This window comes from Bacteroides sp. 4_1_36, from assembly GCF_003466325.1.
GTDB lineage: Bacteria > Bacteroidota > Bacteroidia > Bacteroidales > Bacteroidaceae > Bacteroides > Bacteroides uniformis.
In genome coordinates this window covers 57,672-104,568 of sequence record NZ_QSOX01000017.1, presented here as the reverse complement: position 1 = coordinate 104,568, position 46,897 = coordinate 57,672, and the positions used below count along the sequence as shown (strand labels likewise).

General features: G+C 46.5%; 40 protein-coding genes, 1 tRNA gene and 2 pseudogenes (1 of these 43 running past the window's edge). 20 read left to right on the top strand and 23 right to left on the bottom strand.

Going from position 1 to position 46,897, the window contains the following annotated elements; all coding sequences use genetic code 11:
* Positions 1–73, bottom strand: a pseudogene (locus DXD65_RS15315) (DNA-3-methyladenine glycosylase I); the annotation flags it as partial.
* Between the two features lie 162 nt (positions 74–235).
* On the opposite strand from DXD65_RS15315, the gene uxuA reads away from it, so the two are divergent.
* The gene (gene uxuA / locus DXD65_RS15310; protein WP_117887778.1) at positions 236–1,417 is read left to right on the top strand and encodes a mannonate dehydratase; all 1,182 of its coding nucleotides are present in this window, start codon (positions 236–238) and stop codon (positions 1,415–1,417) included.
* Positions 1,418–1,531: 114 nt separating this feature from the next.
* Here uxuA and DXD65_RS15305 read toward each other — a convergent pair whose 3' ends face one another.
* Both DXD65_RS15305 and DXD65_RS15300 read right to left on the bottom strand, forming a co-directional pair.
* Entirely contained in the window at positions 1,532–4,852 is a 3,321-nt protein-coding gene (locus DXD65_RS15305; protein WP_117887777.1) for a beta-galactosidase, read from the bottom strand.
* 147 nt (positions 4,853–4,999) lie between these two features.
* The gene (locus tag DXD65_RS15300) at positions 5,000–6,769 is read right to left on the bottom strand and encodes a gamma-glutamyl-gamma-aminobutyrate hydrolase family protein (RefSeq protein ID WP_117887776.1); all 1,770 of its coding nucleotides are present in this window, start codon (positions 6,767–6,769) and stop codon (positions 5,000–5,002) included.
* A gap of 250 nt (positions 6,770–7,019) precedes the next feature.
* Between DXD65_RS15300 and DXD65_RS15295 the strand changes: the two genes are divergently transcribed.
* The 3 genes from DXD65_RS15295 (at position 7,020) to DXD65_RS15285 (ending at position 11,728) form a co-directional block, all read left to right on the top strand.
* Positions 7,020–9,176 (top strand): elongation factor G, encoded by a 2,157-nt coding sequence (locus DXD65_RS15295; protein ID WP_005830172.1) that lies wholly within the window; start codon positions 7,020–7,022, stop codon positions 9,174–9,176.
* 300 nt (positions 9,177–9,476) lie between these two features.
* Positions 9,477–11,021 (top strand): sensor histidine kinase, encoded by a 1,545-nt coding sequence (locus tag DXD65_RS15290; protein ID WP_005830174.1) that lies wholly within the window; start codon positions 9,477–9,479, stop codon positions 11,019–11,021.
* A gap of 5 nt (positions 11,022–11,026) precedes the next feature.
* Positions 11,027–11,728, top strand: coding sequence for a response regulator transcription factor (locus tag DXD65_RS15285; protein ID WP_005830176.1), 702 nt, complete (start codon positions 11,027–11,029; stop codon positions 11,726–11,728).
* Positions 11,729–11,817: 89 nt separating this feature from the next.
* Here the strand turns inward: DXD65_RS15285 and DXD65_RS21155 are convergent, their stop codons facing one another.
* Positions 11,818–11,994, bottom strand: coding sequence for a hypothetical protein (locus tag DXD65_RS21155; protein WP_005830181.1), 177 nt, complete (start codon positions 11,992–11,994; stop codon positions 11,818–11,820).
* Positions 11,995–12,194: 200 nt separating this feature from the next.
* Positions 12,195–12,641 (bottom strand): MarR family winged helix-turn-helix transcriptional regulator, encoded by a 447-nt coding sequence (locus DXD65_RS15280; protein WP_005830183.1) that lies wholly within the window; start codon positions 12,639–12,641, stop codon positions 12,195–12,197.
* A gap of 159 nt (positions 12,642–12,800) precedes the next feature.
* Here DXD65_RS15280 and rpsF point away from each other — a divergent pair, with 159 nt between their 5' ends.
* The 3 genes from rpsF to rplI are packed head-to-tail and all read left to right on the top strand — an operon-like array spanning position 12,801 to position 13,885.
* Entirely contained in the window at positions 12,801–13,145 is a 345-nt protein-coding gene (gene rpsF, locus DXD65_RS15275) for a 30S ribosomal protein S6 (protein ID WP_005833241.1), read from the top strand.
* Positions 13,146–13,147: 2 nt separating this feature from the next.
* On the top strand, positions 13,148–13,420 hold the full coding sequence (rpsR, locus tag DXD65_RS15270; RefSeq protein ID WP_004288442.1) for a 30S ribosomal protein S18: 273 nt from the start codon (positions 13,148–13,150) through the stop codon (positions 13,418–13,420).
* Positions 13,421–13,435: 15 nt separating this feature from the next.
* Complete coding sequence (gene rplI, locus DXD65_RS15265) at positions 13,436–13,885, top strand: 50S ribosomal protein L9 (RefSeq protein WP_005830185.1); 450 nt, start codon at positions 13,436–13,438, stop codon at positions 13,883–13,885.
* Between the two features lie 277 nt (positions 13,886–14,162).
* On the opposite strand, the gene DXD65_RS15255 is transcribed toward rplI, so the two are convergent.
* From DXD65_RS15255 to DXD65_RS15245, 3 genes are all read right to left on the bottom strand, one after another.
* Complete coding sequence (locus tag DXD65_RS15255; protein WP_005830186.1) at positions 14,163–14,408, bottom strand: RNA recognition motif domain-containing protein; 246 nt, start codon at positions 14,406–14,408, stop codon at positions 14,163–14,165.
* Positions 14,409–14,741: 333 nt separating this feature from the next.
* The gene (locus DXD65_RS15250; protein WP_005833237.1) at positions 14,742–14,954 is read right to left on the bottom strand and encodes a hypothetical protein; all 213 of its coding nucleotides are present in this window, start codon (positions 14,952–14,954) and stop codon (positions 14,742–14,744) included.
* A gap of 157 nt (positions 14,955–15,111) precedes the next feature.
* Positions 15,112–16,785: a long-chain fatty acid--CoA ligase gene (locus DXD65_RS15245; protein ID WP_008664099.1), complete on the bottom strand. Its 1,674-nt coding sequence runs from the start codon at positions 16,783–16,785 to the stop codon at positions 15,112–15,114.
* Between the two features lie 85 nt (positions 16,786–16,870).
* Here DXD65_RS15245 and mtaB point away from each other — a divergent pair, with 85 nt between their 5' ends.
* The 4 genes from mtaB to DXD65_RS15225 are packed head-to-tail and all read left to right on the top strand — an operon-like array spanning position 16,871 to position 20,716.
* The gene (gene mtaB, locus DXD65_RS15240) at positions 16,871–18,187 is read left to right on the top strand and encodes a tRNA (N(6)-L-threonylcarbamoyladenosine(37)-C(2))-methylthiotransferase MtaB (RefSeq protein ID WP_005833232.1); all 1,317 of its coding nucleotides are present in this window, start codon (positions 16,871–16,873) and stop codon (positions 18,185–18,187) included.
* A gap of 54 nt (positions 18,188–18,241) precedes the next feature.
* Complete coding sequence (locus tag DXD65_RS15235; RefSeq protein WP_022401413.1) at positions 18,242–19,141, top strand: lysophospholipid acyltransferase family protein; 900 nt, start codon at positions 18,242–18,244, stop codon at positions 19,139–19,141.
* Positions 19,134–20,150, top strand: coding sequence for a glycosyltransferase family 2 protein (locus DXD65_RS15230; RefSeq protein ID WP_016273034.1), 1,017 nt, complete (start codon positions 19,134–19,136; stop codon positions 20,148–20,150). The genes DXD65_RS15235 and DXD65_RS15230 overlap by 8 nt, the downstream gene beginning before the upstream one ends.
* 47 nt (positions 20,151–20,197) lie before the next feature.
* A complete protein-coding gene (locus DXD65_RS15225) occupies positions 20,198–20,716 on the top strand; it encodes a methylglyoxal synthase (protein WP_005830204.1) in 519 nt (172 codons plus the stop codon).
* Positions 20,717–21,347: 631 nt separating this feature from the next.
* Here the strand turns inward: DXD65_RS15225 and folB are convergent.
* The 3 genes from folB to DXD65_RS15205 form a co-directional block, all read right to left on the bottom strand.
* Complete coding sequence (gene folB, locus DXD65_RS15215; protein ID WP_005830212.1) at positions 21,348–21,713, bottom strand: dihydroneopterin aldolase; 366 nt, start codon at positions 21,711–21,713, stop codon at positions 21,348–21,350.
* Positions 21,714–21,987: 274 nt separating this feature from the next.
* Positions 21,988–24,681 (bottom strand): 4-alpha-glucanotransferase, encoded by a 2,694-nt coding sequence (locus DXD65_RS15210; protein WP_117887774.1) that lies wholly within the window; start codon positions 24,679–24,681, stop codon positions 21,988–21,990.
* A 131-nt stretch (positions 24,682–24,812) separates the two neighbouring features.
* On the bottom strand, positions 24,813–27,350 hold the full coding sequence (locus DXD65_RS15205) for an adenosylcobalamin-dependent ribonucleoside-diphosphate reductase (RefSeq protein WP_009037933.1): 2,538 nt from the start codon (positions 27,348–27,350) through the stop codon (positions 24,813–24,815).
* Positions 27,351–27,767: 417 nt separating this feature from the next.
* On the opposite strand from DXD65_RS15205, the gene DXD65_RS15200 reads away from it, so the two are divergent.
* The gene (locus DXD65_RS15200; RefSeq protein WP_044468986.1) at positions 27,768–28,502 is read left to right on the top strand and encodes an NADPH-dependent oxidoreductase; all 735 of its coding nucleotides are present in this window, start codon (positions 27,768–27,770) and stop codon (positions 28,500–28,502) included.
* A gap of 92 nt (positions 28,503–28,594) precedes the next feature.
* Here DXD65_RS15200 and dnaA read toward each other — a convergent pair whose 3' ends face one another.
* The 3 genes from dnaA to DXD65_RS15185 all read right to left on the bottom strand — a co-directional run bounded on the left by dnaA (position 28,595) and on the right by DXD65_RS15185 (position 32,474).
* Positions 28,595–29,980, bottom strand: coding sequence for a chromosomal replication initiator protein DnaA (gene dnaA, locus DXD65_RS15195; protein ID WP_025832539.1), 1,386 nt, complete (start codon positions 29,978–29,980; stop codon positions 28,595–28,597).
* Between the two features lie 351 nt (positions 29,981–30,331).
* Complete coding sequence (locus tag DXD65_RS15190; protein WP_117887773.1) at positions 30,332–31,225, bottom strand: MlaD family protein; 894 nt, start codon at positions 31,223–31,225, stop codon at positions 30,332–30,334.
* Positions 31,226–31,238: 13 nt separating this feature from the next.
* The gene (locus DXD65_RS15185; RefSeq protein ID WP_005827280.1) at positions 31,239–32,474 is read right to left on the bottom strand and encodes an N-acetylmuramoyl-L-alanine amidase; all 1,236 of its coding nucleotides are present in this window, start codon (positions 32,472–32,474) and stop codon (positions 31,239–31,241) included.
* A 200-nt stretch (positions 32,475–32,674) separates the two neighbouring features.
* Here DXD65_RS15185 and DXD65_RS15180 point away from each other — a divergent pair, with 200 nt between their 5' ends.
* On the top strand, positions 32,675–33,628 hold the full coding sequence (locus tag DXD65_RS15180) for a transporter (RefSeq protein ID WP_009037935.1): 954 nt from the start codon (positions 32,675–32,677) through the stop codon (positions 33,626–33,628).
* 12 nt (positions 33,629–33,640) lie between these two features.
* Here the strand turns inward: DXD65_RS15180 and DXD65_RS15175 are convergent, their stop codons facing one another.
* The 7 genes and pseudogenes from DXD65_RS15175 to DXD65_RS15145 form a co-directional block, all read right to left on the bottom strand.
* On the bottom strand, positions 33,641–33,916 hold the full coding sequence (locus tag DXD65_RS15175; protein WP_233556148.1) for a hypothetical protein: 276 nt from the start codon (positions 33,914–33,916) through the stop codon (positions 33,641–33,643).
* Between the two features lie 143 nt (positions 33,917–34,059).
* Positions 34,060–34,640 (bottom strand): annotated as a pseudogene (locus DXD65_RS15170) (Crp/Fnr family transcriptional regulator).
* 34 nt (positions 34,641–34,674) lie between these two features.
* Complete coding sequence (locus DXD65_RS15165) at positions 34,675–35,031, bottom strand: DUF3795 domain-containing protein (RefSeq protein ID WP_005827267.1); 357 nt, start codon at positions 35,029–35,031, stop codon at positions 34,675–34,677.
* On the bottom strand, positions 35,028–35,510 hold the full coding sequence (locus DXD65_RS15160) for a GNAT family N-acetyltransferase (RefSeq protein WP_005833190.1): 483 nt from the start codon (positions 35,508–35,510) through the stop codon (positions 35,028–35,030). The genes DXD65_RS15165 and DXD65_RS15160 overlap by 4 nt, the downstream gene beginning before the upstream one ends.
* Positions 35,511–35,766: 256 nt before the next feature.
* The gene (locus DXD65_RS15155; RefSeq protein ID WP_044467809.1) at positions 35,767–36,054 is read right to left on the bottom strand and encodes a hypothetical protein; all 288 of its coding nucleotides are present in this window, start codon (positions 36,052–36,054) and stop codon (positions 35,767–35,769) included.
* A gap of 358 nt (positions 36,055–36,412) precedes the next feature.
* Positions 36,413–37,384, bottom strand: coding sequence for a glycosyltransferase family 2 protein (locus DXD65_RS15150; protein WP_022401421.1), 972 nt, complete (start codon positions 37,382–37,384; stop codon positions 36,413–36,415).
* A 51-nt stretch (positions 37,385–37,435) separates the two neighbouring features.
* Complete coding sequence (locus DXD65_RS15145) at positions 37,436–37,813, bottom strand: GtrA family protein (RefSeq protein ID WP_005833184.1); 378 nt, start codon at positions 37,811–37,813, stop codon at positions 37,436–37,438.
* A 187-nt stretch (positions 37,814–38,000) separates the two neighbouring features.
* Here DXD65_RS15145 and DXD65_RS15140 point away from each other — a divergent pair, with 187 nt between their 5' ends.
* The 3 genes from DXD65_RS15140 to DXD65_RS15130 all read left to right on the top strand — a co-directional run bounded on the left by DXD65_RS15140 (position 38,001) and on the right by DXD65_RS15130 (position 43,148).
* A complete protein-coding gene (locus DXD65_RS15140) occupies positions 38,001–39,734 on the top strand; it encodes an ArnT family glycosyltransferase (protein ID WP_044467807.1) in 1,734 nt (577 codons plus the stop codon).
* A 20-nt stretch (positions 39,735–39,754) separates the two neighbouring features.
* On the top strand, positions 39,755–40,291 hold the full coding sequence (locus tag DXD65_RS15135) for an HD domain-containing protein (protein ID WP_117887771.1): 537 nt from the start codon (positions 39,755–39,757) through the stop codon (positions 40,289–40,291).
* 79 nt (positions 40,292–40,370) lie between these two features.
* The gene (locus tag DXD65_RS15130; RefSeq protein WP_005827242.1) at positions 40,371–43,148 is read left to right on the top strand and encodes a putative LPS assembly protein LptD; all 2,778 of its coding nucleotides are present in this window, start codon (positions 40,371–40,373) and stop codon (positions 43,146–43,148) included.
* A 3-nt stretch (positions 43,149–43,151) separates the two neighbouring features.
* On the opposite strand, the gene ung is transcribed toward DXD65_RS15130, so the two are convergent.
* Both ung and asnA read right to left on the bottom strand, forming a co-directional pair.
* Positions 43,152–43,814, bottom strand: a complete 663-nt coding sequence (gene ung, locus DXD65_RS15125; RefSeq protein WP_005827240.1) for a uracil-DNA glycosylase — start codon at positions 43,812–43,814, stop codon at positions 43,152–43,154.
* Positions 43,815–43,918: 104 nt separating this feature from the next.
* Positions 43,919–44,956 (bottom strand): aspartate--ammonia ligase, encoded by a 1,038-nt coding sequence (gene asnA, locus DXD65_RS15120; protein ID WP_008664075.1) that lies wholly within the window; start codon positions 44,954–44,956, stop codon positions 43,919–43,921.
* Positions 44,957–45,168: 212 nt separating this feature from the next.
* On the opposite strand from asnA, the gene DXD65_RS15115 reads away from it, so the two are divergent.
* From DXD65_RS15115 to DXD65_RS15100, 4 genes are all read left to right on the top strand, one after another.
* Positions 45,169–45,241, top strand: a tRNA-Arg gene (locus DXD65_RS15115).
* Between the two features lie 211 nt (positions 45,242–45,452).
* A complete protein-coding gene (msrA, locus tag DXD65_RS15110) occupies positions 45,453–46,004 on the top strand; it encodes a peptide-methionine (S)-S-oxide reductase MsrA (protein WP_225982599.1) in 552 nt (183 codons plus the stop codon).
* 6 nt (positions 46,005–46,010) lie between these two features.
* The gene (locus DXD65_RS15105; RefSeq protein WP_005833171.1) at positions 46,011–46,484 is read left to right on the top strand and encodes a hypothetical protein; all 474 of its coding nucleotides are present in this window, start codon (positions 46,011–46,013) and stop codon (positions 46,482–46,484) included.
* Positions 46,485–46,574: 90 nt separating this feature from the next.
* Positions 46,575–46,897, top strand: the 5' end (the start) of a protein-coding gene (locus tag DXD65_RS15100; protein ID WP_005833169.1) for a MerR family transcriptional regulator. The gene runs 508 nt beyond the window's last position; the window shows 323 of its 831 coding nt (coding positions 1–323); the start codon lies at positions 46,575–46,577; its stop codon lies beyond the right edge, outside the window.

Genomic DNA, 46,897 nt, shown 5'->3' with positions numbered 1-46,897 from the left:
CTTCATCGTGGTATTTCACATACAGCTCGTCGGTTCCGCACCAGCCGCAACGTCCGTTTGTTATGTCTTGCATAAGCGTAATTAATATATGTAATGAAGTGCTAAGATATTGTTTTCATTGCGAACAAACAAATCTATCCATTCAGAATGGACAGTTCTCATATTCTTTCTTACTTTTGCAAAAAGGTAACGGGTGGTTTGAACGCCTGAAAAACAAGAAAATTAATAATAAAGAATGGAAAAGACTTGGAGATGGTTTGGCAAGAAAGACAAGATAACCCTTGCCATGTTGCAACAGATAGGAGTGGAAGGCGTTGTCACTGCCTTGCATGAAGTTCCCAATGGTGAAATATGGACGTTGGAAGCCATTGAAGATTTGAGGGATTATATTGAATCCTTCGGATTGCGCTGGTCTGTAGTAGAAAGTCTGCCGGTGTGCGAGGCTGTCAAATATGCGGGGAGTGAGCGTGACCGATTGATAGAGAACTACAAGATAAGCCTTGCCAATCTCGGCAAGGCAGGCATCCGGACGGTATGCTACAACTTCATGCCGGTGATTGACTGGATTCGCACGGACTTACAACATCCCTGGGAAGACGGGACATCTTCTCTTTATTTCGACAGAATCCGTTTTGCCTACTTCGACCTGAAGATATTGGAACGGGAGAATGCGGAAGCCGATTATTCTCCGGAAGAGCTGGACAAGGTGGCAGAACTGGATAAGGTGATTACGGAGTCTGAAAAGGCAGAGCTGGTAGATACGATTATCGTAAAGACACAAGGATTCGTAAATGGCAACATCAAGGAAGGTGACAAGGAGCCGGTAACCCTGTTCAAACGTTTGCTGGCGCTATACAAAGGGATAGACCGGGAGGCTCTGCGCGAGAATATGCGTTATTTCTTGTCTGCCATCATGCCGGTATGCGAGGAATATGGGGTGAATATGTGTGTACACCCCGATGACCCTCCTTTTCAGGTATTGGGGTTGCCGCGCATTGTGACAGACGAGGCAGATATTGCCTGGATACTGAGTGCAGTGGACAATCCCCATAATGGCCTGACTTTTTGCGCCGGTTCATTGAGTGCGGGTGAACAGAATGATACCCGTGAACTGGCAAGGAAGTTTGCCAGGCGTACCCACTTTGTGCATTTGCGCAGTACGAAGGCAATACCGGGTGGAAACTTTATCGAAAGTTCCCATCTGGAGGGAAGGGGACACCTCATTGATTTGATTCGTATCTTTGAGAAAGAAAATCCGGGATTGCCGATGCGTGTGGACCACGGTTGCATGATGTTGGGCGACGAGGATAAAGGGTACAATGCAGGTTATTCTTTTCATGGCCGTATGCTGGCATTGGCTCAAGTGGAGGGAATGCTGGCTGTGGTAGACGATGAATTGTACGGAAAATCTGTTTGATTGATTTTAAGTTAGGCATGGATTACGCGAAAAATCATGGATATTCTTCATTTATTATCCATGATTTTTCATGTAATCCGTGTCTAAAGAATCTATTAGTGTTGTAAATCCGGCCTAATAGTTGAAAGCCTTGGATTTTACGTAAACCTTGAAGTCTTTGATTCCACCCGGTACCTCGCTTTCCATTCTGGGTAGATATTGTATGCCGGTCAGGGTGCGGGTACTACCCAAGTCAATCACGACAGAATGCGGGTATGGAGTGTCTTTTGTTGTGCTCCAATAGGTTGATTCCTGGAGGTCGAAGATTTTGTCCGCAGAACAGTTGACGTGGGATACGTCTTCGCTGTCGGCATAATTGACAATCCAGGGTTCGCGTGACAGACGTTCCCCATTCTCATCCAGCAGATACATTTCGGCAATGCAAGCCAGGTCTTTTCCATCTTGTGCACTCAAGGCTTCCAGGCAGACATAACGTCCGGTGACGGGTTGGTCGAATTTGCGTTCCTGCCAACCGTTGCCGGGATTGAAGCTGTCGGAGAGGACGGGCTGCTCACCGGACAAGTCGAGATTTTCACCCTCATTGCGGTGCGTCAGCGGTTTGGTGACGAGCAACTGGTCCAGTAATGGCTCGCTCAGTCCTTCGGACTTAACTTCTTTGGGACCGATGATGTCGAAGACAATCACTTCATTCTCACCTTTCTTCAACCAGCATCCCGGGATGTAGAGGGTCTGTTGCGGGCCGATTTCCCAAATGCGTCCCATGGCGTGCCCGTTGACGTAGACAAGTCCCTTGCCCCAAGTCTCGAAGTTTAGGAATGTGTCGCTGGGCTTGTTCACCTTAAAGGTGGCACGGTAGCAACCCGGAATGCGTTGTCCTAACTCATCTTTCAGTGAGCCGATGGGCTGGAACTTCATGTTCTTATAGAAATCGTATGTATCTTCGAGATTATAGACTTCCCAATCCTTCAGGTTGCAGGTGAAAGGACGGCCGTCGATGTCTACGGTAAGTTCTACGCTTTGGGTGATACCCTTGAAGTCCTTGATGGCACGTCCAAAGTTGATGCGGCCCATGGCTTCTACCAGAATGTCGAGGCGTGCACCTTTGGGGCAGGCGGGGAATTCCAGTTGCTTTTCACCGTTGCGGCGGTCCAGTTTGCCGATGTATTTGCCATCCAGGAAAACTTGGGCATAATCGTGCGCATCGTTCACAGTGAGCAGGGACGGGGTTTTCATCTCGGGCAGTGTGGTGCGGTAGAGAATACTTCCGAATCCCTGGTTATATTCCTCCATGGTACGGATATTGCGGTCTTTCTTGGCAGCAGGAAGATTGTCGAACAAAGGAGCCATCTCTGTAAATTGGAAAGACGGAATACGGATGGGCTTGATTAAAGCGGGAACTTTAGCCTGCTTCTCGCCGTTCATGTATTTGGACAATACTTTTCGCAATTCCCAGTATTTGGGAGTGGTCTGTCCCGATTCGCTGATGGGGGCGTCGTAGTCGTAAGAGGTTACGTCAGGGGCGAATCCGGGTGAGTTGGCTCCTGCCCAGTGTCCCCAGTTGGTCCCTCCGTGGGTCATGTAGAGGCTGAAGGAGATGCCTTTGGACAACATCTCGTCAATGCCGGCAATCATGTCGGCAGCCGGACGGGTTTCGTGGTTGGCTCCCCACTTGTCGAACCAGCCGCTCCAGAATTCGGAGCACATCAGCGGGCTATCAGGACGGAGTTTCTTCAGCGGTGCAAACTGTTGGTCGATGTTGGCTCCTGTACCGAAGTTCATGGTCCATACCAGGTCGTGGAGTCCGTTCTTGGTGAAGTTGGACGCCCAGTCGCATTGGAACAGTGCTACGCCGGGGTAGTTGGCGCGTACGATGTCGCGGATTTGCGATACGTAGCCTTTGTCTTCCCCGTAGGAGCCGTATTCGTTCTCTACTTGTACCATGATGATGGGACCTCCGTTCTGTATGGTCATACCAGCTACCTGCTCGGCAACGGCTTTTTCGAAGATACCTACACGCTCCATAAAGTAGGGGTCGGATTCGCGCAGGCGGATATCTTTTTTCTTGAGTAACCACCAGGGCAGTCCGCCCATTTCCCATTCGGCACAGACATACGGTCCCGGGCGCAGGATGACATACATGTCATTCTGCTGGCATAGGCGGCAGAATTCCGCCAGGTCATTCTGTCCGGTGAAGTCGAACACTCCCGGCTGAGACTCGTGGGAGTTCCAGAATACATAAAGGCAGATGGTGTTCATGCCCAGTGCCTTGCATAGCTTGATGCGTTGGTCCCAATAGGCTTTGGGGATACGTGGATAGTGCAGCTCTGCGGCTTTGATGACAAACGGCTTGCCATTCAATAGGAATGTTCCTTTGCCGGCAGAGAAGTCGCCTTGTTCTTCCCATTGGGTACGCGGGTCCCAGCTGTCGCGCCAGGGTATCGTGATTGTGCCGTCCTTGCCGAATTCAAGCGGGAGCCATACGTAGCGTGAGTCCTCAAGGTTTTTCTTTTTCCAGCGGTCGAACATGGCAATGTAGGCATTTCCTTTTCCGTATACTTGCTGCACGTAAGTGCTTTGTGCATAGAAGGTCTTATCTGCATCAGGACCGGTACACGGATTGCCGATGGTAGTCCATTGCCCCATGATGGAGTCGGCCACAGCCAGTTCGGCAACATTGGGATCCCAGCCGGTACAACCGGAAGAGAGCATATAGTACTTGCCGTTATACTTGAATACGGCGGGTGCTTCGCGGCTTTGCTTCACGAAATTGCGTGTATAGCGACCAGTGGGCTTCAGGTAGTCATCCGTTAGTTCGCTTATATATAAGGTAGCGTTGTTTTCCGACGAGTAGAACTGATATGCCTTGCCGTTATCATCAACGAACACTGTTTGGTCGCGGCTCATCGCACCGTTGGGACGGAAGCTGCCTACATAGGTGAATGTCCCGGTAGGAGAATCGCTGACCGCTACGCCGGCACATGCCTTACTGTAGTCGGCGCTTTCCACATGCGCCCACATGACGAATTTCTTTGTCTTTTCGTTGTAAATCACTTTGGGACGTTCCAACACCTTGCTGGGGTGCAGGTCGTGTTTCTTGTCATCTTTCACGGCAGGAAGTACAATACCCTCGAACTTCCAGTTCAGCAGGTCTTTTGAAGAGTAGCAGCTGACACCGGTTACGTCGGTGCGGTAGCATTCCCACGTAGCCCATTCGGGCAGGATGGTTTCCCCTTTTTTGTATTCGCCATACCAATAGTAGGTCCCTTCGTGGTAAAGAAGGCCGCCGCCATGGGCGTTGATGGGATTGCCGTCGGTGTCTTTCCATACTTCCCCGGGTATGATTGCGGCATTTTTCGTTTGTGCTTTTGTTTTTGCAGATGGCAGGCAGCAAAGGCAGGCCAGCAATGCAAAACTCCAAATAATTTTCCTTTTCATTTAAGAATTCGGTATTAGATAATTAATAAATCGTTTATGTTTTGGGCAAAGATATGCGAAAGTTGAGAAATGGAGGGTATGTAAATGTGTCAAAAAGGAGAGATTATAGCTCTAATCTCTCCTTTTTGTGATGTTTTTCGGTCTTTTCTATTTGGTTTGTACTTGTTTCATCACCCGGAGGAAATTTCCACCCCATATCTTGGCGATGTCTGTTTCTGTAAATCCATGTTCCAGCAGACGGACGGTGATATTGATGAAATCATTGTCCCCATTGCATCCTTTGACCCCGCCTCCACCGTCGAAGTCCGAGCCAATGCCCACGTGGTCTATGCCTGCCACTTCAACCATGTGCAGCAGGTGTTTCATGAAGTCCGTAAGGTTGGTTTTCTTGGCATCCGGGTTCAGAAACTCGTCTACCAGGCAGGCTTGAGCCACACCGCCATGTGCGGCAAGGGCGCGTAGCTGTTCGTCGGTCAGATTGCGGTCGTGTCTGTAGATGGCGCTTGCAGAGGAGTGGGAGACTATGACCGGTGCTTTTGAATATTTCAGTACATCCCAGAAGGTGCTTTCGGCTGCATGGGAAAGGTCTATCATTATTCCCAGCCGGTTCATTTCTTTCACCACTTTTCTACCGTAAGGACTTAAGCCGTTCCAACGGGCAGTCGTGTCCGAAGAACTGTCGCAGATGTCATTGTTGCGGGTGTGGCAAAGGGTGATGTAGGTAACGCCTGCATCATGGAAACGGGTGATATTCTTCAAATCCTTGCTGATGCCGTATCCGTTTTCGATGCCAATATAAAAGGCTTTCTTTCCTTCGGTCTTGAGCCTGGACAAATCATCGGGCGTGCGGGCTATGGCACATTGCTCCCCGTTCATCTCCACTTGTCGGTAGATGTGGCGTATCAACTCATCCACTCGGTCAATGGCTTTCAGACTGTTCTCTTCATCGCACGGGCCTTGACGCACCCAGCATGCCAGGTATTGTCCATCCAATTTTCCTTCTCGCATCTTGGGCAGGCAAACCTGCGTTTTTTCGCGCGTACCTATATTATAGGAAACGTCAAAATCAAGTGGGGTGTCTGTATGCGTGTCGAGGGAGAGGATGCGGCGATGAATCTCTTTGGCATGCCGGTAGGTAGCTGCCTTTTGAACCAGAAAATAGAAGAATCTGGCAGAGATGCTGTCGCCTGCCGTAGCCAGAGCTTCGGGATGGAATTGCACACCCCATATCGGATATTCGTGAGAAGACTCTATAGCTTCGGGAATACTGTCTGACGACCAACCCGTTACGCTGAATCCCGGGGCAACTTGCTTGACCGCCTGGTGATGGTGAGTATTGGTGAAAAGTTGTGTCTGTCCGGTTATGGATGCCATGGCAGAACCGGGAGTGAGGTGGACGGTATGAGTTGGTATACTGCTCGGTTCCTGCTGCTGGTGGCAGACAGTGGTGTCGGGATGCTGGGTAGGGATATCCTGATAAAGGGTTCCGCCGAAAGCTACATTGATTAACTGTTCTCCTCGGCAGATGCCAAACATCGGAATGTTACGCCGGGTAGCCAGGCGGATGAGTGCCATGTCGTATACATCACGCAGGGAGTCCACCTCTCCCAGCTGTTCGATGGGCGATTCATTGAAATAGGAAGGGTGGATGTCTCCTCCTCCTATCAGAATGATACCGTCCAGCCGGTTGGCAATGTCTGTCAAGACAAGGCTATCGGTAGTGATGGAAATCAGTATAGGTGTTCCACCTGCCTGGATTACAGACTCGGTATACGTCATCTGTGTGGATGAGCTTCGGCCCGGATGTGAGCAGGAAATGCCGATGAGAGGGGCTTTCCTGGTTGTTTTTTGGTTGGACTGTCCCATTGCCAAATATGGACATAGAACGAGCAGTGTTGTTAACAGTAGTTTGTTCATGGTTTTCGGGGGGGATTCTTTTTCCTGCAAAGTTATAAGAAATATTTAAGCCGTCCAAGAAGTTGGATGACTTGTGAATTCGGGCAGTTTATTGGCAGAAGAACATTATATTCTTTGTTGGCGGAGGAAGTGTGTTATATAACATGCTTCCCGATGTTGCTTTTCTTTGAATTAATGCCTAATTTGCGCCTCACAAAAAGTTAACGGCATCATCGTATGTCAGGTTATTCACTTAAAATCTTAATATATCATGAAAGTATATCAGACGAATGAAATTAAGAACATTGCCCTCCTTGGCAATGACGGCTCGGGTAAAACCACTCTCACGGAAGCGCTGCTCTTTGAGAGTGGTATTATAAAACGCCGCGGCAGGATTACTGCCAAGAATACAGTCAGCGATTACTTCCCGGTGGAGCAGGAATACGGCTATTCTGTGTTTTCCACCGTTTTCCATGTGGAGTGGAACGGCAAGAAACTGAATATCATTGACTGCCCGGGTAGTGATGACTTTGTAGGGGCTGCCATGACGGCGCTCAACGTTACAGATACTGCCATTCTGCTGCTGAACGGGCAATACGGTCCCGAGGTAGGTACGCAGAACCATTTCCGCTACACCGAGAAACTGGGCAAACCGGTTATTTTCCTGGTAAACCAGCTCGATAATGAAAAGTGCGATTATGATATGGTGCTTGAGCAGTTGCAAACCATATACGGTCCGAAGGTGGTGCCCGTGCAATATCCGCTGGCTACCGGACCGAACTTCAATTCGTTGATCGATGTACTTTTGATGAAAAAATATTCGTGGGGACCCGAAGGTGGCGCTCCCATTATTGAAGAGATTCCGGCCGAAGAAATGGAAAAGGCTACAGAACTGCACAAGGCTTTGGTAGAAGCTGCAGCCGAACATGACGAAGGCCTGATGGAAAAATTCTTTGAGCAGGACTCTTTGACAGAAGACGAAATGCGCGAAGGTATCCGCAAGGGACTGGCTTCACGAGGTATGTTCCCGGTATTCTGCGTCTGTGCCGGCAAGGATATGGGTGTACGCCGTCTGATGGAGTTCCTGGGTAATGTGGTGCCGTTTGTGGACGAAATGCCACCGGTGCACAATACACGCGGTGAGGTGGTGAAGCCGGATTCTAACGGACCGACTTCCTTGTATTTCTTCAAGACTGCCGTTGAGCCGCATATCGGTGATGTTCAATACTTCAAGGTTATGAGTGGTAAAGTGCACGAAGGTGATGATTTTACCAATGCAGACCGCGGTTCCAAGGAACGCATCGCGCAGATTTATGCTTGTGCCGGTGCCAACCGTATCAAGGTAGAGGAAATGGTAGCCGGTGACATCGGCTGTACAGTGAAACTGAAGGATGTACATACCGGCAATACATTGAACGGTAAGGGCTCTGAAAACCGTTTCAACTTCATTAAATATCCGAACTCCAAATACTCACGTGCTATCAAGCCGTTGAACGAGTCGGATACAGAAAAGATGATGGTTGCTTTGAACCGTATGCGAGAGGAAGACCCGACGTGGGTGATAGACCAGTCTAAAGAATTGCGTCAGACTATTGTACACGGACAAGGTGAATTCCATTTGCGTACCTTGAAGTGGCGTCTGGAAAACAATGAAAAACTGCAAATCAAGTTTGAAGAACCGAGAATACCGTATCGCGAAACGATTACCAAAGCTGCCCGTGCGGATTATCGCCATAAGAAGCAGTCGGGTGGTGCAGGCCAGTTCGGTGAAGTTCATCTGATTGTTGAGCCTTACTACGAAGGCATGCCGTTGCCCGAAACCTATAAATTCAATGGTCAGGAGTTCAAGATGAACGTCAAGGGTACCGAAGAAGTTCCATTGGAATGGGGTGGCAAGCTGGTATTCGTCAATAGTATTGTGGGTGGTTCCATTGATGCACGTTTCATGCCGGCCATCTTGAAGGGTATCATGTCACGTATGGAGCAGGGACCGTTGACTGGTTCGTATGCTCGCGATGTACGTGTCATCGTATATGACGGAAAAATGCATCCGGTTGACTCCAATGAAATCTCCTTTATGCTGGCGGGACGGAATGCGTTCAGCGAAGCGTTCAAGAATGCAGGCCCGAAGATTCTAGAACCCATTTATGACGTGGAAGTATTTGTTCCGTCGGACAAGATGGGTGATGTGATGGGGGACTTGCAGGGACGCCGTGCCATGATTATGGGTATGAGCAGCGAGGCCGGTTACGAAAAACTGAGTGCTAAGGTGCCTTTGAAGGAAATGTCATCCTACTCTACGGCACTTAGCTCACTGACCGGTGGACGTGCTTCGTTCATCATGAAGTTTGCCAGCTATGAACTCGTTCCGAGTGATGTGCAGGATAAACTGATTAAGGAATTTGAGGCAAAGCAAGCTGAAGAATGATTTTCAGGGGTTGGTAGTTTGGCTGTTGTAACTACCGGCTGCTAATATAACAATTGTTAAAGCCGTTGTTACTTCATGGCAAGTAATAACGGCTTTTTTCATTAACGTAGATTAAGAACATGCAGAATTGTGAATTGAATGATTAATTTTTTATTAAATTTGCAAACCAAAGGCTTGTGTTTTTGTTATAATGCTCATAATACAACCTAAAAAATGGTCTTCGGTTAATTTACGAGAACGTCCGGTTAAATCAGGTTAATTGGTTAGGAGTGTTAATTAGGGAGTGTTAATTTTGTGACTATGAAAAAGTCAACTATATGGATATTAGGTGTTGTTATGGGGCTTTCCTTCCTTAGTTTGCTGTATCTGCAGATAAGCTATATTGAGGAAATGGTGAAGATGCGTAACGGACAATTTGATGAATCGGTGAAGCGTGCGTTGATGGCTGCTTCGAAAGAGGCAGAGTCCGCAGAGGTTGTGCGTTGGCTGAATGAGGATATCTCCGAGGCAGAAAAGAAGGCGTGGGAACAATCGCAAAGCAGTAGCGGAGTGATGCGTACCCAGCGGTTTGTGATGACAGCTCCGGATGGCAGTGTCCGTTCTTCGGTGGAATTGAAAACTTTCAGTAACGAGCCTTCTGAATTGCCAAGAGCAATGATTTCACGCAAACACGGAGCAAAAACCATTCCTCAGACTTCACGCTCGCAGATAGAGATGCTTAAAAACCGCTATCTTTACCAGCGTGCATTGGTAGACGAGGTGGTGTTGCAGATGGTATACAATGCCAGCGACAAGCCGATTGAGGAGCGTGTTAATTTCAAAAGTCTGGACCAGTATCTAAAAGCAGGTCTGATAGAGAATGGTCTCGGTGATATGGATTATCACTTCAAGGTGATAGACCGGGAAGGTCGGGAGGTATACCGTTGTGCGGATTATAGCGATGCAGGGAGTGAAAGCTCTTATTCGCAGCCATTGTTTTTGAATGACCCACCAGCCCGTATGAGTATCGTCAAGATACATTTTCCGGGAAAGAAGGATTATATCTTCGATTCGGTCAGGTTTATGATACCGTCGATGATATTTACTTTTGTACTGCTGGTGACGTTCATCTTTACGATTTACATCGTATTCCGCCAGAAGAAGCTGACGGAGATGAAGAATGATTTCATCAACAATATGACGCACGAGTTCAAGACGCCGATATCGACGATTTCTCTGGCGGCACAGATGTTGAAAGACCCGGCTGTGGGCAAGTCTCCGACTATGTTCCAGCATATATCGGGTGTCATCAACGATGAAACGAAGCGCTTGAGGTTCCAGGTAGAAAAAGTGCTTCAGATGTCGATGTTTGACCGTCAGAAGGCTACTTTGAAGAATAAGGAACTGGATGCCAACGAGCTGATAGCGGGTGTTATCAACACGTTTACACTGAAAGTGGAGCGTTATAATGGAAAGATTGAATCGGAGCTTAAAGCTACCAACTCTGCCATTTTTGCCGATGAGATGCATATCACCAATGTGATTTTCAATCTCATGGATAATGCAGTGAAGTATAAACGTCCGGATGCGGATCTGCAACTGACGGTGAAGACTTGGAATGAGCCTGGCAAACTGATGATTTCCATCCAAGATAACGGCATCGGCATCAAGAAGGAGAATTTGAAAAAGATATTCGAGAAGTTCTATCGCGTGCATACAGGTAATCTGCACGATGTGAAAGGCTTCGGCTTGGGACTGGCTTATGTGAAGAAGATTATCATGGATCATAAGGGAACTATCCGGGCAGAAAGTGAACTGAACGTAGGAACTAAATTTATTATTGCATTACCTTTATTAAAAAATTGATTGATATGGACGAGAAACTGCGTATTTTATTGTGCGAAGATGATGAAAATCTTGGCATGCTTTTAAGAGAATATTTACAGGCAAAAGGTTACGCTGCCGAGTTATATCCCGATGGAGAAGCAGGATACAAGGCTTTCCTGAAGAATAAATATGACTTGTGTGTGTTTGATGTGATGATGCCAAAGAAAGACGGATTCACACTGGCACAAGAAGTGCGTGCGGCCAATGCCGAAATACCTATTATCTTCTTGACGGCAAAAACATTGAAGGAAGATATTCTGGAAGGTTTCAAGATTGGTGCCGATGACTACATCACCAAGCCCTTCAGTATGGAAGAGCTGACTTTCAGAATTGAAGCTATCCTGAGACGTGTTCGCGGAAAGAAGAACAAGGAGAGCAACATCTATAAGATTGGTAAGTTTACATTCGACACGCAGAAACAGATTCTGGCGACTGCCGAGAAGCAGACTAAACTGACCACCAAAGAATCCGAACTGCTGGGCTTGCTTTGTGCACATGCCAACGAAATTCTGCAGCGTGACTTTGCGTTGAAGACTATTTGGATTGATGACAACTATTTCAATGCACGTAGTATGGATGTATATATCACAAAGCTGCGTAAGCACCTGAAAGAAGATGATTCGATTGAAATCATCAACATTCACGGAAAAGGATATAAACTGATTACTCCGGAAGCTGAGTCTTGATGAGACTCGGCTCCTCTGGGGGAGAGAAAATAAAAAAGGCGGTTTGCATGTATATGCTAACCGCCTTCTTTATTTCTTTTCTTTTGATATTAGTCGACAATTCTCTTGTTAATGACAATGTAGGAAATCAATCCCACTACAACCAAAACGGCAGAACTGCCCAAGATGGCATTGTTGTTAACATTGCCGGTAAAAGAACATGCAACCAGGATTACAGCTCCTATTACGACTAATATCAATCCCAGATTTTTTAATAAGCCTTTCATGTGTGTGTATTTTAATTAGATTATTATATTCTTTCGTATTCTTGTCACAAAGAAAAGCATAATTCTTTAACAAGCGAAATTATTTTTGCAAAAAATCCATATTTTAATAAAGAATGGAAGATGAGGAATGAAAAATGACGCTTCATCCCCTTGTTTTCTCCTCCCTTAATCTCTAATCCTTAACCCCTAATCCCTATATCTTAGTCCTTCGTATTGAAGAAAATCTTCCTCAGCACCTCCTGGCTCACACTGAGCTCTTCGATGGTGATGCCTTTCAAGGCTTCTTTGAGGGTCTGGTTGGCAATGACGCGCGCGCGTTCTTCCAGCTCCTTGCCGTCCTTGGTCAGATGTATCAGATTGGTTCGGCGGTCTTTCTTGTCCGATATGCGCACGACGAGATGCTGACGCTCCATATTGTCTATCAAGCGCGTCATGCTGGGCTTGTCTTTGAAAGTTGCATTACACAACTCTTGTTGCGTCACCCCGTCCTTTTCCCATAAGAAGATGAGGACGGTCCACTGTTCCGGAGTAATCTCCAAACCGTTCTGGCGGAAGTTGCGGGACAGCTTTCGGTTAATGGCAGCCGACACTTTACCGTTCAGTATGGCAAAGATAAGGCGGATATCAAAGTTGAATTGCTCTATCATGAAATTATTGTTTAAACAACTTTGCAAAGATAGTGCAAGCCGAAGACAATTCCTATATCCCTACACAAAAAAACATTAAATGTTTGTAGTTCAAAATAAAATGTCTACCTTTGCACCGCATTTTTAAAACGAATAATTTATTTATTTAATTAAACGAGTATGAATCAATACGAAACCGTTTTCATTTTGACTCCCGTTTTGTCTGATGTTCAGATGAAGGAAGCGGTAGAAAAATTCAAAAGCATCCTTACTGCTGAAGGTGCTGAGATTGTAAATGAAGAAAACTGGGGACTGAAGAAGCTGGCATATCCTATCCAGAAGAAGTCAACCGGTTTCTATCAGCTGATTGAGTTCAATGCAGAACCTACTGTCATTGAGAAATTGGAAATAAACTTCCGTCGTGATGAGCGCGTTATTCGTTTCTTGACTTTCAAGCAAGACAAGTACGCTGCTGAATATGCTGCGAAGAGAAGAAGTGTTAAATCAACTAAAAAGGAGGATTAATCATGGCACAACAAGTTCAATCAGAAATCAGATATTTAACTCCGCCCTCAGTAGACGTTAAGAAGAAAAAATACTGCCGTTTCAAAAAGAGCGGTATTAAGTACATCGACTACAAAGATCCCGAATTCTTGAAGAAATTCTTGAATGAGCAAGGTAAAATCCTTCCGCGTCGTATTACCGGTACTTCTTTGAAGTTCCAACGTCGTGTAGCTCAAGCTGTGAAGAGAGCACGTCACTTGGCGTTGCTGCCCTATGTAACTGACATGATGAAATAATAGGAGGAGGAAAGTATGGAAATTATATTGAAAGAAGACATTGTAAACTTGGGTTATAAGAACGACATCGTAACAGTAAAGTCTGGTTACGGTCGTAACTACCTCATCCCGACTGGTAAAGCTGTCATCGCTTCACCGGCTGCAAAGAAAATGTTGGCTGAAGAGCTGAAACAACGTGCTCACAAGCTGGAGAAAATCAAAAAGGATGCTGAAGAACTGGCTGCTAAGCTGGAAGGCGTATCATTGAAGATTGCTACTAAGGTTAGCTCTACTGGTACTATCTTCGGTTCTGTTGGTAACATCCAGATTGCTGAAGAGTTGGCTAAATTGGGTCACAACATCGATCGTAAGATTATCGTTGTTAAGGACGCAGTGAAAGAAGTTGGTAACTACAAGGCTATCGTTAAGCTGCACAAGGAAGTTTCTGTAGAAATTCCTTTCGAAGTAGTTGCTGAAGAAGCATAAGAAAAGACTTAATAATGATAAGGAAGCCCAGTTCTGATAAAGGACCGGGCTTTTCTATGTTCGGAGCGTATGTGTGTGAGCTTATTGAGGGATACGTAAAGCTGCGGTTTACGCATGCTGACATAGAGGTTTACGAATCTGAAGTAGAGGTTTACGCGCGCGGTATAGAGGTTTGGCAAGAATACTCTTGTGTCTCTTTACGAGGTTACTAATGCAAAAAAAAGAGCATATCCACTCAGGGGTATGCTCTTTGCCTTATTGTCAGCCAATAATTCTTTTAGTTTCTTGGCAATGCTTCTTTCACTACCATTTGGCGGCCTACATATTCTGCTCCATTCAGTTTGTTGATTGCTTGTTGGGCTTCAGCAGCTTCGGGCATCTCTACGAAGGCAAAACCTTTTGATCTGTTTGTATTACGGTCCATAATCAGTTTTACTGATTCTACTGTTCCATACTCTTCCATTACTTGTCTCAAATCTGATTCCCTAACGTTGTAGCTAAGGTTTCCAATGTACATATTCATAAAATACAAAAATAAAAAATTAATAATTCAATAAAGGAGTCTTAGGAAGTTGTAGTCAGAAATGAAAATTCTCAATGTGGCTAATCGAGGAGAAACATAGTGAAACGTAGATCGTAATAAACCTCTTATTGTTTTGTTGATGCAAAGTAACGGCTTTTATTTGGTATATGCACTATACTTTATCATTTATCTGCCATATAATACCCTTTTTTGTGAAATAAGACCAAGACTTAACAATTGGAAGGGAACAGAAGGAGAGGATAAGACATAAAAAAAGTCTGGTGTGCTTGTATGCACGTCAGACTTTCAATTCTCTCGAGTGTTGTACTGAAATTATTCAGCTACAACAGCTGCGCTATCTACTGCTACAGTGTCAGCTGCTGCGGCTGCTGCTGCGGCTTCAGCTGCTGCTGCTTCTACAGCTGCGATTGAGTCAGCGATACGGATAGAATCTGCAGTTGCTTGTTCAGCGTTAGCTGCTTTGTTGCCACAAGATGCGAAAGATACTGCTACGATAGCTGCAGCCATCAAAACTAATTTTTTCATTTTCTTTACTTTTAAAACGTAATACAATCAATTGCTTTATTAAAACGTTGCAAAGGTATGTACTTTTTGAATATGTTGTTCTCGAAACCCCAACTTTTTTTATATTTTTTTTGGAGCTTCGGCTGTTTTTATCCCTATCTATATGTTTTACAACATATTAATCTTCGGCAATGCTGTTGTATAAGTATCTCTTGATACTTCTTTTGGGCGTTTTCTCAAATTCTGTCGGATAAAGTTGGATTTGGCTTACTTTTTCGTAGGCTGCCACGCTGTTATTCAGATTTTTGAGATTCTCATCCATGATGGTTTTAAGGTTATCCGGCTGGTTTAGTCCCAAGGAATCCAGGGCTTCATAGTCGGCATAAACCAGCGCTACCAGTCTTTTATTCCGTTCGATGACAAGACTTTCCAGGACGAAAGGCATGTTGTTGAGCCGTGCTTCTATCTCTTCGGGGAAGATATTCTGTCCACTGGAACTGAGAATCATGGTCTTGCTGCGTCCGCGTATGTATAGGTTGTTGTCGTCGTCCAGTGTACCCAAGTCGCCGGTGCGAAGCCATCCGTCTTCGGTGAAGACTTCTTTGGTGGCTTCGGGGTTTTTGTAATAACCCGTCATCACGTTCTCGCCACGTACTTGTATTTCGCCGAGTTTGTCGTCCGGGTTTTCCTTGCAGATACGGGCTTCCATGATGTCGAGTACCCGTCCGGAGGAAGTCGGGACGAATTCATTCCAGGGAGCATAGCTGATGAGAGGGGCACATTCAGTCATGCCGTAGCCGATGGTGAAGGGGAACTTGATGCGGTGGAAGAATTCTTCCACTTCCGGGTTCATGGCTGCGCCTCCTATGATGACTTCCTTGAAACGTCCGCCCAGTGCGTCAATCAGTTTCTTGCGGATTTGCCCGTATATCTGTCCGTCGAGCAAGGGAATGCTGAGCGCCCATTTCATGGTCTTTTTGTTGATGATGGGCTGTATGACATTCTTGTATATCTTTTCAATGACAAGGGGGACGGTGATAATCAGGTTGGGTTTCACTTCCTCGAAAGCTTTCATCAGAATCTTTGGGGAAGGCACTTTTCCCAACAGTGTGACGTGTGTGCCGACGGCCGTGGCGGTAAGGAAATCGAATGCGCAGCCGTATGCATGTGCCAAAGGCAGGAAAGAGAGCACTTTGTCCCCTTTCTTCAGCAGCTCGGTACGTATGCCGAAGGTGACGTTGCCGGCCAGGTTGTTTCCCGTCAGCATGACGCCCTTACTGAATCCGGTGGTGCCCGAGGTATAATTCAGCAGCATGACCTTGTCGTTGGAAAGGTCCGTGTAAACGATATCTTCCTTACGGAACCCGTTCGGGTAGGTCGCTTCCATCTCATCGCCCAGATGCTTGAGGAAACGCTGGATGGTTTCGCCGTCCCGCTGATACAGACAGCGGAAGTCGCTCAGCGAGAACACACCGCGAAGTCCAGTAAGCCGTTCTTCTTCCAGATGTTCCCAAATGGCATCGCTGGTGAAGAGGAACGTTGATTCGGAGTGGTTTACGATATGATGGACATCATTGGGGTTGAAGTCTTGCAGAATGGGGACTACGATACCACCGTAGGTGATGGTGGCCATATAGGCGATACACCAGCGGGCATTGTTCTTGCCGATGACGGCTATCTTGTCGCCGCGGCGCAGTTGGCAGTACTTGAAAATAAGATGCAGTCTGGCTATTTCTTGTGCCACTTCGCCATAAGTATAGCTCTCGTTTTCTCCATAGTTGGTATAGCAGGGGAGGTCCCAATTCTCGCGGAAACTATGCTCGTATAGTTTGATAAAGTTCTCTTGTATCATTGCACAAATTTTAGTTGAGTGTGCAAAAGTAGGAAAAATAGATTAATAATGTATATATTTGCAGCATAAATGTGTTTATAAGCTCATGATAGATACCAATATATTTCAAGATAAGACGGCGGTTTACTATACGTTGGGGTGCAAACTGAACTTCTCGGAGACCTCTACTATCGGTAAAATTTTGCGGGAAGCGGGCGTACGTACGGCGCGCAAGGGTGAGAAAGCGGATATTTGTGTAGTGAATACCTGCTCGGTGACGGAAGTGGCAGACAAGAAGTGCCGCCAGGCCATCCACAAACTGGTGAAGCAACATCCGGGTGCATTTGTCGTGGTGACCGGTTGCTATGCCCAGCTGAAACCGGAGACGGTGGCAAAGATAGAAGGTGTGGACGTCGTGCTGGGAGCCGAGCAGAAGAAGGACCTGCTCCACTACCTGGGCAATCTGCAGAAGCACGAGACCGGCGAGGCCTACACTTCCGCTTTGAAGGATATACGTTCGTTTGCCCCGTCTTGTTCGCGTGGCGACCGGACACGCTTCTTCCTGAAAGTGCAGGACGGCTGCGATTATTATTGTTCCTATTGCACCATTCCCTTTGCCCGCGGACGTAGCCGTAACGGCAGCATTGCTTCTATGGTGGAGCAGGCCAGCCAGGCGGCTGCCGAAGGTGGAAAGGAAATTGTATTGACCGGCGTCAATATCGGAGACTTCGGCAAGTCTACCGGTGAGACTTTCTTCGACTTGGTGAAGGCGCTGGACGAGGTGGAAGGCATTGAGCGTTACCGCATATCCTCCATCGAGCCGAATCTGCTGACAGATGAAATCATAGAATACGTGTCCCGTTCCCGGCGTTTCATGCCTCATTTCCATATACCGCTGCAGTCGGGCAGTGACGAGGTGCTGAAGCTGATGCGACGCCGTTACGATACCGCCTTGTTTGCCTCGAAGATAAAGAAGATAAAGGAAGTGATGCCCGATTCCTTTATAGGGGTAGACGTGATTGTGGGTACCCGTGGAGAGACGGAGGAGTATTTCGGGCAGGCTTATGAGTTTATCAAGAGCCTGGACGTGACGCAGCTCCATGTCTTCAGCTATTCGGAGCGTCCCGGCACGCAAGCCTTGAAGATAGACCACGTGGTGGCACCCGAAGAAAAGCACCGCAGGAGCCAGCAATTGCTGGAGCTTTCGGACGAAAAGACCCGTGCTTTTTATGCGCGCCATATCGGGCAGACGATGCCGGTGTTGCTGGAACGTCCCAAACCCGGACTGCCGATGCACGGCTTCACTCCCAATTATATCCGTGTGGAAGTCCCTCATGATGCTGCCTTGGACAACCAGCTCGTGTCTGTGCGCCTGGGCGATTTCAATGCCGACGGCACCGCACTCTTGGGAGCAATGGAATGAGGAATGCCGCCTTTGCAACAAATAACTCATAACTTATAACTCATAACTGACGAAGTGAAATCAAAAATTGTCTATTGGCTGACTTATGCGGGCATGTGGCTTGTGGCACTTCTGCCTTTCCGGGCGCTTTATGCATTGTCCGACGGGCTGTACTTTCTGATGCGCCACGTCGTGCATTATCGGAAGAAAGTCGTTCGCCGCAACCTTCGCAATTCCTTTCCGGAGAAGTCGGAAACCGAATTGATGGAGATAGAGCGCAAGTTCTACCATTATATCTGCGACTATATGCTGGAAGAGGTGAAGATGCTGCGCATGTCTTTCGAGGAGCTCTGCCGCCGGATGAAGTATGATAATAAGGAAGAATACCTTGCCATGATAGAGAAGCATGGAGGCATTGTACTGTTGATTCCCCATTATGCCAATTTTGAGTGGATTATAGGCATGGGGGCCATCATGCGTCCGGGCGACATCCCGGTGCAGGTGTACAAACCGCTAAGCAATAAGTATCTGGACGAGATGTTTAAGCATATCCGCGCCCGGTTCGGAGGATACAATGTGGCGAAACATTCCACGGCACGCGAAGTGATAAAGCTTCGCCGTGAAGGCAGGCAGATAGCCATCGGCCTGATTACGGACCAGTCGCCCAACCGCAGCGAGGCCCATTATTGGACCACTTTCTTGAATCAGGACACCGTGTTCATGGATGGCGCCGAGCGCATTGCCAAGCTGATGGACTTCCCCGTCTTTTATTGTGAATTGGAACGGACATCCAGGGGATATTGCAAAGTGCTCTTCGATTTGGTTACCGAAACTCCCAAGCAGACGGCAGATGGCGAGATAACCGAGTGCTTCGCCCGTCGTTTGGAGCAGACCATCCGGCGCGAACCGGCTTATTGGTTCTGGTCTCATAAACGCTGGAAAAATAAACGAAAAGAATCTGTGCAACATGGATAAGATTGCTGTTGTCATATTGAATTGGAACGGATGTGATATGCTCCGTTCCTTCCTTCCCTCTGTTGTGCGTTTTTCGGAGGTGGATGGTGCTGTGGTGTATGTGGCGGACAATGGCTCTACGGATGCTTCCGTGGCAATGCTCCGTCGCGAGTTTCCTTCTGTGCACTTGATTCTGCTGGAAGAGAACCACGGTTTTGCCGACGGATACAATCTGGCATTGAAGCAGGTGGAGGCAGAATATGTAGTGCTGCTCAACTCCGATGTAGAGGTCACCGAGCACTGGCTTGTCCCGTTGGCAGAGTATATGGATGCCTATCCGGAGACGGCCGCTTGCCAGCCGAAGATACGCAGTTGGCGTAACAAGGGGCAGTTTGAATATGCCGGAGCTGCGGGAGGTTTCATCGACCGCTATGGCTATCCCTTCTGCCGCGGCCGTATTATGGGCGTGGTAGAAGAGGACAAGGGGCAATACGACACGGTGATACCCATTTTCTGGGCTACGGGGGCGGCTCTGTTCATCCGTCTGGCAGACTACCGGGAAGCGGGTGGGCTGGACGGACGTTTTTTTGCCCACATGGAGGAGATAGATTTATGTTGGCGGCTTCGTGCCCGTGGCAGACAGTTGGCATGTATACCGCAGAGTGTGGTATTTCATGTGGGAGGGGCCACTTTGAAGAAGGAGAATCCGCGCAAGACCTTCCTCAATTTTCGTAATAACCTTGTCATGCTTTATAAGAATCTGCCGCAGGAGGACTTGGCGTCCGTGATGCGTGTACGTGCGGTGCTCGATTATGTGGCTGCGTTCAGTTTCATGCTGAAAGGCCAGTTACCCAATGCTTTGGCCGTATTCCGTGCGCGCCGTGCCTACCACTCCCTCCGCACTTCATTGGCAGCGTCCCGCAAAGAGAATCTGAAAAAAACTACGCTTGCCGTAATACCGGAACGGACAAAAAACAGTATATTGGCGCAGTTTTATCTGCATGGAAAGAAATTCTTTTCCCAATTGTAGGAACTGTTGCCTTTTATAATTGTTCAATCTATTAAAGGTTTTGAATTATGGAAAAACTAGTTAGAAAAATCGGATTAGTGGCACACGACGCCATGAAGAAAGACCTCATCGAGTGGGTACTGTGGAACTCGGAATTGCTGATGGGGCATAAATTCTATTGTACGGGCACCACGGGTACCCTTATCCTCGAAGCCCTCCGGGAGAAACATCCTGATGTGGAGTGGGATTTCACTATCCTTAAATCCGGTCCTTTGGGCGGTGACCAGCAGATGGGCTCGCGCATTGTGGACGGAGAGATTGACTATCTTTTCTTTTTCACCGACCCGATGACCCTTCAGCCGCACGATACGGATGTGAAGGCGTTGACCCGCCTTGCCGGTGTGGAGAACATCGTGTTCTGCTGCAACCGCAGTACGGCAGACCATATCATTTCCAGCCCGTTGTTTGTCGACCCGACGTATGAACGCACTGTTCCCGATTATAGCAACTACACCAAGCGGTTTGCAAATAAGCCGGTGGTGGCCGAAGCGGTGGAATCGGCAAAGAAGCGGAAACGGCAAAAATAAGGATGAAACTCGGTTCTACTGGGCATTCTTAATCTATCGCTACCCTTCGTTCATGGACAGCCCACACTGGTGCGATAGCCCACCCTTGCCGTTTGAAGTCATAGAGTTGCACAATAATGGTGTTGGTGAATCTGCCCATTCTATGTCGTTGAGGTATTGGTAGGGGAAGCGGAACTCTGTGAGGTTTATTTTCAATAGTTCATTCCTTCTGAAGTCTGCATAGTTGTATGGGTTTGTAAAGTCGTAAGGGGTGGGCAGGTAGAGGGCATTTCTCCAATGAAACTCGGAGCTGTATTTGATAGCAAGCGGCCGGTAGCAGGAAGAGAGCGACGATGGGGAGTAATGCCAGTCGTTGTATAGCGTTTCTCATTGACTTTTTGTTGATGATGGGGCAAAGGTACGGAATATTGGTATCAATGGTTGTATTCTACGGCAGAAAAGTTGCTGCATGCTCACTGCAGAACTTCTGTATACATTTTGCAGTGCTACTGCATATCTGTTGCAGCGTTACTGCAAATATATGTGCAGTGTTACTGCAAACCGTTTGCAGCGCCACAGCAAAAAGCATGCAGTGTCTTTGCAGTGGGAAGTGTCTGTGTATCAATAGTGAATGGGGTGATTCGGCAATCTGTCATTCTCCGCGGCGTTGGCATATTTCCACTCCTGCAGCCTCTATATCCGCGCCCATCGGTGGATTGCGCTTTGCCAGCTTGAGGGTTATTTCTTCTATCTGTGGGAAGTCGTGGAACAATCGGTTTATAATTCGCCCGCATACATGTTCCAATAGTTTGGAAGGAATGTCCATCTCTGCCTTCACAGCTGTATGTACATCGGCATAGCTCACGGTGTCGGCTACGTCGTCCGTTTCTGCCGCACGCCGGATATCAACTTGCAGGCGCAGGCTGACGGTAAACTCATTGCCTACCACGGTTTCTTGTTCACCCACGCCGTGATGGGCGAAGAAGCGAAGCGTGTCAAGGAAAATATAACTGGTCATTACTTGTAGATTGTTTTCTGCAAACTTACTGATATTTTGTGGTACGGGCAAATCAGTATCCGGTTATTACGATTCAGGTTGCGGATTGTATTCTGTAAAATATAAAAATAGCGCGAAATTGTTTTTTATAGAATACAATTATGTGAGGGTCGGAATAAACTTATCGAACTATTTTAGGCACGGAATTATACGGGTTATCACGGTTGCTTTCAATATTATCCGTGATTGTCCATGTAATCCGTGCCTAAAATAATACTTTGCTAAGAATCCTTTCTTATCTTCCGGTGCTTTCTATCATGCTCCTTATTTTCTCGTTCAGGCTTTCTGCCTTCATCAGTTGTTCCAGTGTCAGGTGCATGCGCCAGCGCCAGTAGTGCCGCGGGTTGGCAGGAATATTGATGCGTTCTTCCTGCACGTTCGGGTTGCGCCATTTGCCGTCCATGGACATCCAGTCTTGCAGGGAGAGGATGCAGAGGATGGAGTTGCTATGGAGGTGATTGCGAACCACTTCTTCGCAGAGCTCCGGCGTGGCCGTTGCCGGTGCGGCACCGTAGTGCCCGAGCATGGTGTTGTAGTAACGCTGCGTCTGTTGGAAGTCTTCTTCCCACCAGCCGCGCAGGGTAGACATGTCGTGCGTGGAGATGGTGCAGACCGAACGGTATGGATACCAGTCTGTGTGGCCGAATTCTTGTTTCGGGTCTTTCGGCATACGTTGTATCTCCAGGGAAAGGATACGCAGGTCGTTCATCACCCATGCCACGCAATCGGGAATCATGCCTAAGTCCTCACCGCATACCAGCATGCGCGTGGACTGTGTCAGTTGCGGCAGTTTCTTCATGGCTTGCTGTCCCCAGAAGTCGTTGTGGCGGTGATAGTAGTACTGGTCATACAGCCGGTTGAAGGCAGCCTTTTCCCAATCGTTCAGTGCGCGGTAGATGTAGTCGTGCTGCACGCCGATGCGCGGATGGTATTCGTGCGGATTGTTGCGGTCGGGCACGAACAGCACATCGCTGATAAGGGCGTAAAGCCCGTCACGAATCCAGATGCTGTCATCGTCCGTTTTTCCGGCAAAGTAGGCTTCCACCTTGCGCTGGGTGTCGAACTCGGGACGCATGCGGTAAACCTCCCACGTGTCTGTCGGCTCTATGAAGGTCTGTTTCACATAGTCTGTATGCGGGCCGAAGATTTGTCCGAGGAAGTACTCATGGATATAGGGCTTCAGGAAGAAGTCTTCGCGGAATGCCAGCCCGTAGCTTTCTATCTCCTCGCGCGTCATGGGCAGGGCGGGGACGAATTGTCCCAACAGCCCGTGTACGGCGTGCATCGGTATCTCCCAAATGCGGAAGAAGCCGAGGATGTGGTCTATGCGGTAGGCATCGAAGTATTCTGCCATTTTGTGGAAACGTTTCATCCACCAGGCATAACCGTCTTTTTCCATGACATCCCAGTTGTAGGTGGGGAGGCCCCAGTTCTGTCCGTTCACGGAGAAGTCGTCGGGCGGTGCACCGGCTTGTCCGTTCAGGTTGAAGTAGTGGGACTCTTTCCAGGCTTCCACACTGTTGCGGCTGATGCCGATGGGAATGTCGCCTTTCAGCACTACGCCGTTGGCGCGCGCATGCTCCGTGGCGGCAAGCAGTTGCCGGTGCAGGTTGAACTGGATGTAATAATAGATGGCTATGTGCGGATAGTCGGCGGAGTCCGGCCGGCACAATGTCTCTATCTCTTTGGCATCGTAGGTGGCATACTTGGGCCACTCGTGGAAATTCGGGGTCTTGTAGGCATCACGCAGGTAGCTGAAGACGGCATATGGCTGCAACCATTCCTTGTTGGCTTCGTAGAAATTACGGAAAGCATCCGATGCCAGCACCTTTTCCCCTTCCTGCTTGAAGATGAGGTGGAAGTATTCCCACTTTGTCTTGTTCACAGCTTCGTAGTCTACGGCGGGCAGGGCATTCAGTTCTTTCTGGCGTTTGTTGAATTCGGCCATCACCTTCTTGTCCTTCAAGCTGCCCAACTGCTTCAGGTCGGCGTACATGGGATGGAAGGCATAGATGGAGATGCTACTGTAAGGGTAGGAGTCTGTCCAGGTATGCGTCATGGTAGTGTCGTTGATGGGCAGAATCTGCACTGCCTTCTGATTGGTGGCAACTGCCCAGTCAATCATGCGCTTCAAGTCGCCGAAATCGCCTACACCGAAGCTTTTCTCGGAGCGTAGGGAGAATACGGGTACGGCTACTCCGGAACCTTTCCATGCAGGAAGATTGAAGTATACATAACGGTCGCCGACAGCCAGCGTTTCGTTGGCGGCTATCTGCGGGTCGGCCATATAACGGTTGGGATTGTTCTCCCAGGCCACGGCACGGCGCTCTTTCTTGTTGTAAAGGACGAATTTATATTCCAGCGGGAAGCTGATTTTACCGGCATCCACTTCTACCTGCCATTCGGGGAAGTCGATGTCGCTCATAAGGGCAGCTTTGTCCGGGTTCCAGTCACCCAGCGCCTTCTGGTTTCCGCAGAGTGCCAGGCAATGGTCGCTGTCTATGCAGGGGGCGTACGCCTTTATCAGCAACCCCTTTTTGTAGCTTTTCGGGGCGGCACTGCGTTCGCGATGCGCCAGCAGGGATTCTGTGAAAGCGGATGTATAAAAATACTGCTGCTCGGGCAGATTCTTCCAACAATCTTCTATGCGGTAAACTTTCTTCGGATTGTCTGCAACGTGCAGGATGCGTGGCAGGCTGTTCCACTCTGTCCGTATGGTTCTGCCATCTCGATAGATGTGGTAACTGTATTCGACGCTTCCATTACCGGGAATCTGGATATCCACTTCCGCGGTCCAGTGAATGCCGTCTACAGTGTGCAGGGGGGTGGCTTTGTCGGGCTGGTTGTTGCCAAGTTCCGGGATGGAACCCAGGACTCTGACTTCTTCACCCCAGCTGGTGCGATACTCGATATTGAATATTAGTGTCATATTATATTAGATTTAGAAGTAGCAATAGCTGCAATGATTATGCAAGTATAGAAATTATTCCTCATAATCATGCAGCTACCGTTATCTAAGTCATTTAAATTCCTATGCAAACGTTTGTGCTTGCCGTGGGATTATCCACAGCGGGAAGCTCCGCACGTCTTGCAGATGAGGCAACCTTCTTGGTAAACCAGTGTTTCGTTACCGCAGTTGGGGCATTTCTTGCCTTTGGCTTCCGTGCCGTCCTGGATGTATTTCTTCAGGGCGCGTTCCACACCGTTCTTCCAGGTGTTGATGTTTTCGCTGTCCAGTTGCAGTGAACCTACCAGCTTGATGACCTGCTCGATAGGCATGCGGTAGCGCAATACACCGGAAATCAGCTTGGCATAGTTCCAATACTCTTTGTTGAACTTCTCAGACAGACCCTCGATGGTGACTTTGTATCCGCGCTTGTTCTCGAACTGGAAGTCGTAACGCTTGTTTCCGTGCTCATCCACATTCTTGATGATGTGGCCCGACACCACATTCTTCGGCAGGATGATGCCTTCATCATCATCCAGCACACCGGTGAATATTTCGTAGGGATGATTGTCCAGCAAGCCGACGAATGCCACCCATTTCTCCTTGTTGTTCTGGAAGCGGACAACGTCTGCATCCAATATTCTGGGACGTGTTTCAACGACTGTAGGCGGTTTGCACGGGGGAAGCTCGGACTTCTTGTCGCTCTTGGTAGAGATGAGCACGCCGGAACGCGAACCGTCGCGGTAAACCGTACAGCCCTTGCAGCCGGATTTCCATGCTTCTACATACAGACGGTTCACGAGGTCTTCGTCTACGTCGTTCGGCAGGTTGATGGTTACGCTGATAGAGTGGTCCACCCATTTTTGGATACGTCCCTGCATCTTGACTTTCATCAGCCAGTCCACGTCGTTGGAGGTTGCTTTATAATAAGGTGATTTCTCTACCAGGGCATCCACTTCTTCCTGCGTGTAGCGTTTGGCGGGGTTGTATCCTTGTGCTTCCATCCAAGTCACGAACTTGGGGTGGAACACGATATATTCTTCAAAGGCATCTCCGGTTTCGTCGATGAAGTCCACATGGACGTTCGTATCGTTGGGATTCACTTTGCGGCGGCGCTTGTACACGGGCAGGAATACGGGCTCGATACCGGAGGTGGTTTGAGTCATCAGGCTGGTGGTGCCGGTCGGGGCGATGGTCAGACAGGCAATGTTGCGGCGTCCGTACTTCTTCATCTCCTCGTACATTTCCGGGTCAGCTTCACGCAGGCGGTTGATGAACGGGTTGTTCTTTTCGCGTTCTGTATCGTATACCTCGAATGCGCCGCGCTCTTTGGCCATTTCTATGGAGGAGCGATAGGCGTTGAGTGCCACCGTCTTGTGTACTTTCTCCGAGAACTCGGTTGCCTCTTCAGTACCATAACGCAATCCCAGGGCGGCAAGCATGTCGCCTTCTGCCGTGATACCTACACCGGTACGGCGGCCTTGGGCGCTTTTCTTGTAAATCTTCTGCCACAAAACGCGTTCTGTATGTTTTACGTCTTCACTTTCGGGGTCGGCATCTATCTTGCTCATGATGCGCTCTATCTTCTCCAGTTCAAGGTCGATGATATCGTCCATGATGCGTTGGGCCAAAGCTACATGCTTCTTGAATAGCTCAAAGTCAAAGTAGGCGTCCGGCTTGAACGGATTGACCACGTATGAGTAAAGGTTGATGGCGAGCAGACGGCAGGAGTCGTACGGGCACAGTGGAATTTCGCCGCATGGATTGGTGGATACGGTACGGTAGCCCAGGTCTGCATAGCAGTCGGGCACGGATTCCTTTAATATGGTATCCCAGAACAATACACCGGGTTCTGCCGATTTCCATGCATTGTGCACAATCTTTTTCCATAATGCGGATGCGTCAATGTCTTTTTGAAATGCCGGCTCTGTGGCGTCAATCGGATATTGCTGTGTATATGGTTTGCCTTCGATGGCGGCCTGCATGAAGTCGTCGGTCAGTTTTACGGAAACGTTGGCTCCGGTCACTTTGCCCTCAGTCATCTTGGCATCGATGAAGGCTTCCGAGTCGGGGTGTTTGATGGATACGCTGAGCATCAGTGCGCCGCGGCGTCCATCTTGAGCTACTTCGCGTGTAGAGTTTGAATAGCGTTCCATGAAGGGAACCAAGCCGGTGGAGGTCAGTGCCGAGTTCTTTACCGGTGAACCTTTCGGACGGATATGGGATAAGTCGTGTCCCACGCCGCCACGGCGTTTCATCAGCTGTACTTGTTCTTCGTCTATCTTGAAGATGGCACCATAAGAATCCGCTTCGCCGTCCACACCGATAACAAAGCAGTTGGACAGAGAGGCTACCTGATAGTTGTTTCCGATTCCGGTCATCGGGCTTCCTTGCGGAACAATGTACTTGAAGTGGTCGAGCAAGCCGAAAAGTTCCTCTGAACTTAATGGATTGGGGTACTTGGCCTCAATACGGGCTACCTCATTGGCTATTCGCCAATGCATGTCTTCCGGAGACTTTTCGTAAATATTTCCGAAAGAATCTTTGACTGCATATTTGTTTACCCAAACTCTGGCAGCCAACTCGTCGCCTTGGAAGTATTTTAAAGATTCTCCGTAGGCTTCGTCATAAGAATAATTTTTCTTTTCCACAATGTTGTATCTCTTAGGATTAGTTACAAATAAGTAAAGTTGTAGAAGTTGTACTTATCGTTAACAAATGCATTTGCAAAGCTATGAATGTTTTTCAACTTGGCAAAATTAAAATGAATGTTTTTATCAACCGATGTATAGTTTTCTATTGATTGCCATTAATTTATTGGTTTATAATGTTTTAATGATTTGAGTAAACGAATAAGTTTTCCAAAATGGAATTTATTAACAACTTGTTGGGCTGAAAGGTTCTCGGTTTAGTCGAACATAAGGTTACTTTTATCTGCTCGTAAAAATAATAATTGTTCATTTCTTGTTGAAAAGATGTATTTTATTCCGGATATATGATGATAAAAAAAGTGTGAACTCTTGAATGAATTGTTCGTGGATTACATTATCTTTGCAAAAAAAGAAAGAATGGAAAGCTTGAAACAAAGGAGAACAATCCGAAAATACCAGCAGAAGGATATTTCTGCTGATTTGTTAAATGATTTGCTTGAAACCTCTTTCCGGGCTTCTACAGTCGGGAACATGCAGGTTTATAGTGTGATTGTGACGCGTGATGCAGAGCGTAAAGCCAAACTGGCGCCTGCACATTTCAATCAGCCGATGGTTCGGACGGCGCCGGTAGTGCTTACTTTCTGCATAGATTTGCGCCGCTTCAGCAAGTGGTGTGAGCAACGTAAGGCTGAGCCGGGATACAACAACTTTGAGTGGTTTGTGACGGGGGCTGTCGATACCTTGCTGGTGGCACAGACTTTTTGTGTGGCTGCCGAGGAGAAGGGGTTGGGCATTTGCTATCTGGGAACTACCACTTACAACCCTCAGATGATTGTCGAAGCGTTGGAGTTACCGGAATTGGTGTTTCCCATCACGACAGTCACAGTGGGATGGCCTGCCGAACAGCCGGAACAAGTGGACCGTTTGCCGTTGGAGGCCATTGTACACGAAGAGGTTTATCATGATTATACTCCTCAGGACATTGACCGGTTGTATGCCTATAAAGAATCGCTTCCTGAGAACAAGCAGTTCATCTTGGAGAACAATAAGGAAACGCTGGCGCAGGTCTTTACAGATGTGCGTTATACGAAGAAAGACAGTGAGGCAATGTCGGAGAATCTTTGGAAGATAATGAAAAAGCAGGGATTTTGAAAATTAAGGATTAAGGATAAGGGATAAGGGATAAGGGATAAGGGGTTAAGCTAATGCATACTTAGCTGCATTTAATCCCTTATCCTTTATTCTTATCCTTTTTTCAGTGCGGCTTGAATCTCGTCAATTTCCGCACGGAATGATTTGTCTACCTCTTTCAGCTCTTTGATGGTTTTACATGCATGCAATACAGTGGCATGGTCTTTATGTCCAATTAGCGCACCGATTTTTGCAGTAGAGAAGTCTGTATAGTTTTTGGCTAAATACATGGCTATTTGTCGTGCTTGCACCACTTCCCGCTTTCTGGATTTTGTGTGGATGGTGGCTGTTTCCAATCCGAAATGCTTGCATACGGTGTTGATGATTTCATCGACAGTTACTGCTTTGCTTTCACTGTTCACCACCTTGCGTACGATACGTTGCGTCAGTTCCAGGTCTATTTCTTTATTGTATATGGTGGAATGTGCCATAATGGAAATGACGATGCCCTCCAGGTCACGTACACTGTCGCCCACGTTTTCTGCAATATAGTCAATCACTTCTTGGGGGAACTGCAGGCCGTCACGGTGTATTTTGTTGCGCAGAATGTTCTTGCGGAGCTCTACGGTAGGTTTCTCCAGCTCAGCTACCATTCCCCATTTAAAACGTGTGATCAGACGCTCTTCCATGCCTTGTAGCAATACCGGTGCACGGTCGGAGGTAAGGATAAGCTGCTTGCCGTTTTGATGCAGATGGTTGAAGATATGGAAGAATGTATTCTGTGTTTTGGTTACGCCGGCAAATTCCTGAATATCATCAATGATTAGAACATCAATGGTCTGGTAGAAGTTGATGAAGTCGTTAGTCGTATTGTTACGTACGGAATCGGTGTATTGCACTTGGAATAGGTGTGCAGATACATACAATACCCTTTTCTCCGGGTATAGTTCCTTGATTTTGGTTCCGATAGCATTGGCAAGATGGGTTTTGCCTACACCTGATGCTCCGTATAGGAACAGCGGATTGAAGATTGTTTTAGCCGGATTAAGAGCGACAGCTTCTGCAACGCTGCGCGACAGCTTGTTGCTGTAGCCTTCGATGAAGGTTTCAAAGTTGTATTCTGGATTAAGGTGCGGGTCAAGTTCGGGGACGGGAATCTGTGGGATCCTTTTGTCCATCACTTGTTTTTGCGGTATGATGGTACGCTGTGTAGACTCCAGGTCAACGGTTTTCCGCGAACTCTTGTCTACCATTACGTTATACATCAATTTAGTTCCCTCACCAATGACCTTATAGAGAGTCTTGCGCAACAAATCAACAAATTTGTCCTCCAAAAACTCATAGAAGAACTGGCTGGGCACTTGTACGACCAGCGTTTTGTCTTCATATTTTAAAGGTATGATGGGAAGAAACCATGTTTTGTATGTCTGCTCCGGAACATTGTCTCTGATGATTTCAAGACAGCGATTCCACAGCCCGACATGATCTATTTCACTCATAACGGCTATAAATACATTTATTAATTAAGCATAACTTCTACGATTGCAAAATTGGCAATCTTATTCGAGAAAAACAAATCCTTTTTTTCTTGCGTTTTTAGGAAAAGTAATAAGCTCTTTACTTTCAGCTACTTATCGAATACTATGAGTATATTCCTTATATAGGGTGTATTGCATTTATCTAATACTTTGTCATATAGTGATTTATGTAGCTTTACGTCTCTTGTTTTCCTTCTTTGTCCAGAGCAGGAAAAAGCCCTTTTTCGCTCCTTGTATAGAGCAAATGAGGGCTTTCCTTTTAATTCCTTTATGGACTTATTATTTAGACAAAATCTATATAATGCCAATCTTTTACTTATCTTTCTTGCCGAATAGGGAGAAATGGACGTATCGTTTCGGATGCGATTTTAAGTCTTCCAATAAACTTGCTGCGTTGGCAGTGGTGGCGTTCAGATTATTATATAGAGAAGGGTCGTTTAGCAAAAGTCCGACGGTATTGTCTTTCTGGTTCAATTTGTCTGTAATCATTTTTACATTGTTCAAAGTTGCGTCTACCTTTTGCATGGCGGCAGCATAATCTATCTCCTTTAAGTTGTTGGAAATGAGTGCAAAGTTGTCTCCAATGGTATTGAGCTTGCCGGTCAGTTGTGGAATATCATCCTTCATTAGAGTTTGCAACTGGCGGCTTGTGACGGCCATACTTGCTGTTAAATCTTGTACGTTATGCAAGGTTGCAGGGATGGCGGGGTCGGCTAGTATGACATTTAAGGATGCGAGGATGGAATCCAGCTTGGGCAGCATCTTCTCTACTTGCGGCATCATGGTGGCAACTTTTTCCATCATTCCGTTGTTCAGCACGCCGGGGATTGTGTCTCCAATCTGGTATTTCTCCCGTGGGTTATTGGCAAGCAGCAGGTTCATCTTTACGCCGCCAAGCATTTCGGCTGCCAGTTCTGCCGTACTTCCTTTGGGAATGCGCAGCTCTGGGTCAACATCTATTTCGGCAACGACTTTGCCCGGTTGGGTATAGTCGTAGTACAAGTCGCGGACAATACCCACGCGGAAGCCGTCGGCAAAGACCGGGCTGGATTTTGTCAGCCCATTGATATTCTGGAATTTCACGTAGAAATAGCTGGAGGGCTTGAACATATTTATCCCTTTCAGGTAGTTGATGCCGTATACCAATATGCAAAGTGCAGCTATGCCTGCTATTCCTATTCTAACTTCTTTTGTAATATACTTCATGATGTATCTTTTGTTATTTATTTCTGTTCTTTTTAAATTCGCTGATGGCTGTGTTGACGTTTATCTTTTCTCCATTCTTGAACGCAATGATGAATGCGTCCTTGAATTTGTCCGTAATGCTACGTTTGCTGCGTAGCACCTTGTTGTAATCGGGTGATGCGCCGTACGTATATTTGTAGATTCCGCCTTCTTTATAATAATCCACGTCTTTCAGTCCTTTCAGTCTTTTGTCATTCTTGGCCAGAGGACGTGAAGAAGTGAGTATCTGTATCTTAAACACGATGCCGCTCTGTTCTGTTTGGGAAACGGCTGCATTTTCTGACCTTTGCGGGCGTTGGGCAGCTTGGTTACTCTCCGCTTGAGGTGCATTTTTCTTTTCCGGTGTCGCTGTAGCTGCGTTGCCTTCTTCTTGAACGGGCTCAGGTACATCCTCCGGAAGAATGGTATTGCTGCTTCCGTTCAACCGGATTTCCTGCTCGCGCTTATAGGTGAGGAAAGCGCGGAAGATACCGTTGGCAAGTGAGGTGGTTCCTGCTTCAGTGTTCAGGTACCGTTCCTCTTCCGGTGTGGAGATGAATCCGAGTTCCACCAGTATGCTTGGCATGGCACTGGCCTTCAATACCAGAAAACCTGCCTGGTGCACGCCCCGATCTGTACGTTTGCAGGTTTGGCGGAAATGCTTTTGTACGAGGGAGGCGAGGTGCACACTCTGTGACATGTATTTGTCTTGCATGAATTCGAAGATGATGTAGGACTCTGCCGAGTTGGGATTGAAGCCGGCATACCGCGTCTTGTAGTCGCTTTCGTAGAGGATAACGGCATTTTCGCGCTTGGCTACTTCCAGATTGGCATCCGATTTTGCCAGACCCAGTGTCCAGGTGGAGGCTCCTTTGGCCGTCCGGTTTTTGGCCAGGGCATTGGTATGTATGGAGATGAACAAATCAGCTTTGGCGTTATTGGCAATTTCAGCGCGCCGGTCCAGGGGGATGAATATGTCCCGGTCCCGCGTATAGATAACTTTTACATCAGGGCAGTTCTTCTTGATTTGTTTGCCAAGTTTGAGTGCTACATTCAGGTTGATATTCTTCTCTTTGGAAATTTTTCCCACTGCACCCGGGTCGTGTCCACCGTGTCCGGGGTCTATAACGACAACAAAGTCTTTCGCTTCAGCGCTGCCACTGCAAAAGGGGGAGATAAGCAGCCCTAAGCATATACTTATATATAATATGTATCGTCTGTATAGTTTCATATAATTGTAGCAAAGACAATGCTTCCTTTTCGCTTGGCAAATGTAGTGGAAATTTATAGAAAACTAATGGATTATGTTCAGTTTTATTGTTCTTCTTCTCATTTTTAGTGTAATTAATGTCTGTGTTTGAGTAATTAGTGGCTCAATGTATTGATAATATGCGTAACTTTGCGGCAGATAATTAAAATAGCAAATCAAGTATGCTGGTTCGTTTTATAAAGAACTGGACGTTGCCTTTGGCAATGCTTGCCGGTACTTTGGGATATTTCTTTTTTGCAGACATTCCTTTTGTGGCGCCTGCCAAACCTTATGTGAATGTGTTAGTGGCTTTCCTGACTCCACTTTTGATTTTTTCCCAACTTCTGCTCACTTTCTGTAAGGTGGAGGTGCATGAACTGAAACCCAAATCGTGGCATGGATGGTTACTGCTGTTCCAGACGGTTTCTTGCTTGATTGTTGCGGTATTGTTGGTGTGTTGCCCTATGGAGGAGGTCTACCGGGAAGTGTTTGAAGGTGCAATGGTCTGTCTCATTTGTCCCACTGCAACCGCTGCGGCTGTCATTACCGGTAAACTGGGTGGAAGCGCATCCAGCCTGACGACCTATACGTTGTTGTCCAATCTTCTGGCGGCTGTGGCTGTTCCTTTGGTTTTCCCGTTGGTGGAGCCTCATGCTGACATTACTTTTTTTGTTGCATTCCTGAAAATTCTGAGTAAAGTCTTTCCATTGCTGCTTTGTCCTTTCTTGCTGGCATGGTTTCTGCGTGCGTTTGTGCCGAAGGTGCATCATTTTCTGTTGGGTTTCCATGATGCAGCCTTCTATTTGTGGGCGGTAGCTCTTGCCATTGTCTCAGGGCAGACGGTACGTTCATTGGTCAATAGTGATGCACCGGTATTTGTTGAACTGCTGATAGCCCTGGCGGGACTGATAACCTGCTGTATACAATTCTATTTGGGAAAGAGAATCGGCGGTCATTATGGTGAGCGCATTAGCGGAGGGCAGGCGCTGGGGCAAAAGAATACGGTGCTTGCCATCTGGATGGCATATACTTATCTTAATCCGTTATCTTCCGTCGGTCCGGGATCGTATGTGCTGTGGCAAAACATCATCAATAGTTATCAGCTGTGGAAGAAAAGGAAAAATGAGACGGAATAACTGCTGAGTATTTTACATCTTATTTGCTTTATGGACATAGAGGGCGGTTGCAACAATTATCAGTACAAATGCCATAATGAGGAATATTATCCGGATAAGGCGATGTTTTGAAAATAGGTTGGCCATGCAGGCAGAAACCACGCTGAAACGGGCTATTATAGAATCAATTGTGGCGTTTTCGAAAAAGACTGATGCAATACTCCATAGTGCAATAATGGTTAATATAGCATTGGCTGATAAACAAAGAATTTTATCAAGTGGCATTCTAAATACTTTTCTTGTTCTCATATATAGGACTCTATGTTTAACTCCTTTCATTCCTGCCTTTCGCTGAATCAGCCAAAGGATAGGGCAAAGATAAAAGAGAACTTCCTAACAGAATCAATATTGTCTTGGAATATTGTTAAATGATTGAATTTCTAAACCTATGTTTATTCTTTGCTGTCAAAACTCTGTTTGTGTCTGATGCGGCTCATGTGAATAGGGGTTATTTTCAAGTAAGACGCAATTTCTTTTAGGGTACCATTTGTAGGATTTCTGGACATTTTTTAAGAAGTTGGAGATAGCGTTCTTCCGATGTAAATCTGAACAAATCCAAGTAACGTGAATACGACTGAAAAAATAATTGTTCGGCTGCAATACGGGCTATTCGTTGATTTTCTTTGTTCTCTTCAAATTCTTGTAGAAGTAATTCGGAAGAACAGATGTAGATTCTACATGGGGTTATTGCTTGTATATTCAATTCAGATTTTATGTCGTATAAACAATTGGGATAATCAGAGATAAATTCATTGGCAAAAGAAAAACCTACATTATATGTTTTGTTTTCAGTTTGGTTGATGCAGGTATATTTGATTACACCGGATACAATAAACCCGAAGAAAGAACCGACTTCTCCCTCTCGGAGGATAAATTCATTTCTTTTATAATACCGTAGTTCTCCGTTTCTTAAACACAGTTCCCTAAAAAAGTCAGTGTCTATATTGCCCATGTATGAATTAAAATCTGTCATTTACAACACATGTTTTTCGAAAGGTACAAAATTATTATTTTATTCCTGATTTTTTGTCATTGTTGGTAAGTTGGTTGTGGATTCTCTTATTATAATACTTTAAAAATTTAACTTCACCTACGTTTTTTAAAAGCTTTTGGTTTTCAATGAAGTTTTGTCCGTATTTTAGCCAACGTTTGGTAAATCTTTTGAATTTAGTACATGGGAAATCAGAACACTGGAAACAATGTGTTATTCTTTTTTCCAAGCAACATAAATGGAATGTTTTACATTTTTCACAGCGAGAACCATTCTGTTCTGCTCCTTTGCAGGGACTTTTTTCTCTTGTGTATATGGGACAACCACCACAAAAGACACCACAAGCAGGAATACGTCCGTTATACGATTTCATTCAGCCAGCCTTTTCGCCATCCAAAAATTGGTGAGATAAAGTTGGTTGGCTTTGCGTTTCTGTTCCACTTCTACTATATAGCCTCTTTTCTCAAAGAATGGACGGGCTGTCAGGCTTACTTCTGATGTAATTCGCATGATTCCTCTTGCGGTTGCATACCGTTCTATCTCATTTAGAAGTATGGTAGCAATGCCTTTACCTTGAAAATCTTTATGAATAAACATAGAATGCAAATATCCTTGGTGGGTAATGGATGAAAAGCCGACAATCTGTGACTGTTGATTGGTTGCCACAATAAAATAATGTGTCTTAATCATGTCTTTTATGTGGGAGAGGTCGTTTCCGCACGATGCCCAATCTGCCACTTCTGCTTCTGAATAGTCACGTTTGTTTATATGGAGGACTGTCTCTTGAAACAAACTCATAAGTTCAAGAGCATCAGACTGTTGGGCAATTCTAATTGTAAAATCTGTATTCATGTTTTTAAGTGCTAAAATGTATGCTTTTAGATGTTCTATGTTCTAACAGAAAGTCTTTCAATGTATTTATTGTGTTTGCAAAGATAATCTTTTCATTTCTAATTTATTGGTTTAGGAAAATCAAGTTGTTGATTCTCTGCTTCGAATATAAAAAGTATGCGAATTTTTATGAAGCATGGGAATCTGCTTTCAATCGCCAGCCAATGGCTGATGAATTTAACCGGGTAGATTTCTTGCCAATTGGTTTCAGACCTGCTTATAAGAACAATTTATAACAAAGTACTCCCAATAAAAGCAAGACTAAAGCACATGCTGCAAGAATCGTCTTTGCCCTGAATAGATGTTCTTTATCTGACAATTCCTTTTCAGTAGTATTTCTTCGGATTTTTTCTATTTCCTCAATGGTTACATCGGCTCTCTCAGGACCTTTTCTGTCTACAAGGTATTTGTAGTGCTCCCGCATCCGTCCTCTGCTCAGCTTGCGGAGAGCACGGTTCTCTTTATCCCTTTGTAGCATGTCATTGATGCAGCCTAATGTTCCCATAAGCAGATTTTTATCATGTGTAAGCAAAATGGTTTGCTTGCACGTGTACTAAGATACGGCATTTATGTCGCTTTCGCAAGCGATTTTGTGTTTTTTGATATAAACTGATGTGACGATACGATTTTGATAGTTATGTTAACTCATTGTCTGCCAGAGAGTAATTTTGCCAACCCATTGCCATGCTTTTGGCAAACTTTTGCCATGCCTATGGCAAAGTTTTGCCAATAGGGTGGCAAAATCTTGCCAACTTGTCGGCAAGAAAGATACACACTGTTCCCTATACCTTTATTATAGTGTGATAGCGTGACAAGTGTTTTTCCTTTTTAAAACTTTTGTGTAGAATGATGATGGGCTTCTTTTATTCTGTTTTGCCGGACGGCATCAGCAGTTCTTCTTCATTGTAGCGCGGTCGGTCCTTCACCTCAATGTATATTTTGCCGATGTATTCGCCTACAATCCCCAGCGACACAAGTATCACACCTCCTACCAGCCAGACGGAAATCATCAGTGATGACCATCCGGGGACGGCGTTATGCTGTGTGTAAGAGTGAAGTGTCCATCCGGTGACACACAGTGCCACAAGAATAAAGATGCAGCCTATCCAAAAAATCATACGGACCGGTTTGACGGAAAAGGAAGTGATACCGTCGATGGCAAAATTAAGCATCTTCCGGAAAGGATACTTTGATTCTCCGGCAAAACGCTTGTCACGATTGTAGTACACGCTGTCCGTCTGGTAGCCGATGAGGGGAACCAGCCCTCGAAGAAAAAGGTTGCGCTCGCGGAAGCGGCATAGGTGTTGTATAGCCCGCTGGCTCATCAGGCGGTAGTCGGCATGGTTGTAGACGGATTTTACCCCCATTGCCTTCATCAGCCGATAAAAGACCAAAGCGGTGTTGCGTTTGAAGAAAGTGTCGGTCTTCCGTTCTTTACGTACGCCATAAACGATGTCATTGCCCGCTTTATAGCTGTTTATCATGTCCGGAATCACCTGGATGTCATCTTGCAAGTCTGCATCAATGGAGATGGCTATCTCGCAACGCTCTTTTACTGCATTGAGTCCTGCTAGCAGGGCATTCTGGTGTCCTACGTTTCCTGCCAGGTTCAGTCCGCAGGCATAGGCCGTATTTTGGTGCAGTTCTTTGATGATAGCCCATGTCTGGTCGGTGCTTCCGTCGTTTACATATAATATATAGCTTTCTGGGGAAATTTGCCGGGCTTGTATCAGCCGGTCGAATAATTGGCTCAATCGTTTATGGGTTTCATGCAGCACTGCCTCTTCTTTGTAGCAAGGTACGACAACGGCGAGTATGGGAGAGTTTTCCATCATAGAACAAATCTTTTTGCAATATTCGTAAGAAATTGGGAGAAAAACAAATTATCACTCTTTTCTTTTGAAAACGAAACGTACGAGTAAGAAGTTGACCGGAATGGCGATGGCGAAAACCGGAATGGGGGCCAGAGGTTTGGGGATGCCCATCCAGAGAGAGAGGTTCAGCAACCCCATGTGTAGCAGATAGCTGCATAAGTGTGCCCCTCCAAATCCGAAGGCTTTTCTCCATGAGGGCTTCCGGCCGAAGGTAAAGTAAGCAGTCAGATAGAAATTGGCGATGAAGCTGAGAGCATATCCCAGTGTATAGGCTATGTTTACATTGATAACCCGTTGTAATACAAAATACAATCCGTAGTGCAGAGCTGTCGCAAAGATGCCCACCATTACGAAGCGTACAAATTCCGGTAGTTGTTTCAGCCGCTTCATCTTAACATTAAATATCTACTCTCTGTTGCCATTATCATTACGGCGGCAAAGTTAGGTATTGTTTCAGAATTATTTGTAATTTTGCTTTGCGAAAATAAGCTGCATCTCAGCAAATTGCAAATAAATTTGCATCTGCTTTCGGTTTGCGCTATCTTTGCGTCCAGAAAACATAAAAAACAAATAAGGTATGTCGGACAGAAAGAAGGCGTTCTGGTTTATTGCGCTGCTGAGTGTGCTTGTGGTTGTTCCCTTTCTGGGAGAAACCATTTTTTATTCCAAGGGGGAACCGCGGGAGGCGATTGTTGCCCTTTCTATGCTGGAAAGTGGAAACTGGATACTTCCGGTGAACTATGGTACTGATATTGCTTATAAACCCCCTTTCTTCTACTGGTCAATAGCCGCCGTCTCTTCCCTTTTTGGAGAGGTGACGGAGTTTTCCGCCCGTTTCCCGTCTGCATTGGCTTTTTTAGCCATGCAGTTGATGTTCTTTGCCTTTGTGGCAAAACGTAAAAACGTTCAAACGGCGTTTCTGGCCTCTATTCTTCTTTTGTCTTCTTTCGAGGTGCATCGGGCGGCTGTCGCTTGTCGGGTCGATATGGTTCAGGTTGCCTTTATCGTTATTTCCCTTTGTCTGCTGTTCCGCTGGGATGAGAAGGGATGCCGCGGAGTGCCCTGGCTTGCGGTGTTGCTGATGGGATGTGCCACGTTGACCAAAGGGCCGGTAGGCTCCATATTCCCTTGCGCGTGTATCGGTGTGTATCAGTTGTTGCGCGGACGTTCTTTCTGGAAAGCGTTTTTCTCGTTGGTAGGTATCGGCTTGCTTTCTTTTGTTCCTTATTTAGCTTGGGTATACGTAGCTTACAGACAAGGTGGACAACCGTTCCTCGATTTGGTTCTGGAGGAGAATACCGGGCGGTTTATGGGCAAAATGTCCTACGAGTCCCATGAAAATCCTATATGGTATAATTTCCTGACTTTGATTTGGGGATGGATTCCCTGGACGTTGGTTCTGGTAATTTCCTTGTTTGGCTTGAAGTGGAAAAACATGCGTTGTCTGCCGGAAGGGGAGACCCTGCTGTTGCGGTTGAAGAAGGGCTGGACTGCTTTCCGCAACCAGTCTCCGGTACAATTGTTCACGTGGCTGGTCATTCTGATAATCTTTGTCTTCTACTGCATCCCCAAGAGTAAGCGGAGCGTTTATCTGCTTCCCATCTATCCGTTTATGGCAGTGCTGATAGCTGAGTATCTGTTGGCTTTGGTACAAAAGGGGGCACGAGTTTTCAGGATTTGTGCAATCATCTTTGCTTCTTTGGGCTTGTTGCTTACGCTTGTTTTTGTCGTAGTTCGTCTCGGCCTGGTTCCCGACAGCGTTTTTGGAAGCGGACGCCATGCCGCTGAGAATGTAGCCTTTATGCATGCGTTGGAGGATGTGGCTTTGTCTGTTCCCAAGTGGCTCCTGGTAGCGCTTCCCGTAGTAGCCGCTGTCTGCACATTACGCATGGTGATAAAGCGTGCGGATAGCCGGTCATTATTATATGGCATAGCAGGATGTATGCTCTGCCTTTTCGTATCATTGGATTCGGTTTATCAGCCCACGGTGCTGGCTGTGAAATCAGATAAACATTTGGCTGAAAGGGTCAATACGTATGTTCCGGAAGGTGTGGTCTATTCTTACTCGAAAATGAGTTTCTATGGTGTTAACTTCTATCTGAAAGACCGCATGCGGCACATTGAAAAGGAACGTCCGTCCAGCGGGGAGGGCTATTTGTTGGTTCCCGTAAAGGAGGAGGAGAATATGTTGGGAGAGCTGGAACAGACGTATCATCTGGAAAAGATATTCCGTACAGACAGACGCAGTTGTGATATGCGTAATGAAATCTGCATGTATAAATTTAGGGCGATTGACATTCATAACCCATAATTTATAACTCATAACTTAAAATGAATCCGATAGATATCATTAACAAATATTATCCGGAAGAGAATGAGTTGCGGCATACACTGTTGACGCACAGCCGTTCCGTAGCCGACAAGTCGTTATGGATTGCCGACCGCCATCCGGAACTTTCATTGGATAAGGATTTTCTGTACGAGGCTGCCATGCTGCACGATATAGGCATTTTTCTTACAGATGCGGCAGGTATCCATTGTTTTGGCGACAAGCCTTATATCTGTCACGGTTATTTGGGAGCCGACTTGATACGCGGCGAAGGCTATCCCCGCCATGCTTTGGTTTGTGAACGCCATACGGGTGCCGGACTTTCATTGGAGGGAATCATTGCGCAGGATTTGCCCGTACCGCATCGTGAAATGGTTCCGGTCAGCTTGGAAGAACAAGCTATCTGTTTTGCCGATAAGTTTTATTCAAAAACTCATTTGGAAAAGGAGAAAAGTGTAGAAAAAGCCCGTAAAAGTTTGGAACGTTATGGTGAAGAAGGGGTACGGCGCTTTGATAATTGGTGCGAACAGTTCTTGTAGCAATCTAAATTTCTTTAAAAAGGGAGATTATCCGTATAAATTATGTACTTTTGCCCCTCCAAGCGTAAACTATTAGTTAATGACGCCATTGAAAGCAAATACATTCATATCATTCATACTACTATTCGTCTTGCTTCTTCTCTCCGGTGGGGCTGCTTCTCAGCGCCGTAGAGCGAAGGTCGCGCCTCCGAATATTCAGCGGACAGACACGTTGCAGGTAGGGGATAGTTTGCAGATGGGAGACTCCCTGCAAGGGGGAAAGGGGCTTCCTGCCGATTCGTTGCAACAAGATACGGTAGCGGCTGCGCCTCCCAAGAAGGATGCATTGGATGCTCCCGTAGCCTACGAAGCCAATGACTCCATTGTATTTACGCAGAGTGGCTTTGCCCATCTTTACGGCCAGGGAAAGGTGAGTTATCCGGGTGCTGACCTGGAGGCTGATGTCATCTCTATGGATATGGACAACAGTACGGTTTTTGCCCGTGGCGTGGTCGATTCTGTAGGAACAGCCAAGGGAAGACCGGTCTTCAAAGACGGGGACACCTCCTACGAAACCGATACTATCCGTTATAACTTCAAGAGTAAAAGAGGTCTTATCAGCAATGTTGTCAGCCAGCAGGGCGAGGGATACGTGACCGGTAATAATGCTAAGAAAGGGAATAATGATGAACTCTATATGAGGAGCGGTCGTTACACGACTTGTGACCATCATGACCACCCCCATTTTTATATGCAGATGACTTATGCCAAGGTACGTCCGAAAAAGAACGTGGTGACGGGACCTGCCTATCTGGTAGTAGAGGATGTGCCGCTTCCGCTTGCCGTTCCATTTTTCTTTTTCCCGTTTTCTAGCAGTTACCAGTCCGGTTTTCTGATGCCTACCTATATGGATGACTCCAATCGTGGCTTCGGTCTGACGGACGGTGGATATTACTTCGCCATCAGTGACCAAATGGACTTGAAGCTGCGGGCGGATATCTTCACGAAAGGTTCTTGGGCGCTGAATATGGAGTCGAACTATGTGAAGCGTTACAAATATTCCGGTTTGCTGCAGGCAAGCTATCAGGTGACCAAGACCGGTGACAAAGGCTTGCCCGACTACTCGGTTGCCAAAGACTTCAAGGTGGTGTGGTCTCACCGGCAGGACCCGAAAGCGAGTCCGAATTCTACCTTTTCTGCCAGTGTGAACTTTGCTACCAGTAGTTATGAGCGTACCAATATCGGCAATATGTACAACTCCCAGGCAATGTCGCAGAATACCAAGACTTCCAGTGTCAGCTATTCGCGTAACTTTCCCGACCAGCATCTGAGCATCTCCGCTTCAGGTAATATTGCCCAGACCATGCGCGACTCCTCTATCGCGGTGACTTTACCGGACATGACCATTTCCTTGAGTACCATTTTCCCTTTCAAGCGCAAACATGCAGTGGGAGATGAAAAGTGGTATGAGAAGATTTCCGTTCGCTATACTGGCCGTGTGAAGAACAGTATCAAGACGAAGGACAATCTGTTGTTCAAGAAGAACCTGATACGCGATTGGGAGAACGGTATGCAGCATGAGATTCCGGTAAGTGCCACGTTTACTTTGTTCAAGTACTTCAATGTGACGCCTACCGTAAACTATACGGAGCGTTGGTACACCCGCAAGGTGAAGAAGGACTGGGACGATGAGCAAGGCAAGGAGGTGAATGATACGACCTACGGCTTTCACCGTGTATACGACTACAGTGCCAGTCTGGGTATCAATACCAAAGTTTATGGTATGTACAAGCCATTGTTCATGAAGAAGAAGGAGATACAGATACGTCACGTCATCACTCCCTCCATCAGTTTCAGCGCTGCGCCCGATTTCACTTCGTCCCGTTTTGGCTATTATGACTCTTATATAAAAGACCAGAACGGCATTCGCGATACCGTGCAGTATTCCTATTATGCCGGTCAGGTGTTCAGTCCGCCAAGTGGAGGAAAGCAGGGGCTTATCAGTTTCAATATCTCCAATAACCTTGAAATGAAGTTCAAGGATAAGAATGACTCTATCCGCAAGGTGAGCCTGATTGACGATTTGAGTATGGGTATCAGTTACAACACGGCTGCCCAGGTGCGTCCTTGGAGTGACTTGAGCTTTAATCTCCGTCTGAAGTTGAGCAAGAGTTATACGTTGAGTATGAGCTCTACCTTTGCCACTTATGCTTACGAGTTTGATGAGAACGGAAGGGTGGTGCCCGGTAACCGTACGGAATGGTCGTATGGCCGTTTCGGTCGTTGGTCGGGATATGGTACGTCGTTCAGTTGGACCGTGAACAATGATTCGTGGAAGAAAATAAGGAACTTCTTCACCGGTCAGAAGGATGACGAGGAGCAGGGCCAAGACCAGAATGCCTCGACGGAGGAAGACGGTGACATGGAGGGGGAAACTACCGAGGACGGCACTCCGAAGAAGAAGAAGGAAAAGGCTGCTGCCGATGCTGACGGCTATCAGGTATTCAAGATGCCTTGGTCTATCAACTTCAGTACCGGTTTCAATATTACGGAAGACACCAGTAAGCCCATTAATCGTAAGAACATGCGCTATCCGTACAAATTCAGCCTGAATTCCCTTAATATAAACGGTAACGTCAAGCTTACCAATAAATGGGCTGTCAGCTTCAATTCCGGTTATGACTTCAATGCGAAGGAGATAACGCAGACCGCTTTCAACATCACACGTGACCTGCACTGTTTCAGCATGACGGCTGCCATATCACCTTTCGGACGCTGGAAATACTATAACTTTACCATCCGTGCCAATGCAAGTATCCTGCAAGACTTGAAATGGGAACAGAGAAGCCAGACTCAGAGTAATATTCAGTGGTATTGATGTTTACCAAATTATTTCCGTCTCTCCATGTTCCCGCAAATACTCGTTTGTTTTGCTGAAATGCTTGTTCCCGAAGAAGCCGTTATAAGCGGATAGGGGAGATGGATGTGCCGAGGTAAGTACCAGATGTCGGCTACGGTCGATGAATGCCCCTTTACGTTGGGCGTAGGCTCCCCAAAGAATAAATACAAGATGCTCTTTTTCTTCGGCGAGAATGCGGATAGCCGCATCTGTAAATGTTTCCCAACCTCGGTTTTGGTGAGAACCGGCTTGGTGTGCACGTACGGTGAGGGTAGCATTGAGCAGCAATATGCCTTGCTCTGCCCAGCGTGTCAGATTGCCGGTAGTGGGGGCATCAGTGCCAATGTCATTTTTTATTTCCTTGAAAATATTAAGTAAGGAAGGAGGGAAAGGAACACCGTCATTTACGGAGAAACAAAGTCCGTGTGCTTGTCCCGGACCATGATAGGGGTCTTGACCGATTATCACGACTTTTACTTTGTCAAAAGGGCATAGGTTGAATGCATTGAATATCAGCTTTCCCGGAGGATATATTGCATATTTCCCATATTCGTCCCGTACAAAATCAGTCAATGTACGGAAATAATCTTTCTCAAATTCAGGTTGCAGATGTGCTTTCCAGCTTTCTTCTATTTGAACATTCATAATTGGATCTGTTAGTAGTTTCGGATGCTAAAGTACAAAATAAAAAATAAAGTCCAACCTTTTGAGGGGGTGAACTTTATATTATATGACGGGATAAATGTATATCAAATCAGGTGTATATTGTGTTCCTTGCACTCTTTGCGCATATCTTCCGGCCAGATACTGGCTTGTATCTCACCGATATGCGCCTTGCGCAGATAGAACATACAGAGGCGGGACTGCCCTATACCGCCACCGATGGAAAGCGGCAGTGTATCATTCATCAAGCGTTTGTGGAAGTAAAGTTCCAGGCGTTCCTCTTCGCCTTCCTCTTTGAGCTGGCGAAGCAGGGCTTCCTTGTCTACGCGGATACCCATGGAGGAAAGTTCGATGCTGCGTTGCAGGATGTGGTCCCATAGCAGGAGGTCACCGTTCAGTCCGGGGAGGTCGTTCAGCCCTTTGCTGGTATAGTCGTCGTAGTCCGGGGCGCGTCCGTCGTGCTTCTTGCCGTCGCTCAGCTTGCATCCGATACCGATGATGAACACTGCACCGTATTTCTTGCAAATGGCATGTTCGCGGCATTTGGGTTCCAAGTCCGGATACAGTTGGCGCAATTCTTCGGCATGGATAAAGTGAAGTTTCTGGGGCAGGCAAGGCTTGATTTGCGGATACATCTCATATACCATATATTCTGTGCGCACCATAGCTGCATAGATACGGGTTACTATCTCCTTGAGGAATTCCACATTGCGGTCTTCGGCAGTAATGACGCGTTCCCAGTCCCACTGGTCTACATAAAGGGAATGCAGATTGCCCAGTTCTTCATCGGCACGGATGGCATTCATGTCTGTGTAGATGCCATATCCCGGTTCGATATGGTATTCGGCAAGCGTGAGGCGTTTCCATTTGGCGAGGGAGTGCACCACTTCAGCTTTGGCGTCGCCCAAATCTTTGATAGGGAAAGTTACGGCACGTTCCACTCCATTGAGGTCGTCATTGATACCCATTCCTTTCAATACGAACAGTGGAGCTGTCACACGTCGCAGGCGCAGTTCGGAAGAGAGGTTCAATTGGAAGAACTCTTTAATTTGTTTAATCCCTAATTCAGTCTGTTTTAGGTCCAATAAAGGTTTGTAACCTTCAGGTGTTATCAGGTAGCTCATAAATTTATTCAGTATAACTTCTGTTAAATTGCTCGGCAAAGATAGGAATAATATTGATACTTGCTTCTGTTTTGTGGGAAAAAAGAACAAAATGTTTGTGTAATTGCGGTTAGTCTTCTCAAAGTAATAATAAAAATATTCCTCGGTTTGATATAAAAAGCGTTTGAATGTTAGGAATCTGCTAATTTTTTTATACTTTTGCATCCACATTTGGCTCCGTAGCTTAGTGAATAGAGCGTCAGATTCCGGTTCTGAAGGTCGTGCGTTTGAATCGCACCGGGGTCACAAAGAAAGGAACTCCCTTTGCATGAATACTTTGCAAAGGGAGTTTCTTTTTATACAATACATCCAGAAAAGTCAACCATACGGTTCTCTTTCTTGTTATAATTTCCATAGAGTTAGAGGTATGAAACAAATAATATTTATTTTTGCAATGTTAATGACTTGTCTGTCCTATGCCGGTAAGCCGGAAGGACGGTCAGAAAGGAGAACAGACATGAAACCAATGAAAGAGATTTATCTGGCAGGAGGATGTTTTTGGGGTACCGAACATTTCCTGAAACAAATAGAAGGTGTGGAGGCTACCCAGGTGGGATATGCCAATGGAAATATAGCCAATCCTACCTATCAGCAGGTATGTACCGGTACCACGGACTTTGCCGAAACCGTAAAAGTACAGTATGATCCCGATGAGGTGGACTTGCCTTTCCTTATCGACCTTTATTTCAAAACGATTGACCCTACCAGCCTCAATAAGCAAGGGGGGGATAGAGGTACACAGTATCGCACGGGTATCTATTATACGGATACCGCCGACCTGCCCGTTATTCGTGAAACCGTTGACCGGCTGGCTGCCAACTACTCCCGTCCGTTGGTTGTAGAGATAGAGCCTTTGAAGAACTTCTATCTCGCCGAAGATTATCATCAAGACTATCTGGACAAAAATCCTGGTGGATATTGCCACATTAACCCCACCTTGTTCGACCTGGCACGTAAAGCGAAGATGAAGAAAGAAGGAGATGGCGAGTATTTAAACCTGGAAAAGTAACGGACAATGGATATACTGTTAATAAGTAATGAAGATACGTGCCGCAGCCGTATCGCGCAGGAACTCCTGCATGCATTTGGCAGGGGAATGAATATCTCTACGGCAGGAATTATGGAGGGGAACTGCGTTCCCGATGCCGTGTGCAATGTGATGGAACAGAATGGTTTCAGCGTGTCTCGCAAGAAACCGTCTGGTGTCGGGACCTATACGCACCGGTCGTGGGACTACGTGATTACCCTATGTAAAGAAGCCGGAGAAGAACTGAAATTTATCACTCTGGATGCCAAGCAGCAGGTGCATTTTAATTTTGAAGACCCCTTTAAAAATCGTTTTCAAAATGAAAGTGAGCAGGAGCAACAAATTGCCGCACTCTATGAAACCATGTACCGGCGGCTGTATGAATTTTACCGCGATGAACTGAGTGGGCAGTTGTTACCCCATTGTACGTGCGGTGCAAACACCTATTGCCGTTGTGAATAGTGAAATATGTGTTTTTTTTGAAGCAATCTCTTGACTCGTCCCTAAGGGCAGGACCTATCTTTGCATCATAAACAAAATGTGCATGAGTTTATGAAGAATAAAATGAAGTTTAAAATCGGAGAGTTTTCCAAACTTTGCCAGGTGACCGTTAAGACGCTTCGTCATTATGAAGAGATAGGATTGATGATACCCGTTGAAGTGGATGAGTGGACGGGGTATCGCTATTACGACATCAGCCAGCTCCGGTGTATGAGCCGTATTGTTTACCTCAAGCAATTAGGGTTCAGCCTCGAAGAGATATCCGAGTTGTTTGCCGATGGCAAGGAATTTCCGGATGCTGAATTGTTGAAGGTTAAAATAGAACGTTGCAAAAACGAGATTGAACACTTGATATGGCGGCAGACCGAACTTGC

What these genes read in the sequence shown, in the direction of transcription:
- uxuA (WP_117887778.1), top strand. Translation starts at nt 236, where the DNA reads ATGGAAAAGACTTGGAGATGGTTTGGCAAGAAAGACAAGATAACCCTT.
- DXD65_RS15305 (WP_117887777.1), bottom strand. Translation starts at nt 4,852, where the DNA reads ATGAAAAGGAAAATTATTTGGAGTTTTGCATTGCTGGCCTGCCTTTGC.
- DXD65_RS15300 (WP_117887776.1), bottom strand. Translation starts at nt 6,769, where the DNA reads ATGAACAAACTACTGTTAACAACACTGCTCGTTCTATGTCCATATTTG.
- DXD65_RS15295 (WP_005830172.1), top strand. Translation starts at nt 7,020, where the DNA reads ATGAAAGTATATCAGACGAATGAAATTAAGAACATTGCCCTCCTTGGC.
- DXD65_RS15290 (WP_005830174.1), top strand. Translation starts at nt 9,477, where the DNA reads ATGAAAAAGTCAACTATATGGATATTAGGTGTTGTTATGGGGCTTTCC.
- DXD65_RS15285 (WP_005830176.1), top strand. Translation starts at nt 11,027, where the DNA reads ATGGACGAGAAACTGCGTATTTTATTGTGCGAAGATGATGAAAATCTT.
- DXD65_RS21155 (WP_005830181.1), bottom strand. Translation starts at nt 11,994, where the DNA reads ATGAAAGGCTTATTAAAAAATCTGGGATTGATATTAGTCGTAATAGGA.
- DXD65_RS15280 (WP_005830183.1), bottom strand. Translation starts at nt 12,641, where the DNA reads ATGATAGAGCAATTCAACTTTGATATCCGCCTTATCTTTGCCATACTG.
- rpsF (WP_005833241.1), top strand. Translation starts at nt 12,801, where the DNA reads ATGAATCAATACGAAACCGTTTTCATTTTGACTCCCGTTTTGTCTGAT.
- rpsR (WP_004288442.1), top strand. Translation starts at nt 13,148, where the DNA reads ATGGCACAACAAGTTCAATCAGAAATCAGATATTTAACTCCGCCCTCA.
- rplI (WP_005830185.1), top strand. Translation starts at nt 13,436, where the DNA reads ATGGAAATTATATTGAAAGAAGACATTGTAAACTTGGGTTATAAGAAC.
- DXD65_RS15255 (WP_005830186.1), bottom strand. Translation starts at nt 14,408, where the DNA reads ATGAATATGTACATTGGAAACCTTAGCTACAACGTTAGGGAATCAGAT.
- DXD65_RS15250 (WP_005833237.1), bottom strand. Translation starts at nt 14,954, where the DNA reads ATGAAAAAATTAGTTTTGATGGCTGCAGCTATCGTAGCAGTATCTTTC.
- DXD65_RS15245 (WP_008664099.1), bottom strand. Translation starts at nt 16,785, where the DNA reads ATGATACAAGAGAACTTTATCAAACTATACGAGCATAGTTTCCGCGAG.
- mtaB (WP_005833232.1), top strand. Translation starts at nt 16,871, where the DNA reads ATGATAGATACCAATATATTTCAAGATAAGACGGCGGTTTACTATACG.
- DXD65_RS15230 (WP_016273034.1), top strand. Translation starts at nt 19,134, where the DNA reads ATGGATAAGATTGCTGTTGTCATATTGAATTGGAACGGATGTGATATG.
- DXD65_RS15225 (WP_005830204.1), top strand. Translation starts at nt 20,198, where the DNA reads ATGGAAAAACTAGTTAGAAAAATCGGATTAGTGGCACACGACGCCATG.
- folB (WP_005830212.1), bottom strand. Translation starts at nt 21,713, where the DNA reads ATGACCAGTTATATTTTCCTTGACACGCTTCGCTTCTTCGCCCATCAC.
- DXD65_RS15210 (WP_117887774.1), bottom strand. Translation starts at nt 24,681, where the DNA reads ATGACACTAATATTCAATATCGAGTATCGCACCAGCTGGGGTGAAGAA.
- DXD65_RS15200 (WP_044468986.1), top strand. Translation starts at nt 27,768, where the DNA reads ATGGAAAGCTTGAAACAAAGGAGAACAATCCGAAAATACCAGCAGAAG.
- dnaA (WP_025832539.1), bottom strand. Translation starts at nt 29,980, where the DNA reads ATGAGTGAAATAGATCATGTCGGGCTGTGGAATCGCTGTCTTGAAATC.
- DXD65_RS15190 (WP_117887773.1), bottom strand. Translation starts at nt 31,225, where the DNA reads ATGAAGTATATTACAAAAGAAGTTAGAATAGGAATAGCAGGCATAGCT.
- DXD65_RS15185 (WP_005827280.1), bottom strand. Translation starts at nt 32,474, where the DNA reads ATGAAACTATACAGACGATACATATTATATATAAGTATATGCTTAGGG.
- DXD65_RS15180 (WP_009037935.1), top strand. Translation starts at nt 32,675, where the DNA reads ATGCTGGTTCGTTTTATAAAGAACTGGACGTTGCCTTTGGCAATGCTT.
- DXD65_RS15175 (WP_233556148.1), bottom strand. Translation starts at nt 33,916, where the DNA reads ATGAGAACAAGAAAAGTATTTAGAATGCCACTTGATAAAATTCTTTGT.
- DXD65_RS15165 (WP_005827267.1), bottom strand. Translation starts at nt 35,031, where the DNA reads ATGAAATCGTATAACGGACGTATTCCTGCTTGTGGTGTCTTTTGTGGT.
- DXD65_RS15160 (WP_005833190.1), bottom strand. Translation starts at nt 35,510, where the DNA reads ATGAATACAGATTTTACAATTAGAATTGCCCAACAGTCTGATGCTCTT.
- DXD65_RS15155 (WP_044467809.1), bottom strand. Translation starts at nt 36,054, where the DNA reads ATGGGAACATTAGGCTGCATCAATGACATGCTACAAAGGGATAAAGAG.
- DXD65_RS15150 (WP_022401421.1), bottom strand. Translation starts at nt 37,384, where the DNA reads ATGATGGAAAACTCTCCCATACTCGCCGTTGTCGTACCTTGCTACAAA.
- DXD65_RS15145 (WP_005833184.1), bottom strand. Translation starts at nt 37,813, where the DNA reads ATGAAGCGGCTGAAACAACTACCGGAATTTGTACGCTTCGTAATGGTG.
- DXD65_RS15140 (WP_044467807.1), top strand. Translation starts at nt 38,001, where the DNA reads ATGTCGGACAGAAAGAAGGCGTTCTGGTTTATTGCGCTGCTGAGTGTG.
- DXD65_RS15135 (WP_117887771.1), top strand. Translation starts at nt 39,755, where the DNA reads ATGAATCCGATAGATATCATTAACAAATATTATCCGGAAGAGAATGAG.
- DXD65_RS15130 (WP_005827242.1), top strand. Translation starts at nt 40,371, where the DNA reads ATGACGCCATTGAAAGCAAATACATTCATATCATTCATACTACTATTC.
- ung (WP_005827240.1), bottom strand. Translation starts at nt 43,814, where the DNA reads ATGAATGTTCAAATAGAAGAAAGCTGGAAAGCACATCTGCAACCTGAA.
- asnA (WP_008664075.1), bottom strand. Translation starts at nt 44,956, where the DNA reads ATGAGCTACCTGATAACACCTGAAGGTTACAAACCTTTATTGGACCTA.
- msrA (WP_225982599.1), top strand. Translation starts at nt 45,453, where the DNA reads ATGAAACCAATGAAAGAGATTTATCTGGCAGGAGGATGTTTTTGGGGT.
- DXD65_RS15105 (WP_005833171.1), top strand. Translation starts at nt 46,011, where the DNA reads ATGGATATACTGTTAATAAGTAATGAAGATACGTGCCGCAGCCGTATC.